The sequence below is a fragment of the uncultured Streptococcus sp. genome, assembly GCF_901875575.1.
Lineage (GTDB): Bacteria > Bacillota > Bacilli > Lactobacillales > Streptococcaceae > Streptococcus.
This window is the reverse complement of record NZ_CABFMF010000011.1, coordinates 286663-342837: the sequence shown is the minus strand read 5'-3', so window position 1 is coordinate 342837 and position 56175 is coordinate 286663. Positions and strand designations below refer to the sequence as shown.

The following is a 56175-nucleotide window of genomic DNA, read 5'->3' as shown; positions in this document are numbered from 1 at the left end:
TAAAGGCCTTAACAGTATCTTTTTGAACCAAAGCAATGGCACATCCGCCAAAACCTGCCCCTGTCATACGAGCACCGAGAACTCCTTCTTGTGCCCAAGCTGTGTGAACAAGAGTATCCAATTCCAAACCAGTTACTTCATAGTCATGCTCTAGGGAAACGTGTGACGCATTCATCAAACGACCAAATGTTTCCAAATCTCCTGCTTGAAGGGCTGCTTGAGCTTTAAGGGTACGTTGGTTTTCAAGCACAGCATGACGAGCACGTTTCAAACGATTTTCATCTTTAATCAGATAGATATATTGGTCAAAGGCCCACTCGTCCAATTCACCCAAGGTCTGAATATCTAAGGCAACTTGCAATTCTTCCACTGCTTTTTCACACTCAGCACGACGTTCATTGTATTTAGAGTCCGCCAATTCACGGCGTTTGTTAGTATTCATGATGACAACGACATTGTCCTTCAAATCCAGTGGCACCAAGTCATACTCCAAGGTGTTGGTATCAAGGTAAATAGCACGTTGGTCTGCACCCATACCGATAGCAAATTGGTCCATAATGCCAGAGTTGACTCCGATAAAGTTGTTTTCTGTTTGTTTTCCGATTTTAACCAAATCGAGACGCTCTAGTTTTAAATCAAAGAGATGCTCTGCCACGACTCCTGTCAAGAGTTCCAAGGATGCTGAAGAAGACAAACCAGCACCATTTGGGATATTCCCATAAACATAAAAATCAAAACCTTTGTCAATCACATGCCCAGCTTCTTGCAAGAAATGAAGAACCCCTTTTGGATAGTTGGTCCAGCTGTGCTCTTTTTCAAACTTGAGGTCAGCGAGAGGCACTTCGATGATACCCTTTTCCTCAAAGTTAGCTGAGTAGAAACGCAAGACTTGGTCGTCACGCTTGCGAGCTGCACCGTAAGTTCCCAAGGAAATAGCAGCAGGAAAAACGTGCCCACCGTTGTAGTCTGTGTGCTCACCAATCAAGTTGATACGACCTGGTGAAAAGAATGTTTGGTCTGCTTCTTGACCAAAAACAGCAAGAAAGTCTTTACGAAGAGCTTCAGCAGTAAGATGTTGTGTCATATGATTTCTCCTTTTACTGTCCGTTAAGTCACCTTAACGTGTAATCGTTTTCTTCTATTGTATCCAAGGGATTTCCCAAGGTCAATCCTTTTTACTAAAAATTTACTAAACTATCAGTAAAAAAGCAGAAAAATATGATATACTAACCTTAAAGAAGGAGGATTTATGGCTACCTTAAAAGACATTGCACAGCTAGCCTCTGTCTCTATCGCGACCGTATCCCGTGTCCTCAATCGCGACCAGAGCCTATCTGTTACAGAAGAAACCAGACACCGTATTTTAACTGTTGCTGAAGAGTTGGGCTACACCAAGCACCTCAAGACAGGCGAGTCCCACAAGCCCAAGCAAAAGATTGCCATTATCCAATGGGTCAGCGAACAAGGGGAGCTGGACGACCTCTACTACTACCAGATTCGCCTAGGAATAGAAAAAAGAGCCCAAGAACTGGACTATGATATCTTACGCTATTTTAATGACCATCCTTTTACACTGAGCGAGGAAGTCATCGGGATTCTCTGCATCGGAAAGTTTAGCCGAGCTCAGATTTCCACCTTTGAGGAATACCAAAAGCCTCTTGTCTTTCTAGATAGTGATACTCTTTCACTAGGACACACCTGTATTATCACGGACTTTTATACTGCCATGAAACAGGTTGTCGATTATTTCCTCAGTCAAGGGATGAACCGTATCGGGATTCTAACAGGGCTTGAGGAAACAACCGATCAAGAAGAAATCATTGAGGATAAGCGGCTGGAAAATTTTAGGAACTACAGCCAAACAAAAGGGATCTATCATGATGAACTGGTCTTTCAAGGAAGCTTTACCGCCCAGTCTGGCTATGACTTAATGAAAGAGGCTATTCAGAGTTTGGGAGACCAACTGCCACCTGCCTTTTTTGCAGCTAGCGATAGTTTAGCCATCGGTGCCCTCCGTGCCCTCCAAGAAGCTGGAATCAGCCTACCAGACCGTGTCAGCCTCATTTCCTTTAACGACACCAGCCTGACCAAGCAAGTCTATCCTCCCCTCTCTAGCATCACCGTTTATACTGAGGAGATGGGTCGAGCAGGTATGGATATTCTTAACAAGGAAGTACTCCACGGTCGGAAAATCCCTAGCCTGACTATGCTGGGAACCAGACTGACTCTGAGAGAAAGTACAAGGAATGATTAAGATATTAGAATCTAGGCAAAAACTAAATTTCAAGATAAAATGGAGTAAATATCCTCACAATAAAACGCATAGTATCATATTTTCAATGCCTGATACTATGCGCTTTTTACTTTTAAAGACTTTCCCCCAACCTCTTTTCTAATGTTGATGCCCATGAGGTTGCTCTAAGGCTGTTACCTTTCGCTTATGTTGCGCATGATTGCTTTGACTGGTGTCCACTTCGATGGTAATATTCTGAATTCCTCTTTCTTCTAAGAGCTGACGTACTTGATTCTTTGTTTCCGTCATCTGCCCCCAATCCTCTAAACAAAGATGGATAATGGCATTATTTTCCAGACCATCCATGGACCAAATGCTAAGTTGATTGACACTTTTGACATTAGTCAGAGCATCCAAATCCTTCTCCAAATCACCAGTCTCTACTCCTTCTGGCACAGCGTCCAAGAAAATCTTGAGCGCGCTCCAAAAGCGAGGAATGGCTTTTGTTAGAATGAAGATGGAAATGACAAGAGATAAGAGCGGATCAAGGATATACCAATCTGTAAATCGGAGGATAATCGCCACTAGAATGACAGCCAACCAACCAAGTGTATCTTCAAAAAAGTGCAGGCTGAGAATTGACTCGTTCTTTGTCTTTCCCTTACGAACTACTAGACTAGCTAGCACATTGATACTGACTGCAATAATTCCTAGCCAGAGGATACCTTCATCATTGACGGGCTGTGGATTAAAAAGTTTAGTTATATTTTCCAAAATCACTAGGATGGATCCTGTGATAAGAATCACAGCAGTCACTAGTGCTCCTAAAAGACTAAATCGCTTGTAACCCAAGGTGTACTGCCTATCTTCTTCTCTATTTGAGATTGTTTCTAAAAAGGCCGATATGCCAATAGCTATAGCATCTCCCAAGTCATGGACAGAATCAGCAAGAACAGCACTCGAACCAAAGATTCCTCCTGCGATAAACTCAACAATAGCATAGCTTAAATTTAAGAAAAAAGCTACCCAAACAGTATATTTTGCCTTCATCTTTCTCATTCCTTTGTTATAATAGATTTATGAACACCTTATTCATTATTATTATCCACTAAAACTCAAAGAAAGGATAGAAGCAAAACATCAGCTTTATTCAGTTCTGAACAATTTGCCTCAAGTGTCCATATGACTACCATTGACCGCCGTATCAGCAAAACAAAAAAAGCCATCTATCAAGCTTTTCTACAACTCTTGAACGAGAAGGGCTACGAATCCACTACAGTTCAGGATATCATTGACCTCGCAGATGTGGGACGTTCCACCTTTTACTGTCACTATGAGAGCAAGGAACTACTTCTGGACGAACTTTGTCGCTACCTCTTCCATCACCTCTTTGAAAGAGAGCAATCCATTTCAACCGAGGACTACCTCGCCCACCTCTTTCTCCATTTTCAGAAAAACCAAGACCATATCACCAGTCTGCTATTTTCCAAAAATGACTACTTCCTCCGTCAACTCCAGAGAGAGTTAGAACACCATATCTATTCCGTGATGGCTGATGATTTAAGAGAAGCTCACCCGAGTTTGCCTACTTCTTACCTCCAACACTTAGTCGTGTCCAACTTTATCGAGACATTGACCTGGTGGCTCAAAAAAGGACAAGACTTCACAGACCAGGAAGTTGTCCAATTTTATCTATACCTTCTCATTCCTAAAAATTGAATATAGATTAGAGCTCAGTTACCTTATTTCTAGGCTACTGAGTTTTTTATCTTTGTTAGGTAAATCCGTATTCTGCTTAGCAGCCTTGCTCCATTGATACCAACCAACTAGACTGTTAATGAGATAAATTAGATATTTCCCTTGAATTTGCAGGCTTTCTCCCCACAAGAGATAGATTGAAAAGACATTGGTAGCTGCCCAGAATATCCACTGTTCACGGTAAACGGCTGTCATGAGGATTTGCCCTACCCCATTGAATGGGAACAGCGTAAGTTGGGAGACGAAGTTCGAATAGTGATGGGAGAGTCTCCTAATTCAGAAAATTATACTGATGATCCTAATGGGCGCTAAAAATGCGAAGACCTATGAAGACCTATTTTGTATTAGTCAAACAAAAAATCCAAAAGAAATGGTATATGATTATGACCATGAAACAAAGTAAAATCAAACCGAGTGATCTGAGGAAGCACCCGATGATCATGAAACGTTATTAAACACAAAAGTCACCCATGTGAGTTCTTGCCAGAAGCTGAAGTTAATCCTTCAACCTGGAAAACCCGCAGAGGTGATTTTTTCTATACATCTCGATTTTTCTGGCAATAATCATTAACCGATAAATATGTCTGTGAATCACCCAGCGACTCCGCTATGTCCATAATCCGCGGTGGTAGTAATCCCACTCGCTGGACAAGTTCGTGATTGCTGAACAATTCCCGTGAACTGCCGGCGAAGCCAAACTTCCCGTGTTCCATAACATACACCGACTCAAACTCGGCGGCGACCCAATCCATGTCATGGGTGATGGTCACAACTTGGTGGCCCGAATCAGCCAACTGATGGAAAATTGCGGTCAACTTGCGCCGGCTTTCCCAATCAAGCGACATCATCGGCTCATCAAATAAATAAATCGCCGGATCCACTGCCAAAACTGTGGCAACGCTCAACAGCTTGCGTTCCGACAATGATAGGTCATATGGACTTTCAGCTGTTTTATCATCCAAGCCAACTCTTTTTAGAGCCGCTAAAGCCCGCCTCGTAATCGTGTCGTGGTCATCCACGACCTGCGCGACATTCCACTCCACCTCTCGTTGAACGGTCGGGTTGAAAAGCTGATCGTCAGGATTCTGAAAAGTAATCCCAATCTTCAGTAACTTTTCGACTGGTTTAAGATCATTAAAATTTTCTCCATCGATCTTAATCACACCGGTTTGTGGTGTCAGCAAGCCCGTCAACAATTTGAAGAGCGTTGATTTGCCGGCACCATTTTGGCCGACAATCGCCACCATCGGATCGGCGAAGTGTTTGTCTTCAACATCCAAGCTAAAGGACCGTTCCGGATAAGTGAACGTCAGGTGGCTCAGTTCAATTGTGGGCATAACGAACCTCCTTCAGATCAGCGTAATTCACCGGATACCGGCCATCAGCCAAGTGCCAATCCATTTTTTGAGCAAGTTGCTGGATTGTCGGGGCTGGAATCTGCCAGTCAGCTGCCAAATGATTAAACACCTCACCCGGCCTGCCCTGGGCTACCATTTGACCCTCGTGCAGCACCCACACAACGTCGGCGACTTCGCACAAATCGTCAATTTCACTGGTGACAATGAAGACAGTCGTCTCTTTGACTTGGGCCAGCCATTGGAAAAATTGCCGGCGGCCAAGGGGATCCATCTCACTGGTCGGATCATCCATAATCAAAACAGCCGGATTAGCCACAATCGCCGTGGCAATTGCCAACCGCTGGATCTGACCACCGGAAAGGCTCTCGGGACGCAAATTCAGCTGTTCAATCAGCCCCATTTGCGTGGCAACTTCTTCAACCCGTTTTTGAATCAGTCCTTCAGCCATTCCCTGATTAATCAAGTCAAAGGCTATTTCATCGGCAACCGTGTCTGCCAACCCGCTTAGTTGGCCAGCTGGATTTTGCAGTACAACTCCATTCATGGCATTATAAACGGGCCAATTGTCGGACACTCGCTGGCCAAACATGTGCCAATCGCCCTCAATCTCAGCAGACACAATTTTGGGAATGACCCCTGCCAGCACACGGCACAAAGTCGATTTGCCGGAGTGACTATTCCCGATAATCCCAACCACCTGGCCGGTATGAACCTCCGCGTTAATCTGACGCAGTTGTGGTTGCTCAGTACCCGGATAACGGGTGGTCAAATTTTCAATTACAATCCGTTTATCTTCGTCCATATCTTCCACCCAATCAATAAAATTGCCAATCCAGTCAGACCAATGTGCAGCGTCCGCGACAGGCGATACACGCGCTGGGAGGTTCTGACAGTCCGATTGAGATTATCAAAACCTCTCAGTTGGAGAGAAATCGACCGCGTCATCGATTGATCCAAGGTCTTAATCACCAATGGAATTAGAACCGGCAGGACTGACTTTAATTTCTGAATCAACGTTTTTTGCGGATTGGTTCCGCGAACTTTTTGTGCCTGCTGGATTTTCCGCATATTGCGCATCATTTCCGGCAAAATATAACACACCGACATCAGAACGTAGACGGTTTTATAAGACAATCCGGACAGTTCCAAATAGGTCGCGTTTTCTGAAATACTTGTGGTCACCATAAAAAAGCCACTGGTCAAAATAATCACCAATACTCGACAACCCAGAGTGATGGCGTAAATCAGACCTTCTTTGTAGAACGACACCCCAAGCACAGAAAACAGCACAGTTTGATTCCGACTGTAAAATAACCCTTGGATGATCAGCATGGTGCAAATCAGAAACAGGCTGAATCCCAGCGCCTTAAAGGTGGTAGAACTCAATTTGGAAAATAACAATAGCAGTGTTGCGAAAAGAATTAATCCGGCCTGAAGCAATAAATTCATACTGGCAAAGCTCAACAACGTCATGTCCAAGATGAACAAGAGCTTAGTAATCGGATCGATCACCTGGTACCACTTGAGCTTGAGCCGTGGCGCTCCAGAAATCAATGTTTTATCAGTCATCATTTATCATCGCTAAAGAAGTGTACCATCCGCTTCGGCAGCTGACGATAGATGAAGAATGCCAGATAGGCCACGCAGACTTTATCCAAAATATCCAAGACGAACTCATCGGTAAATGAGGCCAGCCACACTGGTACATGATTGGCGACCATTACCGCAAACAATGAGTCACCCCAAGCGATACCGGTCTGACCACCCCAAAAGATGACGTTGAGTGGCGTTGAAATGACAGCTGAAACGATGGCAATAATAATAGCAGAAACAAATACTCGTCGCGCTGACGAGAACCACCCATTGGCGTGCAAAACTCCGACAGCAATCCCAATTCCGATGCTGGTAATCGCATACACGGTTGAAATTGGCGATAAGGTCAGCCCATAGATCACGTTGTTGATGAAACCACTAATGGCACCGACAACCGGTCCAGCCAACATGCTGGAAAGAAAGGTTCCCAAAGACCCCAGCCAAACGGGCAACTTTAACCCCTCCGCCAAGGCTTTGGCAACATAGTTAATCCCCACGGCAGCGGGAATCAAAGTCATGGTGGCAGCACTTAACTTAAATTTCCACATACTGGTACGATGAATCGGTTCTTTTTTCATAATCTTCTCCTTTTGTTTTTAAAGAGCCGTGTCTGGATAGACTTTCGGACGCAACGCTCTATTATATATCTACTGAACTGTCTATACACAAGATTTCCATCCTTAGTCGACATGAGCTGGAAATCTTTATTTGTTAAGTAGTTCACAACACATTATACACCTATTTTATGAATAGTCAAGTGTATTTACAGTAAAATTTTAGAAAATCATTAAAATTTCCTCTTATTTTCCATTTAAAAATGAAAATCATTAATTCTGACACCAAAAAAGCCCAGACAACATTGTCTGAGCAGTTTTCTATATGGTCGTTTAACAAAGTTGAGTTTGACATTTTCAAGCTATTTCTTCAACAAACCTTGTTCTTGCAGAAATTCCTTGGCTACTTGTTCTGCTGACTTGCCTTCTACACCCACTTGATAATTAAGCTGGCTCATCTGGCTTTCAGTAATTTTACCAGCCAATTTATTGAGAACTGTTTCCAACTCTGGATGTTTCTTGAGAAGAGCTTCTTTCATCAATGGAGCCCCTTGATAAGGTGGGAAGAGTTGCTTGTCATCTTCCAAGATCTGTAAATCATAACGCGCTAATTCCGCATCAGTTGAATAAGCGTCCGTAATTTGAATATCCCCTGACTGAATAGCCTGATAGCGAAGGGCTGGTTCCATGGTTGCCACATTAAGATTGAGACCATACATTGATTGCAAGCCCTTATTGCCATCTTCACGGTCATTAAACTCAAGTGTAAAGCCTGCCTTCAGCTGTCCTTCCACTTTTTTCAAGTCCGAAATGGTCTTCAAGCCATATTCTTGAGCAATCTTTTTCGGAACAGCTACAGCGTAGGTATTTTGATAAGACATGGGTTTTAGATAGGCTAGATGATCCTGTTTGGCAATACCTTCACGCGCCACCTGATAAACCTGCTCTGGCTCGTGACTCACTTTAGGTGATGGCTGAAGCAAACTTTCAGTCACCGTACCAGTAAATTCAGGATAGATGTCAATATCGCCTTTTTTCAGAGCTTCATAGAGGAAACTTGTTTTCCCAAAATTCGGTTTAACAGTCGCAGTCATACTGGTATTTTCTTCAATCAGCAATTTATACATATTGGCCAAAATTTCTGGTTCTGGACCCAATTTCCCAGCAATAACCAAGTTTTCTTTCTCTTTTTGAGCCAAGAGGGCTGGACTATAAGATATACCAAGTAATATTGTAACCAAGGCAAAACCAGAGAAAATCGTCCGCAATTTTGCTTTTTCCATCACTTTTAGTAGGAAGTTAAAGGCAATGGCCAGCACTGCAGAAGAAAGTGCCCCAATCAAAATCAGACTGGCATTATTACGGTCGATTCCCAAGAGGATAAAGGAACCTAGTCCCCCTGCACCAATCAAGGCCGCCAAGGTTGCCGTACCGATAATCAAAACAGCTGCTGTCCGAATCCCAGACATCATAACAGGCATGGCAAGTGGAATTTCAAACTTCTTGAGCCTCTCCCATCTGGTCATCCCAAAGGCAATCCCAGCCTCTTGCAGACTCGGATCAATTCCCTTCAGCCCAGTGATGGTATTTTGCAAAATCGGGAAAATCGCATAAATCACAAGAGCTGTCAAAGCTGGCAAGGTCCCAATTCCCATCAAGGGGATAAAGAGCCCCAACAAGGCTAGAGACGGAATAGTCTGGAAAATCCCTGCAATCTGCAAGATCCAATCTGCCAACTTCTCATGATAGCGAAGATAAACAGCCAAAGGAATCGCGATAAAAATAGCTAGTAACAGGGTCAAAAGTGACAACTGCAAATGTTGAGATAGTGCTGTCAACCAATCACTAAAACGATCCTGAAAAGTTGCAATTAAATTAGTCATGAACACTACCTCCAAACAAATCTGCAACAAAGTCTGTGGCAGGAGCTTTTAAAATGGTCTCAGGATTCGCCACCTGACGAATCTCTCCATCCTGCAAAACAGCAATACGGTCCGCCAATTTCAGAGCTTCATCCGTATCATGGGTCACAAAAATAGTTGTCATCCCAAACTCTTTATGCAATTCTTTAGTCAGAACCTGCAACTGTTTTCTCGAGATAGCATCCAAGGCTGAAAAAGGTTCATCCATGAGGAGAATCTTAGGCTGACCAATCATAGCACGGACAATACCAACCCGTTGCTGTTCTCCACCAGATAATTCACTTGGAAGTCTATGCCCATACTCAGCTACTGGTAAACCAACCTTAGCCAAAAACTCTTCAGTTTTCTTCGCAATTTCTTCCTTAGTCCAGCCCTTCATCTCAGGAATCAGGGCAATATTTTCCGCAACCGTTAGATTGGGAAAGAGAGCAATGGCCTGTAAAACATAACCAGTAGAGAGACGAAGCTCACGCTCATCATAGTCTTTAATGCGCTTGCCATCCATATAAATATTTCCATCAGTTGGTTCCAAGAGACGGTTAATCATCTTAAGCATGGTTGTCTTACCTGAGCCAGAAGGTCCAACTAAAACCATGAACTCCCCATTCTCAATCCGTAAACTGACATCTCTCAAGACATCTTTTTCTGTATAACGTAAAGCTACATTCTTGTATTCAATCATTCTGTATCCTCAATTTAAAACTTGCCTCGGTTGGTCAAGTATTCTACCTTAGGCATAACTTCCTTATTATCCCAATGCTCTACAATTTCCCCGTTTTCTATACGGAAGATATCGTACTTGGCATATGCAACACCATCAATCTGAATCTGACCATAACTAACCACATAGTTTCCTTGTCCTAAGAGTTGGAAAACAAAGTCAAAAGTGCCCCCGTGTTAGACTACATAGTTTTTATATGCATCTCTTCCTTGCCCAATTTCATGATTATGCTGAATCAGATCCTCTGCCACATAATCACTCCACTGCTCTAGTTCCCCATTTTGGAAAATTTCTGTCAAGAAACGGCGAACCAACTTTTTATTTTCTGCTGTCTTATTCAAATCCGTGATCTCAAAATCACCAAAAATCTGATCTAACTGGCCATTTTCAGGTGTTAGATAGTAGTCAATGACATTCCAATGCTCCACGATACGATCATTCTCATCCGCACGGAAAGTATCCGTCGTCACCCATTGAGCTTCTCCACCATTCAGATATTGATGAACATGAACAAAGACCAGATTGCCATCCTCAATAGTGCGAACAATCTTCATCTCACGCTCTGGATGGCCCTCGAAGAAATTTGCAAAGAAGCTGCAAATCCTTCTTTCCCTTCAGGCACACCTGTCGAATGTTGGATATAGGTTCCCCTACAGACTGGGCTTGAGCCTCAGCAACTCGTCCGTCTTGAATAGCATGAATGTATAGATTTTGTACATTTTCAAGTTGTTTGGACATATTCTAATCCTCATTTTCCTTCTCTTTCAAATTAGCCAATATCCGTTCCTGAAAATCTTCGAACTGCTCTATTTCTTTATCTGAGAATCCCTTGTAGTAAATAGCGTCTAATTCTCGACTAACACGGTCACTTACTTCTTGCTGCGACCATCCCAAGTCTGTCAAGACTAGATATTTTTTTCGTTTATCTAAACCACATGGACTAACTGTCACAAGATTTTTTTCCTCTAGCTTTTTTATCATAGTCGTTAGCGTATTATTAGCAAGCCCAGTTGCCAGAGCAATATCTGTCGCAGTTGCACAGCCTGTCTCACTATTCCATAGAACAGTGAGAATCTTGCCCTGCTCACTCCGATAAAGAGCTTCAGGATCCCGACTAAGTAACTTTTGAAAAATCCTTCCATTCAACAAACGAATATGATGGGCGACCAAATGACTATCTCTCATGATACCTCCAATTTATTTCTATACCGAAATGAATAAAATCATTGTAACACTTGTCATTCCAACTGTCAACTATTTCGATTTAGAAATAGTTTTTCTATACAAAAAACCTCCTGCCAAAGACAGAAGGTTACAATCCTCTAAAATTAATCAATCATATCAGTAGACAAGGTTCTATGTTCTAAGGGAAGACTGCACATGACCAATAAGAAAATAAAACCTGACTGAATCCAGAAGAGGGCTAAATCAAAGATGCCATGGACAGCAACCACTGTTAGGAAGGATAAATAAAGACCTATAATAGGACGTTTCCCCTCCTCTTGGCTCATATCCATCATTAGTCGAACTGGCTTGATAGAAGAAAGAACCAATAAAATAGTTCCTACAACTCCATAACTTAAAATTGTATCGATATATAGGCTATGAGCATGTTCATGATAAGGAGCCCCTATCCTAGGATAAGAGTGCATATAGGTCAATGGTCCCTCGCCCCAAAATGGATTTTGCTTGAACAAAGCCATTCCAGCATCCCAAATTGAAATCCGTTCTTCCATTGATGAATCCAAGGTTCCCATCCTTACTCCAAGATCACTTGAAAATAGGAAGCTCAGACCAATAGCAAAGACACCTATACTCAGCCAAAAGGCACGCCAGTTTTTAATTGTAGTGAATAGGTAAATGATAGCTCCTGCAATAATAGCTGGAAAAGCCGTACGATTTTGGGTAAAATTCAATCCAAAGAGATTAGCAAACCCTGCTAGCACACAAAAGATTCTCAACCAATTCAACTTGGTCGTAGTAAAAAGGTAAAAGGCAATCATAATGCAGAAGCAACAAATAATACCATAATAATTAGGATTAAAGAAGGTAACTTCTGCTCGATTCTGATGCCAAACCTGCATATTGGGTGACAGAAAAGCGTAGTTAAATTTCTTCACAATTTGAAAATGCTCTAAACTCGCAAAAGCAGCTGATAAAACACTCCCCAATAAAATAAACTCTAAAATGAATCTAAAGAATTTATGCGATAAAAGAGACTGATAGTGTAAATAGAAAATGGTAAATAGAATAATTGCAACTGAGGCTAGAAGTCCCGTCCAATTTTGTGCAAATGTCGAAATAGCGGTACTATAAGCAAGAAAAAGGAGAAGCATTGGATGCTCGCCCATTCTCTGAAGAATCGTTTTCATGTCTCCTGTAAAAATTAAAGAAATAATATATAAACAGAATACAATTACAAAAAGATAAAAGGGTAAAAAGATACTGAGTATAACTCCTAATAGAACAAACTCTTTATTAGACAACCCTTTTAGCTTTTCAAATAAGCCTATTGATTTCAAAGCAAATCCTTTCTCTCTAAATCATTTGATTCAGATAAATAGTAAGCTACCCTATATTTTACCACTTTTTTTAGCATTTGAAAACATGGGAAACGTTTGCTAAAGCAAAAATAGTTAATTTTTAGAGGAAGTTTTTAATTTTTTAACAATACGGTAGATTTCATTAGATTGTCTTATAATTTTTATCAATAAACTAGAGCTATGTGGTACAATAATACTAAAGTCAGATTATAGTTTTGAAAAAGAACTATCACTACTAATAGCTCGAAATTAACTATTTATAGAATAGAGTAAAGGAAAAACAATGAAATCCTATCAAGCAGTCTACCAAATCCTAGTACAACATAATGACTATATTAGCGGAGAAAAAATTGCTGAAGAACTTTCTTTAAGTCGAACATCTGTTTGGAAAGCTATCAAACGCCTACAACAAGAAGGGATTGAAATTGATAGCATAAAAAATAGAGGCTATAAACTATTGAATGGAGATCTTCTCCTTCCAGACCTCATAGAGAAAAATCTCCCAATTACAGTTAACTTTAAGTCAGAAACTAAGTCAACCCAAATTGATGCAAAAGAAGCAATAGATTTAGGATATGAGGAAAACACTCTCTATCTAGCATCCTATCAAACAGCCGGTCGCGGTCGTTTTCAACGTTCCTTCTTCTCCCCACAAGGTGGCATTTATATGACTCTACACCTCAAGCCCAACCTTACTTATGATAAACTACCTTATTATACCTTACTAGTAGCAGGGGCAGTTTATAAAGCGATTAAGAATCTAACTCTAATTGATGTCGATATTAAGTGGGTTAATGATATCTATTACAAAAACCGTAAGGTAGGAGGGATCCTAACAGAGGCGACCACATCAGTAGAAACCGGCCTTGTAACAGACATTATTATTGGAGTTGGAATCAATTTTACCATTAAAGAATTTCCAAAAGAATTAGAAAATAAAGCAGGAAGCCTATTTACAACTCCAGCACCTATTACAAGAAATGACCTAATCATTGAAATTTGGCGATGTTTCTTCGAAACTCCAGAAACAGAGCTGCTATTCTTATATAAAAAACAGTCTTTTGTTCTCGGAAAAGAAGTGACCTTTATTCAAGCTAATATTGAATACCGAGGCATTGCTAAAGATATTTCTGAAAAAGGCGAACTCCTGGTTCAATGTGATAATGGAGAAGAAATTTGGTTAAACAGCGGAGAAATCTCTCTCAAGACTTGGGAATAAGAAATGTAAATAACTAGAATAAAAAAACGAGCACTTTTGTACTCGTTTTTTTATAAACTACTAATTAAAGTGAGCTAACATCTACTTTGATACCGACACCTTGAGTAGTTGTGATAGTCAAGTTTGTTACGTAAGTTCCTTTAGCTGTAGCTGGTTTTGCTTTTTGGATTGTTTCGTTGAAAGCTTTGAAGTTTTCAACCAATTTTTCAGCTTCAAACGATACTTTACCGATGATTGCTTGAACGTTACCTGCACGGTCAGCACGGTAAGTAATCTTACCACCTTTAGACTCTTCAACTGCTTTTGCAACATCCATTGTTACAGTACCAGTTTTAGGGTTTGGCATCAAGTTACGTGGTCCAAGGACACGTCCAAGACGTCCAACAAGAGCCATCATGTCAGGTGTAGCGATAACTACGTCGAAGTCCAACCAACCATCGTTGATTTTCGCAACAAGGTCATCTTCACCAACAAAGTCTGCACCAGCAGCTTTTGCTTCTTCAGCTTTAGCACCACGTGCGAAAACAAGAACTCGTGAAGTTTTACCAGTTCCGTTTGGCAATACCATTGCTCCACGGATTTGTTGGTCAGCTTTTTTAACGTCGATGTTCAAGTTGTAAGCAACTTCTACAGTTGCGTCAAATTTTGCAAAGTTAGTTTCTTTTGCAAGTGCTACAGCTTCTTCTACACTGTATGCTTTTGTGCTGTCGATTTTCTCAAGAGCAGCACGAAGTTGTTTGCTTTTTTTAGCCATTTTCTATTCTCCTTGTAAGTGGTTCAATCGATTTTCATCTCCCACGTCACTTCTCGAAATGATGAAGTCTTGCGGGTTTTATTGGGGATGTTATTGATTAGTCAACAACAGTGAATCCCATAGAACGAGCAGTACCTTCGATCATACGCATTGCAGACTCTACGTTCGCTGCGTTCAAATCTGGCATCTTAGTTTCTGCAATTTCTTGTACTTGCGCACGAGTAACTGTAGCAACTTTAGTTTTGTTAGGTGTACCTGATCCTTTTTCAACACCTGCAGCTTTTTTCAAAAGAACAGCAGCTGGTGGTGTTTTAGTGATGAAAGTAAATGATTTATCTTCGTAAACTGAGATAACAACTGGAATGATCATACCAGCTTGGTCAGCTGTACGAGCGTTGAACTCTTTTGTGAATCCCATGATGTTGATACCAGCTTGACCAAGAGCAGGTCCAACCGGTGGAGCTGGTGTAGCTTTACCAGCAGGGATTTGCAATTTTACAAGTTTTTCGACTTTTTTAGCCATTTTTAAATCCTCCTTTGTGGTTTTGGCGGTAATGTAAGATTTTTACCTCCCACAAGTATGCTTTACACATACCCATCTATTATACACTATTTATCTCAAATTGCAAGAGAAAACTTCGTTTTTTTAATCTACATAGTTTCCACCTTCAAAGCCGAAATACTCTTCCAAACTGAGGCCACTAGCTGCAATTTCTTTAGCTTCTTTTCCTACATATCGAAGATGCCATTCTTCAGGCATATAACCAGTCTCTTTCTCTTTCCCTTTTAAATAACGGACTACAAAACCATAATCAGCTGCATGGTCCAAGAGCCATTGAGCTGCCTTTTCTTCCGTTACCAAGTCCCCATTTGTACCGATAACATCAAAGGCTAATCCTGTTTGGTGTTCACTATATCCTGGACGAGCAGAGTAGCGATCTGCCGCTTCTTTTCCATCTTTGTTAACATAATCTTGATAAAGACTGCTCTGGGTCTCATAACTTCTGAAGCCACTGTAGTGATCACTAATTGGGAATCCTGCTGCCTGCATGGCTGCAATTAACTTGACCAATTCTGCCTTTGCGATTGGATTTTCACCAGGATTATAGTCTTTCGACAAAGGATAGTGTTTGTTTGCTACAATGATTTCATCGTATTTCCCTTGGATGCTATAGTAGTCTCCTTTGTTAGCCACTTCTACTTTTTTCTGGGCAGCTCCTTGAGATTTACTGTCGACTGTTCCATCAGCTTTAGCTGTTTGTTCTGTCTTAGATGCGCCATCTTCATTTTTTGCTTTTTCTTGTGAACAAGCTGCTAGACTCAAGGCTAGCAAAGCTGTCAAGACAAGGTATGTTTTTTTCATTTCTACTCCTTTATTTCTAATAGTTTATCTACTTCTAACGATAAACATTCGACTAATCTTTTAATCTCATCCGGTTTTGCTTGGCAGGTTTCTGCTGTCATTTCTTCAAAGGGAACCCACCAGACTGGACCACGTCCCTTGAGACCGTGACCATTCATATCACCTGTTCGTCTAGGAAACAGATGCCAATGAAGATGGGCATCACCATTTCCTAGCAGTTCGATATTCATTTTCTCAGCAGTAAAGGCCTTAGCAACCGCCTCTTGGACTAAACTCATTTCTTCTAGAAAACGGAGTCTTGTTTCTTTTTCCAAATGATATAATTCTGTGACGTGTTCCTTGGCTAGAAAGAGACTATAGCCTGCAAAATACTGGTGATCTCCAATGACAAGATAGCCTGTTTCCAATTCTCTTACAAAGTAGGGATTTTCCTCAGCCTTGATGAGCTCAATTCGTTGGCAGATGAGGCACATAAGTTTCTCCTTTCAACTCTAAAAGGGTGTGATTAAGGTCAAAGAGTCGGTGTTTATAGGTCATCATTCCCCTCCCTCTTATCTTTATGAAATAAATTCTTAATCTTATTTAAAAATGGAATAACTTTAAAATAATTTCTAAAGCGTCTCTCGGTTAACTTAGGTCCCTGTAGTTTCCTATATTCTTCGATATAAATTGTAGATACTTTACCAATTTCACTTTCCCCGAAAATAATAGCTTTTGAAATTACTTCACCAACAATTAGAATAAGTGAAACCATTCCAACAAGCAGAGCAATAGAAGGATCATTAGACAAATAATACACTATCACAGCATCAACTGTAACAATAACGAAAAGGAGCATTATAAAACCTATTTCAGATTCTCTATCATCTATTTCATTAACACTCAATTCCGGGAGTAAAAAAATTAAAATCACTACAACAAGTAAGCAGAAAGCCATTAACAAAAAGAATACTGTTGATTGTTCGATAAAACTATTATATCCAGAGTAAATGAGAAACAGCTGAAGTAATAACATCACATACTGCAATAAATAAAATCATATTTTAGCTAAAGTTATAGACGAAATATTTTGTTCTACTTTTATATCTAGTAATCGTTTAGAAATTTGTATCCGATGAGCTAGTTCTTTTAAATCCTCTATTTGAAGTCTTTGAGAAGCAAGTTTATCCTCTATCATTTCTATTTGGTACCATACATACCCATCATCTTTTATCCACTGATATTTTCCAAAAGTTTTTATTTTTCGTCCAAATGGATTAATTTTTTGAGAAATTTTAAAAAGTAGTTTTTCTAAATCTGGATTAGTAATCCCTTTATCTACCAGTTCATCGGCATAAACAACTAGTTCTTTAAAGTTTTCTTGTTTATTTTCATACACATACTTATAATATTCCTCTTTTTTCTTTTGGAAATAAGCATACAAACTCGAAATCAACCCTGTTATTATAGCAGGCGTTGCTAATTGTTTCAGTATTTCATACATTATACTTTATCGCCCTTTCACTCCACTAACTCACTTCTTAGATAAGCATCAACCATACGTTCTGTTGCGGCCACCGAATCAATATGAGTACGCTCATAAGAATGGCTAGACTCGATACCAGCACCGAGAAGGGCGTGTTTGACTTCTGCACCTGCAGACATAGCCGCTGAAGCGTCCGAACCATAAAATGGATAGATGTCCAGCTTAAATGGAATATCTTGCTCTTTCGCCAAGGCAACCAAATGTTGACGGAAGTTATAGTGATAAGGCCCTGAGGCATCCTTGACACAAATAGACACTGTGTACTCATCTGTCTGCTGGTCATCGCCCATAGCTCCCATATCCACAGCCAGATACTCTACTACCTGAGCAGGAATGTTAGAGTTTGCACCGTGTCCCACTTCTTCAAAGACTGAAAAAGCAAAATGGGTTGTTACGGGCAATTCAATCTTCTCTTCCTTATAAATACGAAGCAGGTTAAGCAAAATCGCTGCGCTGACCTTATCGTCCAAATGACGAGACTTGATAAAACCTGTCTCTGTCACGACAGTTCGTGGGTCAAAACTGATAAAATCACCGACCTCAATCCCCAAGGCACGAGTTTCTTTTTCATTGGTTACTTTGGCGTCCAAGCGCACTTCCATATTGTCTTGCGTGCGTTCTGCAGTTCCTGCATCCTTGTAGACATGGCAAGACGTCTGATGGATTAAAATCGTTCCAGAAATAGTTTTACCTGTACTAGCCACATGAACGGTACAGTTTTCTCCTTCAATCATATTCCAAGGAAAACCACCGATACGGTCCATTTTGAGACGGCCGTCTGGTTTGACAGCACGAACAATGGCACCCAGCGTATCCACATGGGCAGTCACATAGCGATGCTCCTCATCATTTTGACCTTTGATGGTCACATTGACACCACCCTTGGCTGTACGAACTGGCTGGTAACCAAAACCTTCTAGAGCCTTGACTAAATAGTCCGAAATCTCATGAGTGAAACCCGTTGGCGACACAATTGCTGTTAATTCTTTGATGTATTCTACCGTTTGATGCATTTCTTCACCTCTTTTGCTACCTATTATAACACATTTATCATCGGATAAAAAAAAGAAAATCACTCCTGTAGACTTGGCTACAAAAGTGATTTTATACTCAATGAAAATCAAAGAGCAAACTAGGAAACTAGCCGCAGGTTGCTCAAAACACTGTTTTGAGGTTGTAGATGGAACTGACGTAGTCAGTATCCTACACATACGACAAGGCGACGTTGACGCGGTTTGAAGAGATTTTCGAAGAGTATTAGTGATTATTCCATTTCAAAAACATCACTTTCTTGCTTGTTTGGTAGAACCAATGAAAGCAAGATTCCGACGATGGCTGGCACCAACCATGGGAGAGATGCCTTAGCAAAAGGAAGGGCGTTAACAAAATTTGCAAGAAACTCAACCTTAAATGAGCTTCCTAATACGCTTGCAATGGCAATAGCTGTAACAACAGCAATTGTTAACTGCATACCTGGTTTTGAAAGAGCCACAAATTTATTAACAATAACAAGCATTACGATAGCAATGGTAATTGGATACAAGATAACCAATACTGGAATTGAGTACTTGATAATCGCACTCAAACCAAGATTTGCAATAGCAAATCCAATCAAGGTAAAGACTGTCGCATAAACCTTATAGCTGATTTGTGGGAAGCGTCCATTAAAGAACTCAGCTGTTGATACAATCAAACCAACTGTAGTTGTAAAGCAGGTCACGGTTACCATAGCAGCAAGGAAAAGTTGAGCAGTTGAGCCAAAAATTTCTTGAGTAGCTTGTGACAAAATATAAACACCTGGAGTTCCACCCTTCATAGCTTCCTCAGGTACTGGGAAATGATTTCCAAGGAAACCTAAACCAATGTAAAGAGCGCTGAAGGCAAGGGCAACAACGGTACCAACAACCCAAATAGTCGAAATGTATTCTTTTTTACTTGAAAAACCAAGTTGTTTCAAGGTTTGAACCGCGATTACACTGAAGGCTACAGAGGCAAGAGCATCTAAGGTATTATACCCTTCTAGGAAACCTGTACCAAAGGCAGAGGCGTGATAAGCTGCCGACGCAGCTTGAGGACTTGTTCCACCATATTTAAAGGCTCCCAAGACAACCAAGATGACAATCAAAATCGCAAATACTGGTGTCAAGATACGGCCGATACGGTCTAAGATTTTTGATGGATTGAGCGAGATTAGATACGCTGCTGCAAAGTAAAGAAGGGTAAAGACAATCAAGCCTAGACCTTTATTTGCATCCGACAAAAGGGGACTAATCCCTACTTCGTAAGCCGTTGTAGCAGTACGTGGGATAGCAAAGAATGGACCAATTGACAAATAGAGAACTACGAGGTACAGAGTCGCAAACCAAGGCGACACCTTTGTTGAAATCTCGTGAATATATCCTTTAGGATTTAGCGTTCCAATAATAAGGGTCAAGACGGCGATACCGACGCCTGAAAAGACAAAACCTGCAATGGCAGGAAGAAAATGTTCTCCAGATAAAGCACCTAGAGAAGGCGGAAAAATCAAGTTCCCCGCACCAAAAAATATTCCAAACAGGAGTAAACCTGTTAGGGCACCTTTTTTAGCCATAATAATCTCCTTCATATTAATAAAATACTGATTTAGTATACCACGATTGCCAGTATGAAAAAAGCACAATGAATTAAATATTGAATGTTTTCAATGTTTAAAATTTTCTGAAATAAAAACTCCCTGCTGAAAAAATCCAGCAAGGAGATTCGTCACTTAATACTTTATAGATTTTTAACGGTTTTCAAAGGCGGTCATTCCACCTTGGACATTGATAACATCATAACCTTGATCAGCTAAAAATTGACAAGCACGCGCTGACCTCATTCCAGCTTTACAAATGACATAATGCAACTGATCCTTGTCCAACTGATTATAGCTATCAGCTAATTGACTAAGCGGTAGATTGTGGGCACCTTCTAAATGAAGAGCTTCAAACTCATCCACTTCTCTCACGTCCACTAGAGAAAGCTGGTCGTTTTGATAAAGCTGGTAAAATGCGTCAAAGGTTATTTCTTTCATTCTTTTTCTCCTAATACTCTTCGAAAATCTCTTCAAACCACGTCAACGTCGCCTTGCCGTGCGTATATGTAACTGACTTCGTCAGTTTTATCTGCAACCTCAAAGCAGTGCTTTGAGCTGACTTCGTCAGTTCTATCCACAACCTCAAAACAGTGTTTTGAGCTAACTTCGTCAGTTTTATCTGCAACCTCAAAGCTGTACTTTGAGCAGCCTACGGCTAGTTTCCTAGTTTGCTCTTTGATTTTCATTGACTATAAAATTGCTTTAATCCTTTTTTTCAAATCTGGCACCACTTCTGACTCAAACCAAGAATTTTTGGCCATCCAGATTTGATTTCGCGGCGAGGGGTGAACTAGTGGAAAATAGGTTGGCAAGTAGTTCTGGTAATGTTTTACCCGTTCTGTTACCTTGCCACTGACTTTCTCCTGTAAATAGTAGGCTTGGGCATATTGCCCAATCAAGAGGGTCAACTGAATATCCGGCAATTCTTGCAAGAGCTGCGGATGCCATTTTTCTGCAAAGCCAGTTCTAGGCGGCAGGTCACCTGACTTGCCATGCCCTGGAAAGTAAAAATCCATAGGCAAAACAGCAAAATAGCCTGAATTGTAAAAGGTATCTTCATCCACACCGAGCCAGTCCCGCAAGCGGTCACCACTTTTGTCCTTCCAGTAAAGGCCTGCTTCTTGGGTTTTAAGACCAGGCGCTTGACCGACGATATTGATGCGAGCCGTCTTTGGCGCTGCAAAGAGAGGTTCGATGCCACGCTTTGTATAGGTAGCATTCTGCGGATCTGCCATAATAGCCTGCTTGATTCTTTCGATTTGAGACATCTACTTTCCCTCCAAAAAGAAGTCTAAGCATACAATCTCAGACTTCTATCGTTTTATTTGATCAATTCGTAAATAGCTTCGGCATAGATTGCTGCTGCTCGGAAGAGATCATCCAAGGCGATAAATTCATTAGCTTGGTGCATAGTGTCAATTGAGTCTGGGAACATGGCACCGTAGGCAACTCCGCGTTCTAGCAAGCGACCAAAGGTTCCACCACCGATGACTTGCTCATGACCTTTAAGGCCAGTTTGTTTTTCATAAACATTCAACAAGGTTTGCACAAGTGGATCTTCCATTGGCACATAGTGAGGAGTATGACCGTGTTCAGAGAGGCTAACAGAAGCAACTGGTAAGTTTTCAAGAATTGACTTGATTTGTTCTGGACTTGTTCCTTTTGGATAGCGGATATTAAGGGCAATGGTATTATCAGCACTTGTTTCATCAAAGCGGAAGACGCCTGCATTCATAGAAAGAGCACCCATCTTTTCATCCACATGAGCAATCTTGAGATTTTCCCCCTCGTGGTCGTTCAAAAGAATTTTTCCAGCGATGTCAAGGTAGTCTTTGGCTGGACCAGCAAAGTCAAACTGGCTAAGGAATAGGGCTAGGTAAGTCGCACCATTGACACCTGAAGCAGGCATAGCACCGTGGGCTGATTTACCAATGATCGTCACCTTGTATTGGCCATCTTCTTCTTGGAGTTCTCCTCTAAGTTTGTGTTCTGCAACAAAGGCATCTAGTTTAGCTTGCAAGTCAGCCAAATCACCTGAAACGACTGCTGTTGCTGATTCTGGTACCATGTTTTCACGCAAACCACCTGTAAAGCTGTGAAGACGAGTAGCACCTGCATTTTCCCCTGCAAAGTGGAGGTATTCTGTGATGTTTCCTTTTTCACCATTGATGATTGGGAATTCAGCGTCTGGAGAGAAACCAAAATCTGGTTTCGCAAGTCCTACGTGCTCGAAGTAGTAATCCATGTCTGCCCAGCCTGATTCTTCGTCTGTTCCGACAATGAAACGAACCTTCTTAGAAGTTGGAAGGCCCAATTCTTTGATGATTTTCAAACCATAGTAGCAAGCTGTTGTAGGTCCCTTGTCATCAGAAGCCCCACGCGCATAGAGGCGACCATCTTTGATAGTTGGTGTGTAAGGATCTGTGTCCCAACCGCTACCAGCTGGCACCACATCCATGTGGGCAAAGATTCCGAGAACTTCTTCTCCATCACCAAACTCAAAATGTCCTGCATAGTTATCGACATTCTTAGTTGGATATCCATCACGGTCTGCGATTTCAAGGAATTTCTCCAAGGCTTTTACTGGACCAGGTCCAAAGGGATGCTGGGCATCAACCTTGCTATCATCACGTTCTGAGTTGATTTCCAAAAGGCTAAACAAGTCAGCCAAAAGGTCTTCTTTGCGTTTTTCTACTTCTGCTGTAAAATCAATTGCTGTCATATTATCTTCCTTCTATCTTTTCTCGATGATTTCATCTACTGGCAAGCGGTAGCTTGGTTCTAATTTCTCGTCCGTATAACCCACTGTAATCAAGAGTTCTGGGCGGAAACGGTCTTCGATGTCCAAAACTTCGTTGACTTTTGATTTGTCAAAACCAAGGATAAGATTTGAGCCAATTCCTTGGTCTGTAAGAGCTAGAATCAAGTTCATGGCAACCAAACCTGCATTGAGGGCCAGGTAGTCGCTGACTTGTTGCTCATTGTAGCGGGCAAATTCAGCTGGCAAATTTTTCATGAAGTATTGTAGTTGTTCTTCTGAGAAATTCTTTGCCCCACCGACACGGGCAATTTTACGGGCACGTTTGGCAAGGTCCGTATCTGTAAACAAGGCAATGGTTACAGGCGCTGATGATACCTGTTCAAAGTTTGAACCATAAGCCAACTTTGCCAATTCAGCATTTTTCTCACGAACGACCACAAATTTCCAAGGCTGGCTGTTGTGGACGCTTGGTGCCAAGGTTGCGATTTCGATAGCCGTACGCACATCTTTTGGATCAACTGGCTTATCAATGAACTGCTTGGTCGCATGACGTTTTTTATTTAATTCAAGAAATTTCATAATCGATTTCCTTTTCTAATTCTACTGCTTCCATTTTACCATATTTTGAAAGAGCTTGCAGGAATTTTTCATGATTAAGTTTTTTTATCACAGACATAAAAAATATATATTGGTTTATCGGGAAAGTTTCTGATAAACTAGCAGATAACTTACATTTGAATGGAGACATTATGAAAAAATTTAGCCTATTACTAGCCATCCTCCCACTTTTAGTTGCCTGTGGAAATCAAGCTACACCTAAAGAGACTAACTCCCAAAAGACAATCGTCGTTGCTACAGCTGGCGATGTGCCGCCATTTGACTACGAAGACAAGGGCAATCTGACAGGCTTCGATATCGAAGTTCTAAAAGCAGTGGATGAAAAACTCAGCGACTACGAGATTCAATTCCAAAGAACTGCCTGGGAGAGTATCTTCCCAGGACTTGATTCTGGTCACTATCAAGCCGCAGCCAATAACTTGAGTTATACAAAAGAGCGTGCTGAAAAATACCTTTACTCACTCCCAATTTCGAACAATCCCCTCGTCCTTGTCAGCAACAAGAAAAATCCTCTGACTTCACTTGACCAAATCGCTGGCAAAACAACACAGGAGGATACTGGAACTTCAAACGCTCAATTCATCAATAACTGGAATCAAAAACACACTGACAATCCCGCTACAATTGATTTTTCTGGCGAGGATATCGGTAAACGAATCTTAGACCTCTCTAACGGTGAATTTGATTTCCTAGTTTTTGACAAGGTATCAGTTCAAAAGATTATCAAGGACCGTGGCTTAGATCTCTCAGTCGTTGATTTACCTTCTGCCGATAGTCCCAACAACTATATCGTTTTCTCAAGCGACCAAAAAGAGTTTAAAGAGAAATTTGATAAAGCGCTCAAAGAACTCTACCAAGATGGAACCCTTGAAAAACTCAGCAATACTTATCTAGGTGGTTCTTATCTCCCAGATAAATCTCAGTTACAGTAAGATATACTAAAAACGATTGGCTGGCTCAATCGTTTTTAGTTTGAACAATTCAATTCAAGACAAAGAAACTTCCTTTTAATCATGTCCAGTTTCCGTTTGATAATCTACTTTTTCTTCCGCAACTTGAGCCAATTCCACTTCCTCCTGCGGGTTCAACTTCCTCTGCACAGCCTCTGCAACGGCTCTAGGTACTCCAACTTCGACAATCTCATCCACACTGGCTTCCTTGATTTTGGTTAGAGACTTGAAATGCTTCATAAGATTTTGCTTGCGTTTAGGTCCCAGCCCTTCAATTCCATCTAGTTGTGATGAAAAGGAATTTTTAGAGCGCAGTTGGCGGTGGAAGGTGATAGCAAAGCGGTGAACCTCATCTTGAATGCGTTGGAGGAGGAAAAATTCCTGAGAATTGCGAGATAACTCCACCACCTCAAGCGGATCTCCAAAGAGCAATTCATGGGTTTGGTGCTTGTCATTCTTTTGCAGACCTGCAATGGGGATATCCAAGCCCAGTTCCTCTTGGATGACTTGCTTGGCGATATTGACCTGACCTTGTCCCCCATCAATCACAATCAAATCTGGCGGGTTTAAAGCCTCACGCTGTACTCGATCATAGCGTCTGCGAATGACCTCTCGCATACTAGCATAGTCGTCTGGTCCAACCACAGTCTTGATTTTATACTTACGGTAATCCTTTTTACTGGGTTTTCCATTGACAAAGACTACCATGGCTGAAACAGGACTGGTCCCCATGATGTTGGAGTTATCGAAAGATTCGATACGAACTGGGGTTGGGATTTGGAGCAAACGTCCTAGATTTTCAATAGCCCCCTGAGTCTTTTCGACAGATTTCTCTAGCAGGTTGAATTTCTGCTCTAGGCTGACTCGAGCATTCTTTATAGCCAGATTGACCAGCTGCTTTTTCTCTCCACGCTGGGGTTTAAGAATCTTGGTATCCACCAAGGCCTTGACAGCTTCTTCATCGATATCCTGTGGAATCAGCACCTCATTAGGAACCAGATGAGATTTTTCTTGATAAAATTGTCCCACGTAGGTCAAAAAATCCTCATCCGGATCGTTGTAGTAGGGAAAAAGATTGACATCGCGCTCAATGAGCTTGCCCTGACGGACAAAGAAAACCTGAACACACATCCATCCCTTGTCTACATAGTAGCCAAAGACATCGCGGTTTTGGAGATCCTTAGCCATGACCCGTTGCTTGGTCCGAAGTGTTCCAATGGCCTGAATCAGGTCACGATATTCCGCTGCACGTTCAAACTCCATAGACTGGGCTGCAGCTGCCATTTTGCCCTTGAGTTCATCGATGATTTTGTCATCCTGTCCTTTTAGGAAATCAGAAACCTCCTGAGCCATAGACTTAAAGTAGGCCTCATCCTTCTTACAGATAGTGTGGGCCATACACTGGCCGATATGGTAGTAAAAACAGACCTTAGACGGTGGATTGGTACACTTTCTAAAAGGGAAAATTCGATCCAGCAACCGCTTGATTTCATTGGCTGCCCCCACATCTGGATAGGGACCAAAGTAGAGACCTCCGTCCTTCTTGACCTGACGGGTAATAATCAAACGAGGATAGCGTTCATTGGTGATTTTGATGAAAGGATAAGACTTATCATCCTTGAGCATGATATTGTACTTGGGCTTGTTTTCCTTGATCAAGTTGATTTCAAGGAGAAGTGCCTCAATATTGGACTCCGTAACAATAAATTCAAAATCCACAATTTCAGACACTAAAGCCTCTGTTTTGGTATCATGACTTCCACGGAAATAAGACCTCACGCGGTTACGCAGATTTTTAGCCTTTCCTACATAGATAATAGTAGCGTTTTTATCCTTGTGAATGTAACAGCCAGGGCTGGTCGGCAAAAGCTCTAGTTTTGATTTAATCAAGTTATTCATAGTTCCATTATAGCAAAAAAGTAGGGAAAGATAGCCCCCTACTCATTGATCTCATATAATTTTCGAAGTCTTTCGACATCCTCTTCCTGGATACCATAAAAAGAACCTGCTGGTTGCATCACAGACTTCTCATCTGTATGGTTCAAGCCAATCGCATGACCCAACTCATGTTCTGCCGTGTGGACAATGCGCTCATAGGAATAGCCATAGTTAGGATTGGACAGATAATAGTGATTCAACCGTACCGTGACAGAAAAGAATTGCCCTGTTAAGAGATTGGTCTGACTTTCTGCCTCTCCTGCCACAGGAGCACCTCCGTCATTCATCTCCGTAGCCAAGATATCCGCCTTGCTGGCCTCAGTCACCAGTTCAAACTTAAAGGCACCAGTTTGATTCCAGTTCTGAATCGCTTCTAAATATGTCTCTTGAAATCCTGAATCCATCTGCGGATCCAGGTAAATACGAGCAGAAGCCTGTGGCCACTTGGCTTCCGCATGCTGGTGATTGTCTGTCTGGAATAAGATTTCAAGACTTCCCGTATCCTTCCATTGATACCAACCACCTTGACCAATTTTTCCTACCTTTTCGATTTGACTCAATGCAGTGTTCATGTCTCCAGTTAGATACCAAAGAAATCCAAAGGCAAGGACTAGTAGGAGAACTAGAGTCCAGATCAGACTCCAAAACAAACGCCAGATACCTAAAATAAGTTTTAAAAAGACCCGAAAAATCCAGAGCATAGTTTCCTACCTTTCCTAAAAAATAAAAACCTATCTTTACAAGCATGGCATCTCATAAGAAAGATAGATTTCTTATTGTACTGAAAAAAACTAAAAGAAATCTAAAAGTCAGTTAAATAATCTTTCAAAATAAAGTGGTACTCATTTTTTAACATTGTGTTGCAAGAGATTTTCTACTTCGAAAAGCCCCTCCTCCAAATTTGACTAATATTACACCTACCAAACAAAATTACTTTGTTTTTCGGAACTTTGAAAACTTCAAAAAAACGGATTTTTATCGCTCTGAACATCAAAAAAGAAAGGACGAAATTTGTCCTTTCTCGATCTTAGCTTTTCTTAAATCCACTAGAGTTGGCAAAGAGTCATTAAAACGAGGAAACCTTCAATGATTAGAGCGGTTCCCTCGTTATTTACAAATACTCAGTCTTTTTCGAATCTATCTTTTCCGTTTCAATCTAGCAAACGTTAATGAAATAGATAAAAATAAATAATAAGCTTCCTTATAGCTTTAAATCAAATACAAGAAAGTCAATGTCAATAAACTTGCCACCAGACCAACTCCCCAAAAGAAGAAATCAACCTTCCACTCACTCCATGGATTTCCTTGACCAGACAATCCTCCCAGCTCAAAATGGTGATGAACAGGAGTCATTCTAAAGATTCGTTTACCGCCTGATAGCTTGAAATAACTCACTTGCATCATTACAGAAGTTGTTTCAAAAACATAGATAATCCCAATAATCAAAAGAGTCCATTCTTGATGTAAAGCCATCGAAATAGCTGCAAGCATTCCACCAAGTGCTAAACTTCCTACATCACCCATGAAAACCTTAGCAGGTTTATGGTTAAATACGAAGAATCCTAGCAAACCACCAATCATGGTAAGAATCACTAGAAGAATATCCATCTGACCTTGCACATAGGCAATAACTCCATAAGCAGAAAGACTGATAACCACAGAAATACTAGCTAGACCATCAATCCCGTCTGTCAAATTAACAGCATTTGAAAAACCGACTAGCCAGAATAGTGCGAAGACAATATAGAAAAAACCTAAATGAACTGGATAACCAAAGACAGAAAGAACATCTCCTCCACGCTCATAAAAGAGGTAAAAAACAATTCCTCCTAAAAGTTGAAGAGCTAATTTCTGTTTCGGATTCAATCCCTCATTGATCTTACGAAAAACCTTAAGGAAGTCATCCAAAAAACCTACCAGACCATATAACACTAATATAAACAAAATCATACCAACATTATTTGTTAACTGTTGGGTGAAAAGAGCAAAAAGGAAACTCACGACAACTGCTGCAATAAGGAATACAAGTCCTCCCATGGTTGGAGTACCAGCTTTTGCTTGATGCTGTTTGACATCCTCGTGCATTTGCTGGCCTGTAATCTGTGCCTTTCTATAATACTGTATAAAAGCTGGAATTCCTACCACAGTTAGTAAAAATGTCACAATCCCAGCAGTAATAGAAATAAACATATTAGTCTCCTAAAGTTAATTTAATATTTTTGATGTTCTTTAAAGCTGTACTAGCACGAACATCCTGCTTCTGAACAAAGGAACCCGAACCTTCAAATTCAAGTTCAATATCCAACCACTTTGCAAATTTTTCAGCAGTCGCTTTTGTCCAACCGTACATATCTGGAATTTCTTCTACCTTATCAGATAAAAGGAGAACTTGCTCATTGGGTTCAATATTTTTTCCTTCAGCTACAGAAGCCTCTTTAATCTTTGTTCCAGTCCCAAGTACAATCGGTTGCACGATATTACGTCGTAAAGCTTCTGCTAAGTCACCAGGGGATATATCTTTAATACTCGGCATTGCATAAGAAGTTTTGCTATTTACCTGCTCTAAATTTTTAGCTGTTGATTGAAGATTAAGGGATTCTTTCATTGCAACAGCTCTCTCTAAGATTGGATTTGCAAAGTCTCCCATCTGAGTAACTACATAATGCTCCGGTTGTTGCACTGTTATATATAAAATGAAATCAGGATTTTCTGTAGGATTCATGGATACTGCTGAAAAAATATAATTCGTATCACCAACCAGATACCCACCATTTTTTTCATCTGCAATTTGCGCTGTACCAGACTTAACGGCTACATTTTGTCCAGGAACTGTGATGATCGGTTGACCTGTACTATGATTATACATGGTCCCATAAAAAGGATCTGTCCCAACAAGCACCATATGATTACGAGTCGTACTTGCTGCATCTTTTGAAACAGGATTCCCTACAATCTCTTTTTGAGACTTACGTACAGATTGATTGTTTGGATCGTAGATAGCACTAATAAATTTAGGTTCTAGCATGACTCCGTCATTTGCAATAGCTGTAAAGGCTCGTAACATTTGAGTGTGTGTAACTGAAATCCCTTGTCCAAAGGAACTTTGTGCAATATTGACAACATTATCAGCCGGAAGTTGACCTGCATATTCATCTGTTAAACCAAAACGAGTTGGATATCCAAACTTAAAGCGGTTTAGATAATCTAACCAAGTCGCATCTCCCATCTTTTGCTCAAGAAGAGTCATCCCCACATTACTAGAGTGAGCAAAACCTTGAGAAAAAGTCATTGTCCCACCTGTAGTTAATCCTCCGTTAACGTCCCAATCTCGAATGGTAACATCTGCTATTCTTAACTCACTACTATTGAAATATTCCCCCTCAGGGAAAGTCTTATTATCAATAGAAGAAGCTAGTGTCATAACTTTCATTGTTGAACCGGGCTCATAGTTACTTTGATAAAGAATATCTCGCCAAACAAAGTCTTTTGTAAGTCCTTCTTTGGTATCCGCATCAAAAGTTGGACGCTGTGTCGTTGCAAGGATTTCACCTGTCTTCGCACTCACAAGCGTTGCATTCACATACTTAGCTTTGAGCTTTTCTTGAAAGGCATCCATTTGAGTTTCCATAAAGGATTGGAGAGTGCTAGAAATTGTTGTGTAAACATCTTTACCATCAACTGTTTGTTGATAAGCCTCTTCAGTACCTGGTACAATGTTTCCCTGACGGTCCTTTTCATAAGTAACAATACCATCTGTTCCTGCTAGGATACTATTCAAAGAACTTTCCATCCCAGATGTTCCCAAAAGACTTTTACTTCCATCTTCGTTCTCATGAAGTTGAGCCAAACCTATAAAAGATGAAGCAAACTGTCCATTAGGATAACTTCGATTAGGACTAGTGGTAAAATCAACACCCTCAACATTTGCATCTTTTAATTCTTTTTTTATAGCAGTCATATTTGCAAAAGTAATACCATTTCCTTTTGCACCAAATGAAACTTGATTTAGATTTGGTTGTGATAACTGATCTTTTACATACGACTCATCTATATCCAAATACTTATGAAAAACTTCAGCCACTTTATTGAACTGTGATTTCTCTACATATAGAATTTTACCAGTTGCCGACTTGTATTTCTCATCAATAATAGCATAAACGTTATAAGACGTCGCATCTTCAGCAATAGGAATACCATTTCGATCATAGATAGTTCCTCTATGAGCAGGAACAATTCGAGTAATTTGGTGTACTTTCTTGGCTTCTTTAACCAAATCTGTCCCAAAACGATTTCCTGTACCTATAATGGCGGCAAAATTTATCAAAAATATCAAAAAAAGGAAAACTGATAGTAAACTAAGGTTCCGTCCCACTTTACGACGATTTATTGATGGAGATTTACGATTTTTAATCGCAAATCGAATTATTTTTTCTGTCCACTTCATATATTACTCCGCTGCTCGGATATTTTCATTATTCAATTTCAAATCTTTTTTATTTGCTATTTCTTTCAATCTTTCTAAACGAATCAACTCATTTACTTCCTGCTTCGCATCATCTAACTCCGTTTTTTTCTCCTCTATTTGTGCATTCATTTTCGTCAAATCACTTTGCACCTGCAGGAGTCGTGTTTGGATAAAAATAATACTAACTGCTAGAACGAGTGCTGTAAAAGCAATAGAAAGATAAAAAAACTTCTCTACTCGTGAAAATCTCTTAAATTTAGCTTGTAATAACTGACTTGTTTTTTCAATTCTTTCTGCCATTTTCCCCTCTTACATGTGAATTTTTCTGGCTACACGCAACTTGGCTGAATGCGAACGGTTGTTTGCTTCTAACTCCTCAGCACTTGGCATGATTGGTTTACGGGATACTAATTCCATCTTAGGTTTTAGATCATCTGGAATGAAAGGTAAACCTTTAGGAACTTCAACCGTTGAAGCTTCCTTGAACAATTGCTTGGTCAAACGATCTTCTAGCGAATGAAAAGTAATCACCGAAATTCTACCACCAATAGCCAACAAATCCATGGCCTGCTGAATAGATTCATCTGCAGCACCAAGCTCGTCATTAACCTCGATTCGAATAGCCTGGAAAATCTGCTTGGCAGGATGGCCCTTCTTCTTGAGCTCCTTGACAGGCTTAGCCGACTTGATAATCTCAGCCAACTCAGTCGTTGTCTCGATTGGCTTCATTTCACGTGCCTGTTCAATCTTACGCGCGATCTGTTTAGAGAATTTGTCCTCGCCATATTTGAAGAAAATACGAACCAAGTCATGATAGTCATAATGGTTCACCACTTCATAAGCTGTCAGACTAGCATCCTGATTCATCCTCATGTCCAGTGGCGCATCCTTTTTATAAGAAAAACCACGCTCACGCTGATCCAATTGAGGACTAGACACTCCCAAGTCATAACAAATTCCATCAATTTCCTGAACACCAGCTTCGCGCAAACGTGCCTGTAAATGACGGAAGTTATCCTTGATAAAGGTCACCATTCCCTTTTCAATGTAGGGTGCCAAGCGTTTTTGCGCATTATCAATAGCATTTTGATCTTGGTCAAAGGCATAGAGATGGCCCTTTTCACTTAATTTACTTAATAAATATTCGCTATGGCCCGCTCCACCCAAGGTCGCATCAACGTAGATACCGTCAGGCTTTACGTCGAGCATATCAATCGTTTCGTGGAGTAAGACCGTTACATGATGAAATTCTTTTGTCATATCCTATCTATTTTACCACAAATCCGACTAGCTTGCACTAGTCAGACAAATAGGTCAAGAAAAGTAAGATTTCTTTAAGAAATATGTCAAATATGCTTGACATTCGCTCCATAGAAGAATATAATATAGTCAAATATATGCGACACAAAATCAGAAAGGAGAACAGATGAATCGTGTGAAAGAATTTCGCAAGGAACTAGGTATTTCCCAGCTCGAACTAGCCAAGGATATCGGTGTCTCGAGACAAACCATCAATATGATTGAGAACGACAAGTACAACCCAACTCTGGAACTCTGTCTCAATCTCGCCCGCAGCCTCCAAACTGACCTCAACAGTCTCTTTTGGGAGGATAATTTTTAAAAAAGGAGAAAACTCATGAAAAAAGAAACCTTCACTGAAAAACTGATCAAGCGCACATACGGTATTTCTGGTCCCCTTGACGAATACAAACGACGCGAGGCTGATCGTATCGGCAACCAAGTCTTTATCGTCCTCTTTTATCTGATGATTTTCGGAAATCTTATTCCACTCCTTCTGGCCTATAAATACCCTCAAGAAGTGGCTCTAATCTATCCTCCTCTGATTTTAGTGATTGCCCTCATCTCTGCTGGCTATGTCACCTACCAAATGAAAAAAACAGGGATTACAGCTATTGATCCAGATATGCTGAGCGAGAAAGAAAGTAAGCAACTATACTATCCAGGTCTTAAAGCAGGTTTGTTCTTTGGTCTATGGATGTTTTTTATAACTCCTCTTCTCAGTATACTCATAGGTGAAGGTCAGGACTATTTTCATTCTCTCCTCACTATAAGAAATGGTGTATCAAGCATTCTCGGTTCTATTTTCTTCGGAGCGAGCATACAGTTCCTCATCTCCCGTCGCATTGCAAAAGCCAAGAAAGATCAGGATAATGATTAGGAGGTGCCCTATGAAATCATTACTAACTTTACTTACCTATCATCTTTTGTTCAGTTCTCTGCTCATCTTCATCATCGTTTCAGGGAACTTGCCAATCAGAGAGATATTCCTCGTGCTAGTCTTTTTTCCAGCACTTAACAAAGGACTGACTTATCTAAAGATTGACTCCCCAAAAACACGCATACTCAACTTAGCACTATACTTTATAATTCTATCTTTTCCACAACTGATGCTCGTCTCAGGCAATTGGAATTATTATTTACTGCTCACTATCGCTATCCTTTCTTCTATCACTTATCTTTATTATCTCTATCAACTCGTTAAAGAAGTCAATCAAGAACCGATCATTTAGGAGGTTACTAGCATGAAAAAAGAAGACTTAACCACTCGCTTACTTCGAAATCTCTTTCACATCCAAGGCCCTTTTGATGAATGCCGACAAGAGATTATCTACAAAGCTTGTGCCCGCTCTATGATTCAAATCGTTTATTCTTCCTTCTTCCTCTTCTTGTTTTATCTATTATTTGGACGCTTCATAGAAGCCGTTCGCTATGCCATGCCCTACGTTTACTCTGGACTCATTTTTTTCATTACTTTAAAAACTCAAAGAGCCGTCAAAGAACTCCATCTGGAAAAAGATGACAAGTCAGAAATCATCCTCAAAACCTACAGCAAAGCCCAAATCAAATTCCGAAGCTGGGTTGTGTTTATCGGTCTTCAGATTGGCCTCTTTACCCTACTCATCTTTCATAAAGTCTTCGTTCAGCAGATGTCCCTTTCAGATTTTGGAAAATTGCTCCTGCAATTCGATAAAAGTGTTCCTCTTCTGATGTATGGCCTGATTATCGGTAGCATTTTTGGAACCCTGACCTACGGCTTTCTATCCCTACAGGAGGAAAAAACTCCTAAAAATACCAAACAGAAGGAGAAAAGCAAGCAATGACTTCACTATACGATTTTTCAGTCTTGAACCAAGACAAGCAAACGATTCTCCTAGATGCCTATCGTGGTAAGGTTCTCTTGGTTGTCAATACTGCTACTGGATGTGGTTTAACGCCCCAGTACCAAGGACTCCAAGAACTCTATGACCACTATCAAGAACAAGGTTTTGAGATTTTAGACTTCCCTTGCAATCAGTTTATGGGACAAGCACCAGGTAGTGCAGAGGAAATCAACGCCTTCTGTAGCCTACATTATCAGACCACCTTCCCACATTTTGCCAAGGTCAAAGTCAACGGCAAAGAAGCAGATTCTCTCTATGTTTGGTTGAAAGACCAGAAATCTGGTCCACTAGGAAAACGAATCGAATGGAATTTCGCTAAGTTTCTCATCGGTCGAGATGGGCAGGTCTTTGAACGCTTCTCTTCCAAAACAGACCCTAAACAAATTGAAGAGGCCATCCAAGCCTTACTTTGATCTTGAATTTTCACTATTTCATTCTTCAACTCAATTATATAGGGTTTAATACTAATTAAAACTCCAAGTTTTAATTAGTATTAAACAAGAAAAACCACCTATACAGGTGGTTTTTAACTTTTTAAAAGATTATTTTACTGTCGCTGTGCTTGTGATCAACTCCACAGCTTTTTTGATTGTGATATCATGTTTCAACATGTCAGCAGAAAGTAAGTTTTGTACTTGAGCAACTTCCATGTTGTAGTCTGCTGCTAATTGCTCGATTTCTTTTTGGATTTCTTCTTCTGAAGCGTCAAATCCTTCAGCTTTAGCAACTGCTTCAATAACAAGGTTAGTCTTAGTACGTGACTCAGCTTCTCCCTCGTATTGTTTGTGAAGGTCTTCTTGAGTAGTTCCAGTGATTTGGAAGTACATGTCAGGGTTGATACCTTGACGTTGCAAGTTTCCAAGGAATTCGTTTACTGAACGGTGAACTTCTTCGTGGATCATTTCTTCTGGAAGTTCTACGATTTCAGCGTTTTCTACAGCTTTATCGATTGCTGCACCCTCAACGGCATCTTTGTAAGCTTCTTCTTTAGCAGCAGCCAATTCCTTGCGGTATTTTTCTTTCAATTCAGCAAGTGTTTCAACTTCTTCGTCAATGTCTTTTGCAAGCTCATCGTCAAGAGCTGGAACTTCTTTCGCTTTTACTTCGTGGATAGTTGTCACGAATTTAGCTTCTTTACCTGCAAGGTCTTCTGCTTGGTAATCTTCTGGGAATGTTACGATAACATCAACAGTTTCACCAGCTGAGTGACCTACTAATTGATCTTCGAAACCAGGGATGAATTGACCTGAACCAAGTCCAAGTGAGAAGTTTTCACCTTTTCCACCGTCAAATTCAACACCGTCGATAGAACCAAGGAAGTCGATGACAACAGTGTCACCGTTTTCAGCAGCAGCTTCCTTGATAACCAATTCAGCCAAGTTGTTGCGTTCGCGTTCGATACGCTCTTCAACGTCAGCGTCAGTTACTTCTTTTTCTAGATCAACTGATACTTCAAGGTTTTTGTAGTCACCCAATTTTACTTCAGGTTTTGTAACGACTTCAGCAGTGATAACCCAGTCTTGACCTTTTTCCATTGAAGTTGCATCAATTTTTGGTTGAGCAACCACTTCAAGACCAGCTTCTTTTACAGCTGCTTCATAAGCGTTTGGCAAAAGAGCGTTCATAACGTCTTGGTAAAGTGACTCTTCACCAAATTTTTTGTCGAAGATAGGGCGTGGAAGGTGACCTTTACGGAAACCTGGAACATTAAGAGATTTCTTCACTGAGTTGAAGACACGATCCAATTCTGGTTTAATTTGGTCTTGAGAGATAGTGAAAGTCAAGACACCACGGTTTGTTTCTTTGTTTTCAAATGATACAGACATTCTGTCATTTCTCCTTAAAATTTTTTAAATACAGTCTATTATAACATAAATGGGCGACTTTTTTCAAGCAATGAATGCGCTTTTCAATCACGCTGGAGGTACTTGCTTGCTTCTTTGATACTAAGGTCAGCCATTCTTTCCTTGTTTTTCTCAATGAAGCATGCTACCCAAGCTGGATTGGTTTTGGAGTAGTCTCTCAAAGCCCAGCCAATGGCTTTATTGATAAAGAATTCTGTTTGGTTCAAATTATGAAGCAGAATCTTTTCCAGTAATTGAACATTGGTCTTCTCTTTTCTTAACAACTGGTGGTCAATAGCGACGCGTCTCAGCCAGATATTATCTGACAAGCTCCATTGAAGGATTATTTTTCCCAGTTCCGGCTTATCATACACCAAACTCCCTACTACTCGATCTAGGATATCCACCGTATCCCACCAAGATTTGGTAACAACCAATTGCTCTAGCTTAGGCAAATCGTTCTCCGTTAGATAAGACTGCATAGCTTTCAAATAATTGGCCGCCACATACTGGAATTCTCTAGACTCTTTTTCCCAGCAAGTATCTACAAAATTCCAGTCGATAATCTTTGTTTTTTTCGCTTTTGGAAAGTATTTTTTATAGAGTGCATTTCTTTCAGGAGCCGCTATACCTAGGAAGAAAAACTGATGGCGCATATAGGCTTCCATGGGCCCTGCCTTTTTTGAATCTTTTGCTGCTTCTAGCTCAACAAGTAAATCTGTTAGACTCATCTAAAACTCCTCATGCCCTACCAAGTGATGCTGAAAGGCATAGACTGCAGCCTGTGTGCGATCGCTGACTTCAAGTTTGGCTAGGATATTGGACACGTGGGTCTTGACCGTCTTGAGAGAGATAAAAAGTTCGTCTGCTATGCGCTGATTTTCGTAGCCCTTGGCGATGAGTTGGAGTACATCTCGCTCACGCGCAGTCAGGTCCTCATGTAGTTCTATGTGATTGCGGTGGTATTCGACTTTTTTGCTGACCTCTTGTTCAATAGCCAGCTCCCCAGCAGCCACCTTACGGACAGCATGGAGCAGTTCGTCGGCACTAGAAGTCTTGAGCATATAGCCACGAGCACCTGCATTTAAGACAGGCATGATTTTTTCATTGTCCAAATAAGAACTCACAATCAAAATCTTGGCTTCAGGCCATTCTTTGAGGATAGCCAAGGTCGCATCAATCCCATTCATCTCAGGCATGACAATATCCATGACAATGACATCTGGACGCAATTCCAAGGCCAAGTCAATCCCTTGAGACCCGTTAGACGCCTCACCCACAACTTCTACATCGTCTTGGAGGTCAAAGTAGCTTTTCAAGCCCAATCGGACCATTTCGTGGTCATCTACCAGTAAAATTTTCATCTTTACTCCTTTATCATTCCTTATCGAGCAGGGGAATACGAATGTCAACTGCCAGCCCTTGTTTAGGCGCTGTCAATAACTGAACCGTCCCTGCCATATCTTCAACCCGCTCCTTGATATTACGGAGTCCATAACTCAAGTCGTCTAAGCTCCCTAACTGGAAACCAATCCCATTGTCCACCACCTTCAGCTGCAATTCAAAATCTGTCTGATAGAGGTAAACATCCAAACAAGAGGCCTGCGCATGGCGGAGGGTATTGCTAATCAACTCTTGCAAGATACGGAAGATATGCTCCTCGATTTTCTTAGGCAATTTCGTCACATTTTGCTTGAAAGCAACCTTGAGATCACTCTTGTCCTCAAGCTCTTTTAAGAGAATTTGAATTCCCTCAACCAGACTTCTCTGCTCCAGTTCAACTGGTCGCAAATGCAAGAGCAAGACCCGTAAATCCTTCTGGGCTGTTTCTAAAATAGCTGTGACACTCTGCAACTGGGTCTGCATCTTTTCTCTATCCAATTTCAAAGCCTGCTGACTGACGCCTGATAAAATCATGTGGGCCGCAAACAACTCCTGACTGACTGTATCGTGCAAATCCCGAGCAATCCGCTTCCGTTCCTTCTCGATGATTTTCTCTTCCTGAGCAAGGCTGTAATTTTCAGCCTTTTGAAGAGTCTCTGTCAAGAGATTGAGTTTGACAGATAAGGACTTGAAACTGGCATCCAAATCTTGATCTGCAACCTGAACCACTTCTTGCCCTGCCAATAAACGCTTGAGATTAACCTGCATTTTTCTTAGAGAGAGCTCTTCGACACCTCTCCAAAACAGGGCTAAGAGACAGGTCATGGACATGCTGAATACCAACAACAAAAAGACAAATTTTTCTATTTTTTCGACATCGTGCAAGAAAATAGACCAGTCAAAATCAAGGATTTCCAACAAGCTATGGGAGAAAAATAAGACAAATAATAAGGAGGTGAGAGCAATGATTACATAGGCTTGTTTTTTCATCCTCTGACCACCTCCACATCTCCAATCATAGTAGTCAAGAAAATCTTGACACTCTTGTTACTCTTGAGATAGTCTCTTGTTTCCTGATGATAGTGTTCATTGCGGAGGGCTCGCCTTGGCTGGTTGAAGAAAGTCAAATCACCATAGAGACAGTTAACGCTGAGACTGACTTCCACATCTACAGGCACAATGATTTTAGTCGTCCCTACCATCTTTCTGAGGATAATGACATTATCGTGATTGGTTAGGATGACCCTCTCCAGATGAATAGTGTCCTTACCCATGAGGCGAAAGAGATTGATATCATCAAACTGGCAAGTCTGGTAGCTTGAAAAATGATGAAGATTTCCAAACCAACGATTTTTCTCCTTCTTAACCGTCACAACCTCTTCAAAAACCAAATTTGTCTGCTCTTTTTCCTGGTTCATCATCGGATAAAGAAGAAAGAGGCTATAGATAACCGCAACAAAAATAGCTAGAATCACAAAAGGATTGAGCATGACGATGAAAAAGAAGAGAATGCTTGCCACCACTAAAAGAAGATTATTGCCCTCTTTACCAGTGTAATAACGAACCAAAAGCAAAAAGAGGAATAGAATCAGCAGAAAACGCGAAAAATGCTCTGAAACCATCAAAATCAGAGCTCCTGTCAAAAGACAGGCTTCAATAAATAAAAAGATTTTAAATTTTCTCATAGGTTCATCCTCTCCCCTCTATTTTATCACAATTCAAAAAAGTCACCTCGGTCTGCAGATGGAAAAAAGGCGGTGGTTACGCCTTTTTCATCTGATCATTTGCTTCTTTTAATTTTCCATATAGAAGATAGTCTACTTTTTGCAGATCTGCTATGGTGGCACAATTAAGGGCACACATAATCAAGCGTAGATCTGCTTTCCAGTCTTGGATAATGCTAATCACTTCTTCAACTGTGTAGGTTTCAACCAATTCCAGAACTGTTCGAGACAGCCCCACAGCCTTGGCACCAAAGACCAAGCACTTAATCATATCCAGCGGATTCCGAACCCCTCCACTGACCAAGAGTTCGACCTTGTCTTTCCATTCTTGGGCATTGAGAAGGGCCTGCATGGTGGACTGCCCCCATTGATCGAGGTAATCACGCTGGCCACTGCGACGATTTTCAATGTAGGCAAAGCTGGTACCACCACGACCCGAAAGGTCCACTGTACGAACACCTAGTTCATAGGCTCTCTCAATGGTCTTTGCATCCATTCCAAAGCCTACTTCCTTGAGAATAACAGGAACGGGGATTTGCTTGCTATAGTCTGCTAGATGCGATTGCCAGTTTCTGAACGTTCTTTCTCCCTCTGGCATGAGTAATTCCTGCATGACATTAACATGCACCTGCAGGAGGAGAGGTTTCATCTCTTCTACAGTCCGAAGACCGAACTCAACAGGTTTGTCTAATCCAATATTGGTTCCAAGTAGAAGATTTGGATGACTAGATCTGACAGAAAAAGAGGCATCTGCTGGATCTTTGAGGGCTGCGCTATAAGAACCCGTTACAAATAAAATACCACAGGCTTCCGCCACTTTAGCCAGCTTTTGATTGATTTCTCTTCCCTTATCGCTTCCACCCGTCATGGCATTGATATAAAAAGGAAAGTCCCACTTCTGACCAGCAAATTCTGTCGAAAGATCGATTTCATCCAGATCGTAAAGAGGCAGGGAAGAATGAATCAGCTCCACCTCATCAAAGCTATTATAGGAACTTTTCTGCTCAAGGGCATAGCGGATATGCTCGTCCTTACGATTTGTCGTCATGTCCTATCCTTTCTTGATATAAGAGCTCAATCCCCAGATTGAGCCAACGATTTTTTAAGGTTTCGGTTGATTGCGCATTAAAACTCAAGGCAATACCACAGTCACCACCACCAGCGCCGCTACTCTTGGCAACAACCTGCAAATCTTGACTGACTTCTTTCAACTGTCTAAGCGAAGGCGTGTAAATATCTGCGCTCAAGCCTTCTAAGAGCTTGCTGGCTCTTTCTACCTGCTCGATAATTTTTTCTGACTTCCCCTGCTCCAAGGCTTCTACCAAACAAGTCACCATTTCTTTTGAGGAACTTAAAAAATTCTGATTTATGTTCTGCTTGATTTGCTTGACCATATGACTCGATACAGCCACTTCCTTGGTCCATCCCACTAGGAAATCACATTCTAAAGTTGGTTTCACTTGTGAAATTGAAAAGCCCCAATCACGCTCCAGAACTGTCGCCAAGTTTTCTTCTTTCAACCAAGCTGCTACCTTCTGACGATCAAATGACTGGTAGAGAACCAAATCTTCTGTCACAATACAGGCAAGGTCTCCCATAGAACCATTGTCTCCGCGCTTGAGCAAGACAGCACTGGCCAGCTTGAACAAGAGATCCTGATCAACCGAAAGATTATACAGAGCCAGCAAAGCCTTGACAACCAAGACAACGACGCTGCCACTAGAGCCTAAACCAAACTTTTTCCCTTCTCGTTCCATTTTTCCTCGAATTTCCAAAGAAAAAGGTCGCAAAATCTGCCCACGATAAACGAGGAAATCTTCCACTAAAGCAATCGTTTCTTGAATCAAGCTGTAGTCAGGATTTGGCGTCAAGTCCACTGCAAAATCAAACATGTCTGAGTAGATACGATAACTGTCAGAAAAAGCAATCTCTCCCCTCATATAGATGGGAATGGCCTTTATCAAGGCCAACTGCCCAGGCTCTAAAATAGCATATTCACCTGCCCAATAGAGTTTTCCGCAAGTTTTAACAGCAATCATCTTGGCTCAAATCCTTTGTTTTTGACACAATCAAGCGATAACGTTGACCGAAGATGTCTGATAAATGCTCCAAGTCTTTCTCCTGACAGAGGACCTTGACATTGGGACCAGCATCCATAGTAAAGTAGCAGGCCTCTCCTTGCTCACGAAGCTGACGAACAAAGTCCATGGCTTCATAAGATGCATCGGTCAGATAAGAAAAAGCTGGTGATGCTGTTTTTGTCGTAGCGTGCATAGCCAGGGCATTTTTTTCAGTCAATTCCCCAACCTTTGTAAAGTTATTTTCCTTGAGATAAACCAGCATATCCTGATAGTCTTTCTCAGACTGGCGCACCCAGTCGTCAAAAGTCGTCGAAGTTTCCACACAAAGTTTCATCCCGTCACGACTAGAGATTGGTTTTTTCTTGTCCTCTAGCACCAACATCATCATAGCTAGTTTCAAGTCTGTCTCTACAGGGTAAATTTCTCCACTATCCTTATCCCAGGCACCGAGTGGTCCATAAAAACTCCGAGAAGAAGAACCTGAGGCAAACTTAGCTTCCTGCGCTAACTGGCTTCTATCCAATCCAAGCTTGAAATAGGCATTGCAAGCCTTGACTAGGGCAGACAAACCACTAGAACTTGAGGACAGACCCGCTGCCGTAGGCATATTGTTTTGAGTATCGATACGGATAAAGCCCTCACCAGCTGGACGGTAGCGATCAATAATCTTACTCATCTTGGCATGCTCCGCCTCATTTTGTAGCTGACCATTGATATAAAAGGCATCAGCCGTCGCATGAGCTGGTAGAGGCGACAAGGTCGTCTCTGTGTACATATTTTCCAAAGTCAAAGAAATACTGCTAGTAGCAGGAACCATCTCTTTTTCTTTTTTCTTTCCCCAATATTTGATAATAGCAATATTTGCGTAGGAACGTACTGTTACAGGCTCTCTATCCATGTCTGAACAGCTCCTTTCTCTTCTAATCTTTCTGCTAGTTCTTGTGCGTCTATCAAATTGTCTGCCAAGGCTATGATACAGCCTCCAAGCCCACCACCACTCATCTTGGCACCCAGAGCACCATAGCTAAGAGCCGTTTCAACCAAAGAATCTGCCTCAGGGCTACTAACACCAATTTCTTTTAGATGTAAATGTGCTTGACTGAGGATTTGTCCCAGTCCTTCAGCATCTTTTCGTGAAATCGCATCCTCTGCCTGCTGGGTCAATTCCCCCAAGGCATGCAAAAACGGTAGGGCATCCTTCCCCTTACTTTGAACCACTTGGATGGCTTCACGAGTGTGACCATAAACGCCCGTATCTGCAATTACCAAATAGGTGGATAGTTCCATCTCAAGCTCTGTAAATCCTATATTTTTAATAAAGCGAATAGGTTGGTCACTGAGACAGGTCTTGGCATCTAACCCACTAGGATTCATATGGGCAATCATCTCTGCTCGATTGACCAAAATTTCCAAGACATCATGAGGAAGTTGAGCCTGATAGTAATCAAAGACGGCACGAACGGCAGCAATACTGATTGCAGCTGACGATCCCATCCCCCGTTTTTCAGGAATAGCCGAATCGATCTCACAGCGAATACATGCCTCTTTAATATCTAAATACTCTAGCGAAGCATAAACCGCCATAGACAAGGTATCTTCCTCATAAAGACGCCAGGGGCTTTTAGCTGGGACCACCTTACAAGTCACCTCCACTTCTAAGAGAGGCAAGGAAATAGCAGGATAACCATAAACGACCGCATGCTCACCTATTAAAATAATTTTACTATGTGCCTGACCGACACCCACTTCTTTTATCATTCTTTCCTTTTGTTAGACGAAAAACCGTCTTATTTTAAAACTAGTATTTATTTTCTTCTATCTATTTTATTATATTTTCATAAAAAAAGCGATTGTTTCCTTTCACAGTCACTTCTTTTCATGATGTTTATCCTAAAGAAGTATTTATCAAAAATCTAGTTTAGGTATTTTTAAAAATACAAGAAAAGCAGTTACACAACTGCAACTGCTTTTCTATTCTTGCATGGTGTAACCAACACCACGAACGGTTTTAATGTAGCTTTTTTGACCTTTTACATCAAGCTTGCTACGTAGATAACGGATATAGACATCCACGATATTAGTTTCAGTCGCACTTTCATACTTCCAGACACTTTCCAACAACTGCTCACGAGTCAGAACTTTCTTGCTTCCCATAAGAGTAGCCAAAAGGTCATACTCACGACGAGTCAGGGCAATCATCTCCTCGCCACGATAAACGGTATGATGTTCTACATCCATACGCAGATTGCGGTAAGATGTTGGAACCTTCATCTGACTACAGTGTTGGTCGATAAAGTCTCGACCTCGGAAAATCGCTGAAATACGAGCTACCAAATCATCAATAATAACCGGCTTATAGATGTAAGAAACGGCGAAGCGTTGGATTGTATCAATCTGATCTTGCAATTTTTCTCGATGGTCCAAGACCATGATGACTGAAGCCGGCTTAGTCCGACTCAGCTTATCTGCAAAATCCTGGGCTGTCATATCCCCCAGATGAGCGTTCAATAAAATCAAGTCATAGTCTGTCTGAAAAGCCATGGAGAGAGCTTTTTGCCCCTCCTCAACCTGATCAACTCGGTATTGCTCTTTTTGGAGTTCCAAACTTAAAAAATGAGCTAGATTTCGTTCTTTCTCAAGTAATAAAATCCGTTTCCTCATGGCAAACCTACTTATTTTTCGTCATACCAAGAGTAGTGGAAGGTCCCTTCTTTGTCTTTACGTTGGTAAGTGTGGGCACCAAAGTAGTCACGTTGTGCTTGAATCAAGTTAGCTGGAAGGTCAGCTGAACGATAGCTATCAAAGTAAGTGATAGCTGCTGAGAAAGTTGGCACTGGCACACCAGCTTGAACAGCAAGAGCTACGATATCACGCACTGCTTGTTGGTACTTAGCAGTAACATCCAAGAAGTACTCATCCAAAAGAAGGTTAGCAAGGTCTGCATCACGGTTGTAAGCATCTGTAATCTTTTGCAAGAAACGAGAACGGATGATACAGCCATCACGCCAGATAGATGCAATGTCTGCAAATGGCAGATTCCAGTTGTTTTCTTTAGAAGCTACACGCAATTGCGCAAAACCTTGTGCATATGAAATGATTTTTGAGAAGTAAAGGGCTTGACGGATTTTTTCAATCAACTCAGCCTTGTCTCCTTCAAACTTGAAGTCAGCTGGTTTTGGAAGAACCTTGCTAGCATGTACACGTTCTTCCTTGTAAGTTGAAATGTAACGTGCAAATACTGACTCAGTGATTAGTGACAATGGCACACCAAGGTCAAGTGATGATTGACTAGTCCATTTACCAGTTCCCTTGTTACCTGCAGCATCAAGGATATAGTCTACAATTGGTCCATCTTGACCTTCATCGTCTTTACGGCTCAAGATATCAGCTGTGATTTCAATCAAGTAGCTGTCCAATTCTCCCTTGTTCCACTCAGTAAAGATTTCAGCCATATCTTCTGCAGAAAGACCTAGAAAGTGTTGCATCAAGTCATAGCTTTCTGCGATCAATTGCATATCACCATACTCGATCCCGTTATGGACCATCTTCACGTAGTGACCCGCTCCATCAGGACCGATGTAAGTCACACATGGTTTACCATCTTCTGGTGCTTTAGCTGAGATTTCCTCAAGAACATCAGCAACCAATTCGTAGGCCTCTTTTTGTCCACCAGGCATGATAGAAGGACCTTCAAGGGCACCTTTTTCACCACCAGAAACTCCAGTACCGATAAAATTGATACCTGAGTTTGCCAATTCTTCATTACGACGGATTGTATCTTTGTAGAAAGTGTTTCCTCCGTCAATCAAGATATCACCCTTGTCAAGGTGTGGAAGAAGGGCTTGGATAGTAGCATCTGTACCAGGTCCAGCTTGAACCATGAGCATGATACGACGAGGTTTCTCGATTGAGTTTACAAAACTTTCAACGTCATAGCTTGGTACAAAGTTCTTTTCAGGATGGCAAGCAATTACATCTTCAGTTTTTTCTTTACTACGGTTGTAAATAGCAACTATGTAACCACGAGATTCAATATTAAGGGCAAGGTTACGACCCATTACGGCCATACCAACAACACCAAAGTTAGCTTTTGTCATGTGACACTCCTCTTATTTGATTTGTTTTATTTTATCATTTTTACTTTTGAAAAGAAAGAATTTTGTAACGACTGCTTAGTAGTCCAAAGCATCCGCATGTCCTGAACCATTTCCAACAAAATAACCTGTCTTACAGTTAAGTGTAAACAGATAAGTTCCATCTGGCTTATAAAGGTTATAGTAACCATTACCGTTTACAATATTAACACGTTCGAGGATATATTGGTTTCCAGTGATATAACCTCGTGAACGTGAAGTCTCTAATATTTTTTCCAATACACCCGGAGAAAATTCCCAAGCTGAATTTCCACTATCATCAATAGCAGACTGATTATAAGGAACGCGACTAACACTTCTTTGAAGAGAAATACCTGTACTCGAGAGCCCCATATTCGCCTCACTACTAGCTTCTCTTCTTTCATTTGAACTTGAATTTGATGTACTTGGACTCGCTTCTGAACTAGCAGTAGAACTCGCTTGGCTAGAACTATCTTGTTTACTTGAACTAGAGGTTGTCGTTTGTTGACTCTTCCCGAGACTAATAGCCTTATTTAGCAATTTGTCAAGTTCTGTATTACCTGTCTTCGTCTCAGTAAAAGTAGCACCTTTTTTGGCTTTCGCATTAGTATCTACGACACCATCCGTAAGTACGGGAGTTTCAAACAGGGCATTGACATCTTGGACAGCTTTGATTTGACTTGCAAGACTATCATATTTTGACTTAGAAAGAGCATATTCACGACTACCCTCCAATTTATCTAATAGTGACTTGAGCTTGCTTAGCTGATCAAACTGACTATTTTTCAAGGCAGTTTTATTGATATCTGTGTAAAAAGCGTCATATAGGTTATTAAATTCTTCGCTATCTGCTTGACTATTTGAAGTTGATTGAGAAGTTTGGATTTCCTTGGTTGAACGAGAAACTTGACGGTAAACATAATAAGCTCCTACACAGATAATCATTGTTAAAAGAAGCAAGACTAACACGAAAAAAATTTTTTTCTTACTTTTTCTTGAATCATTTTGATCCAATAGAAAGAGATTTTCATTGTCTTCTACTTCTTTACTACTCTCACTTAAAAACTCATCCACTACAACTAAAGGATCCATTCCTTTTTCATCCTCACCATTAAACAATGGAGTGGTAATTTCTTCAGAACTCGACACTTCCTCCGAATAGACATCCGTCCCTTCTTGAGATTCACGCACTTCCTGAATCAATTCATCCAAACTCTGAGTTTCAACTAATTCCTCTTTTTTCTCCTGACGAACCGAAAACTTGTCTGCTTCTATTTCATCTTTATGCTGCTTCACATACTTATCTAAAATAGAATCACTAGCCAATACTCCTGCTTTCACTTCTTCATTTTTACGCATAGCTTGTCCAACTGTTAACTCTTTTGCTTCGTCAAAATCATATTGCAACTCTTGATATTCCGTTTTACGACGGTCACGTCTTTTTTTACCCATTTTTTAGCCTTTCTACTTCAATTCCTGACGTTTCACACGCTGACCAAAATATTGATACAAATCAACTTTTAAAGTTCCATTGTACAACTTACGCTTCTTGTCCGCCTGACTGCCGTACTTGATCTCAAATGCTTCATCACTGGTTAGGATAAATTTGCTCCACGTTTTCAGCGGTGCAAATACTCGACCCATTTCAGAATAAAGCTTGGTAACCCCTGCATCATCTGACAAACGTTCACCATAAGGCGGGTTAGATATAATCACTCCATTAATTTTATCCGAACGTAAATCCTGCACACGCATCTGCTTAAAGGTAATATCTCCTGCAACCCCTGCCGCCTGAGCATTAGCCTTAGCAATTTCCACCATACGTGCATCGATATCACATCCCATAATATCCAGTTCCAGTTCACGATCCACTTTCTTAGCTGCTTGTGTACGAACTTCTTGAATCAGTCGATCGCTAATCCAGTTCCATTCCTCAAAAGCAAAGGAGCGACGAAGACCAGGAGCCATCTTTCTAGCAATCATAACTGCCTCGATACAGAAAGTTCCCGAACCACAGGTTGGATCTATCAGAGGCTTATCCGGATACCAGTTAGAAAGTTGCAAAATAGCTGCTGCCATATTTTCCTTGATAGGAGCCCCACCTTTTTCGGTACGATAGCCTCGTTTAAAGAGACTGGATCCTGTCGTATCAATCATGACAGTTGCTATATCCTTGAGAATAGAGACCTCAATCTTAAACTCAGGACCATTCTCCATTAAAGGAACACCTTCTGGACGGGCATAATGTTTTTGCAACTTCTTAACAACAGCTTTCTTAGAGATAGCCTGAACACTTGGCTCGTTATGTAGTTTTGATTTGACACATTTGGCTTTTGAAATCGGGAAACGTGCTCCAAGTGGCAGATAGTTTTCCCAATCTAGGGCAAATACTCCTTGAAACAACTCCTCAAAAGTCTTAGCAGGAAAACTCCCTACCAAAATCTTGATACGGTCTGCTGCACGGAGCCAGAGATTGGTCTCAATAATAGATTTGGTGTCTCCTTTAAAACGAACACGCCCATTTTCAATCTGACAGTCATACCCCAAATCACGCACTTCTCGTCCTACCACTGCTTCAAGACCTGCGGCTGCCGTTGCAATTAAATTAAATTCTTTTTTCATGTTACAGTCTTTAAAGACCTTTCTCTTGTTCACTTTAAAAAATGAGGTTGAGAAATTTTCTCAGCCCCAACCTATATGCAATTTTCTATAAGCCATGTTTTGTTCCAGAAGTGACTAGGATCACTTCCTTCGATAATCATCTGTCTACCACTACCAGCTCTAGCTGATAGCAGTCAGAGTACTACGTTCGTTTCCGTGTACTCCATGCCCCGACCAAAATTTGGGTTGCTAGCTTGAGGGGTTTACCGCGTTCCACTCTCTCTGTTTCCAGAGAGACTCCGTCACTGTGGCACTTTCAAGTCTACTCTGACCTATCCAATGACTTAGCCATTTCGACTGCCGTAACGATTTCTCGTCCCTAGGCTTATGGTTTCGCCTAGCACAAACACTACAGGCATCACAGCCTGTGCTAGCATGGACTTTCCTCATGAAAAATATCTCTTCACGCGATTATCCAAAAATTGCATGATTTAAATCAACTCCTATATATCTGAGCTATCTAAAATTTGTTTACCAAAAACTTCTTTTTCAAGACGATTCAGACGCTTCAAAATATCAAAATTCGTCATTGAGCTTGTGCCAGCTACCTCAAGAGCTTCCGCTTGAACTGATGACACTTGTGGTTTGCGAGACAACTCGTCTTTCAACTCTGAAATTTCCTGACGGAGAGACTTGACCAAGGCAGCATAGGTTTCATAATCCTTGATGACATCGTCTAAAAATTCATCAACTTCCACCTTGCTATATCCACGAACTTCACGTCCAAACTCTTGCTCAAAAACATCTTTTGCTGTAAAAATAATATCTGCCATCACTCTCTCCATTCTCAGTTGCTAATAGTATTATTATATAAAAAAAAGCAAACAAAAATCAAGGTCAAAGCCTTACTTTTCAGAAAAAATTTCTGCCACCTCATTTAAGATGTCAAATGTTAGTCTTTTTACCCGATAACCTTCTTCACTTTTCATCAAATCGTCCATAAATTTTAATTTAGTTTCATTCTCTGGATCATAGAAAAAATAGGCCAAATCTGTATTGTCTAGTAAAAACCGTTGGTAGTCGCGCAATTGTCCCTTATGTTCAAAACTAGGATAAGCATATTTAACAAAATCTACTTGCTTAAATTGGCTTAGCTTGAGCTGATTTGCTTCATTCCAATTTTGTCCATGAGTTTCAAAATCAAAGATAGTCGCTAGCTGAAACTTGTAATCTTCCTTCATTTCACTTGCAACATCTAACACCCATGATTCAAATCCCAAATTTCCTGTAAAGACTAGCCAATCAACTCCTTCTTCAGCTAAACTTTTTAAGTCCTGTTGAATGGCTTTTTTAATAATTTTTGTACGAATATCCTTTTCATTGAATAATCCCAAATCAAAATGAGAATAGCCCATAATTAAAGCAACAGTCATTTTTACACCTTTCTTTATATTTTATGGTATAATAGAGTGATGTTATTGTACCAATAAGGAGAAATATGGTCAACTATCCTCATAAAATTTCATCAAAAAAAAGACTATCCTCCCTTTCAAATCCCAAAAATTTCGCAAATAGGGGAATGTCTTTTGAAAAGATGATCAATGCAACCAACGACTACTATTTGTCTCAGGGGCTTGCTGTCATTCACAAAAAACCAACTCCTATTCAAATCGTCCGCGTGGACTATCCACAACGAAGTCGAGCAAAGATTGTTGAAGCCTATTTTAGACAAGCCTCAACGACGGATTATTCTGGCGTTTATGATGGATATTACATCGACTTTGAAGCGAAGGAAACTAAACAAAAAAATGCAATCCCGATGAAGAATTTTCATCTTCATCAGATTCATCACATGGAACAAGTTCTTGATCAAAAAGGTATTTGCTTCGTTCTACTTCACTTTTCTTCTCAACAAGAAACTTATTTATTGCCGGCACTTCATTTGATTTCCTTTTATCATCAAGATAAAGGACAAAAATCAATGCCACTTGGATATATTCAAGAATTTGGATTCAAAATTGAAACTAGTGCCTTCCCTCAAATTCCCTATCTCGATGTTGTTAGAGAACACTTATTAGGTGGTAAAACATGATTAACAAAGAAACTATCCTACGTTTAACTAAATATATAGGCATTGGCCTCTTATCTTTATTCTTAACAGCCTTTGTACTTGGAGGAAGTGTATTTCTTTACTATGTAGCCAAGTCTCCTGCCTTATCTGAAAGTAAATTAGTCGCAACTACTTCTAGTAAAATTTACGATAATAAAAATGAACTGATTGCTGATTTGGGTTCGGAGCGTCGTGTAAATGCTCAATCTAGTGAAATTCCTACGGATTTGGTAAATGCAATCGTATCGATAGAAGATCATCGTTTTTTCAATCACCGTGGTCTTGATACAATTCGAATCATAGGAGCTTTTCTTCGCAACTTGAAAAGTAACTCCCTTCAAGGAGGATCCACACTCACCCAGCAATTAATTAAGTTGACCTATTTCTCAACCTCTACTGCAGATCAGACTATTTCACGTAAAGCCCAGGAAGCTTGGTTAGCTATTCAATTAGAACGCAAAGCAACTAAACAAGAAATACTGACCTATTACGTTAATAAAGTCTATATGTCAAATGGTAATTATGGTATGCAAACTGCTGCACAAACCTATTATGGCAAGGATTTAAAAGAACTTTCTTTAGCTCAACTTGCCTTACTAGCTGGAATGCCACAGGCGCCAAACCAATATGATCCTTATTCTCATCCAGAAGAAGCTTTAGAACGGCGTAATTTGGTTCTTTCTGAAATGAAGGGACAAAAATACATCACCGCAGAACAATACGAAAGTGCTATAAATACCCCAATTACAGATGGTCTACAAAGTCTAAAATCAACAAACAGTTATCCTGCTCATCTAGATAACTACCTCAAGGAAGTTATCAACCAAGTTGAGCAAGAAACCGGCTACAACCTTCTAACAACAGGTATGGAGGTCTACACAAATGTGGATCAAGATGCTCAAAAACGTCTATGGGATATTTATAATACAGATCAATATGTCTCTTATCCTGACGATGATATGCAAGTTGCTTCTACTGTTATTGATGTCTCTAATGGTAATGTTATTGCGCAACTCGGTTCTCGTCACCAAGCAAGTAACGTTTCATTTGGAACAAACCAAGCCGTAGAAACTAATCGTGACTGGGGTTCAACAATGAAACCAATCACAGATTATGCCCCTGCTTTAGAATATGATATCTATGACTCTACTGCGACTACTGTTCGTGATGTCCCGTACAATTATCCTGGAACAAACACCCCTGTTTACAACTGGGATAGAGTATACTATGGTAATATTACCTTACAATATGCACTCCAACAATCTCGAAATGTTCCTGCTGTAGAAACTCTAAATAAAGTTGGATTGAATCGGGCAAAAAACTTCTTAAATGGCTTAGGAATCGACTATCCTGATATATATTACTCCAATGCTATTTCAAGTAATACAACTGAATCAAGTAAACATTATGGAGCAAGTAGTGAAAAAATGGCTGCTGCCTATGCCGCATTTGCAAATGGTGGTATTTACCATAAACCTATGTATATAAATAAAGTTGTGTTTAGCGATGGCAGTGAAAAAGAATTCTCTGATTCTGGTACACGAGCTATGAAAGAAACTACTGCCTACATGATGACAGAAATGTTAAAAACAGTTTTAACATCAGGAACTGGTTATAATGCCTATATTCCTTGGATTCCTCAGGCCGGCAAGACAGGTACTTCTAACTACACAGATGATGAGATTGAAAACCATATCAAAACCAGACAACTTGTAGTTCCTGATGAACTATTTACTGGATATACTCGCAAATACTCTATGGCAGTTTGGACGGGCTATACAAATCGTCTTACACCAGTCGTAGGTAATGGATTAACAGTTGCTGCTAGAGTCTATCGCTCCATGATGACCTATCTAACTGAAAATAACCATCCTGGAGACTGGTCTATCCCAGATGGTTTATACCGAAATGGAGGGTTTATCTTTAAAAATGGTGCTCGAAATACTTGGACGGCACCTGTAATCCAAGAAACTCCAGTCGTAGAAAATTCAACATCTTCAACTGAAGAGTCTACATCAACTACAACTGAAACCAATGGACAACAAAACAATTCTACCAATTCAAATTCAAACCAACGTACTACAATCCAAGGTGAGCAGCCACCATTTGTCCAGCAACGATAAATATTGAATAGTAGCACCTTTGAGATTTCAATCTCAAGGGTGCTTTTTGATATGAGCCCATGTTTTCTCAATAGGATTATACTTGGGTGAGTAGGGAGGAAGAGGTAAAAGTTTATGCCCAAACTCTTCACACAAGAGTTCTAGATTACCCATTCTATGGAATCTTGCATTATCCATAATAATGACTGATGGTGTGTTTAATATTGTCAAGAGAAACTTCTGAAAGCAAGCTTCAAAAAACTCGCTCGTCATTGTCTCTTCGTAAGTCATTAGAGCGATTAATACTCTTCGAAAATCTCTTTAAACCACGTCAGCGTCGCCTTACCGTAGATATGGTTATTGACTTCGTCAGTTTCATCTATAACCTCAAAGCAGTGCTTTGAGCAACCTGCGGCTAGCTTCCTAGTTTGCTCTTTGATTTTCATTGAGTATAACTCACCATTTGTTAGCCCTGCAACCAAAGAAATCCTCTGATATCTTCTTCCAGATACTCTACCTCTTATTAACTGACCTTTTAATGAGCGACCATATTCTCGATAAAAATAAGTATCGAATCCTGTTTTATCAATATAAACAGGTGCTAGATGCTTTAAACTATTAAAAATTTTAAGAAATAAAGCTACTTTTTCTGGGTCTTGTTCATAGTAGGTGTGATTCTCTTTTTTCGAGTGTATCCCATAGCTTTAAGAGCATAGTGAATGGTAGTTGGGTGACATCCGAATTCAGCAGCTATCTCAGTCAAAAATGGTATTAGGTGAGATTTGGAAAAGGTGTGACGCTTCTGTTATACTACCTGTTCGCTCACAATAAGAGAGAACTTTTTTACGAAAATCTATTGAATATTCCATAAGAAGCTTATACCACATTGCGTACTGTTTTGTTTCAGTTTACTATAAATTATTTTTCTAACTTTTGAGGTCAATACAAAATTAGATTTTTAGTATAACTATTGGGTCGATGTTAAAAATCCCATGCCAGATTGTTGTGCATCACACTTGTGACCCAGCTAGCGTCCTAGCAGACACCTCAAAAGCTAAAAAATATCTTGATTGGAAAGCTAACTACTCCCTCGAAGATATTATTTTATCAGATTATCGTTGGCGTGTTAAAGAAGGCAAAAACATTTTAGAATAGGAAAACAGAGGAGAAATGCTTGGCGCTCTCTCCTTGTTTTATTTATTAAATTGTCAGAAAATTTATTGACAGATTAAATAAATCGTGTTACAGTAATATCCGCAGGTATATTTCAATACCAAATCTACATGAAAGGACGGGGTATGAAACTTTCTCATTATTTAATTGGCTTACTTCTACTCCTAGTCTTTCTCTCTATTAGCATTGGGACCAGTGATTTTTCATGGGGAAAGCTCTTTGCACTGAATCATGAAACTTGGCTTCTCTTTCAAGAGTCCCGTCTCCCAAGAACTATCAGCATTCTCCTGACTGCCTCTAGTATGAGTATGGCAGGACTTCTCATGCAGACTATCACTCAAAATCAGTTTGTTGCTCCGAGTACAGTTGGAACGACTGAAGCTGCCAAACTGGGAATGGTGCTGAGCCTCTTTGTCTTTCCGTCGGCTAGTCTGACCCAAAAGATGCTCTTCGCTTTTGTTTCATCCATCGTATTCACCCTCTTCTTCCTAGCCTTTATGACCATTTTTACTGTAAAGGAAAGGTGGATGTTGCCTCTGATTGGGATTATCTATAGCGGGATTATCGGTTCTGTGACAGAAGTTATCGCCTACCGTTTCAATCTGGTTCAGAGTATGACAGCTTGGACCCAGGGCTCTTTCTCCATGATTCAGACTCATCAGTATGAATGGCTCTTTTTAGGCCTCATTATCTTGATAGCTGTTTGGAAATTGTCCCAAACCTTTACCATCATGAATCTAGGGAAAGAAACCAGTGAAAGTTTGGGGATTTCTTACTCTCTACTTGAAAAACTGGCTCTCTTTCTGATTGCATTAACGACAAGCGTCACCATGATTACCGTGGGCGGCTTGCCATTTCTCGGAGTTATCGTTCCCAATCTTGTTCGCAAGCGCTACGGAGATAATCTAGGTCAAACCAAACTCATCGTCGCACTGGTCGGTGCCAATCTAGTTCTGGCCTGCGACATCCTATCCCGAGTTCTGATTCGGCCCTATGAGCTGTCTGTCAGTCTTCTACTAGGAATCATTGGGAGCCTCGTCTTTATCCTACTTCTCTGGAGAGGGGGACGAAAAGATGCAGTCTAAAAGCAAACATACTAAGCTCTTCTGGACTCTCATTATTCTTGCCATCGGAGCTTGTCTTCTCTACTTTTGGCCCATCACTCACTTGTCAGCCTTTGCTTGGAAGTTGCGTTCCCAAAAAATCATCGTTTATCTCTTGGTAGCCATCGCGACTGGGATTTCGACCATTAGTTTTCAAACCCTGACAGAAAATCGCTTCCTGACGCCTAGTATTTTAGGAATCGAATCCTTCTACGTCCTATTGCAAACTCTGCTACTGGTTTTTGAAAGCAAGTTTCTTCAAATTGGCAAGTCCCCTATCTTAGAATTCCTAATCTTACTTCTCGTCCAATCCCTCTTCTTTCTCGCCTTACAAGGCTACTTGAAGAAACTGATGAAACAAGATTTAGTCTTCATCCTGCTGATTTGTCTAGCTCTCGGAAGTCTCTTTCGAAATATTAGTACATTTCTTCAGGTTCTCATGGATCCAAACGAATACGATAAACTACAAAACAGTCTTTTTGCCTCCTTTCAACATCTCAACACTTCCATCCTAGCAATCGGTTCTCTGATTATCCTTGCTTTGACACTCTTTTTCTTTCGGAAAGCAGTCATTCTGGATGTCTTGCATCTGCAAAGAGAAACAGCTCAGATACTGGGACTTGATGTTGAAAAAGAACAAAAAGAGCTCCTCTGGGGCATCGTGCTTTTAACTTCAACAGCAACTGCCCTGGTGGGACCTATGGCCTTCTTCGGCTTTATGCTGGCTAACCTCACCTACCTGATTATCAAAGACTATCGGCACAAGCTACTCTTTATAGTGGCCATTCTGGTTGGATTTATCAGTTTGACCTTGGGGCAAGTCCTGATTGAACGAGTCTTTGCGCTGGAAATTCGCTTCAGTATGATCATCGAGAGCGTGGGTGGCCTCTTATTCTTTATCTTACTATACAGGAGGACGCGTCAGTGAAACTGGAAAACATTGACAAATCCATTCAAAAACAGGATATTTTGCAAGGTATTTCCCTTGAAGTCAGTCCTCAGAAACTGACAGCCTTCATTGGTCCAAATGGTGCTGGAAAATCGACTCTCCTCTCCATCATGAGCAGACTGACAAAGAAGGATCAAGGAATTCTCAGTATTAAAGGCCGTGAAATCGAAAGTTGGAATTCCCAAGAACTGGCCAAAGAACTGACTATCCTAAAACAGAAAATCAATTACCAAGCCAAATTAACCGTTGAAGAACTTGTCAGTTTTGGACGTTTTCCCTACAGCCGTGGTCGACTGAAGGCAGAAGACTGGGAAAAAATCCGAGAAACTCTGGACTATCTGGAACTGACTAACTTAAAAAACCGCTACATCGATAGTCTGTCTGGCGGACAGCTCCAACGTGTCTTTATCGCTATGGTACTGGCCCAGGATACCGACTTTATCTTGCTGGACGAACCACTCAACAATCTCGATATCAAGCAAAGCGTCAGCATGATGCAGATTCTCAAGCGACTGGTGGAAGAACTCGGCAAGACCATTATCATCGTCCTCCACGATATCAACATGGCCAGTCAGTATGCGGATGAAATTGTCGCCTTTAAAGACGGCCAAGTCTTTAGCAAGGGAAGAACCAATCAAATCATGCAGGCTGACCTGCTCAGTCAACTTTATGAGATTCCCATCACACTAGCTGATATCAACGGCAAGAAAATCTGTATCTATAGCTAGTAACATAGAAGTTCAAGTTAGAGAACCTTCAGTCTCTTAGTCAATAAGACCAAGAGACTCCCTAAATCGTTATCACATTTTAAAAAGGAGAAATCATGAAAACATCCCTTAAACTTTATTTCACTGCCCTAGTGGCTAGCTTCTTGCTTCTACTTGGTGCATGTAGTACAAATACAAACTCAAGCACTAGC

Annotated in this window: 62 protein-coding genes, 1 other RNA gene and 4 pseudogenes (2 of these 67 cut by a window edge); 17 read left to right on the top strand and 50 right to left on the bottom strand. The window is 40.7% G+C overall.

The window, feature by feature from the left end; translation table 11 throughout:
- A protein-coding gene (locus tag QZ114_RS04345; RefSeq protein WP_295500025.1) for a galactokinase crosses the window boundary here: on the bottom strand, positions 1–1084 show its 5' portion. 95 nt of this gene lie to the left of the window's left edge; 1084 of the gene's 1179 nt are visible here — the first part of the coding sequence; it begins with the start codon at positions 1082–1084; its stop codon lies beyond the left edge, outside the window.
- A gap of 165 nt (positions 1085–1249) precedes the next feature.
- Here QZ114_RS04345 and galR point away from each other — a divergent pair, with 165 nt between their 5' ends.
- Positions 1250–2254, top strand: a complete 1005-nt coding sequence (gene galR / locus QZ114_RS04340) for a DNA-binding transcriptional regulator GalR (RefSeq protein ID WP_295500023.1) — start codon at positions 1250–1252, stop codon at positions 2252–2254.
- 138 nt (positions 2255–2392) lie between these two features.
- Here the strand turns inward: galR and QZ114_RS04335 are convergent, their stop codons facing one another.
- Positions 2393–3283 (bottom strand): cation diffusion facilitator family transporter, encoded by an 891-nt coding sequence (locus QZ114_RS04335; protein WP_295500021.1) that lies wholly within the window; start codon positions 3281–3283, stop codon positions 2393–2395.
- A gap of 132 nt (positions 3284–3415) precedes the next feature.
- Between QZ114_RS04335 and QZ114_RS04330 the strand changes: the two genes are divergently transcribed.
- Positions 3416–3952, top strand: a complete 537-nt coding sequence (locus QZ114_RS04330; protein WP_295500018.1) for a TetR/AcrR family transcriptional regulator — start codon at positions 3416–3418, stop codon at positions 3950–3952.
- A gap of 18 nt (positions 3953–3970) precedes the next feature.
- On the opposite strand, the pseudogene pnuC reads toward QZ114_RS04330, so the two are convergent.
- The 10 genes and pseudogenes from pnuC to QZ114_RS04280 form a co-directional block, all read right to left on the bottom strand.
- Positions 3971–4207, bottom strand: a pseudogene (pnuC, locus tag QZ114_RS04325) (nicotinamide riboside transporter PnuC); the annotation flags it as partial.
- Positions 4208–4527: 320 nt separating this feature from the next.
- On the bottom strand, positions 4528–5328 hold the full coding sequence (locus QZ114_RS04320; RefSeq protein ID WP_295500016.1) for an energy-coupling factor ABC transporter ATP-binding protein: 801 nt from the start codon (positions 5326–5328) through the stop codon (positions 4528–4530).
- Positions 5315–6151 (bottom strand): ABC transporter ATP-binding protein, encoded by an 837-nt coding sequence (locus QZ114_RS04315; protein ID WP_295500014.1) that lies wholly within the window; start codon positions 6149–6151, stop codon positions 5315–5317. The genes QZ114_RS04320 and QZ114_RS04315 overlap by 14 nt, the downstream gene beginning before the upstream one ends.
- Positions 6127–6918 carry an energy-coupling factor transporter transmembrane component T gene (locus tag QZ114_RS04310; protein ID WP_295500273.1) on the bottom strand — a complete coding sequence of 264 codons (792 nt, stop codon included), beginning with the start codon at positions 6916–6918 and terminating at the stop codon, positions 6127–6129. The genes QZ114_RS04315 and QZ114_RS04310 overlap by 25 nt, the downstream gene beginning before the upstream one ends.
- The gene (locus QZ114_RS04305; protein ID WP_295500012.1) at positions 6918–7520 is read right to left on the bottom strand and encodes an ECF transporter S component; all 603 of its coding nucleotides are present in this window, start codon (positions 7518–7520) and stop codon (positions 6918–6920) included. The genes QZ114_RS04310 and QZ114_RS04305 overlap by 1 nt, the downstream gene beginning before the upstream one ends.
- A 338-nt stretch (positions 7521–7858) precedes the next feature.
- Entirely contained in the window at positions 7859–9379 is a 1521-nt protein-coding gene (locus tag QZ114_RS04300; protein WP_295500010.1) for an ABC transporter permease/substrate-binding protein, read from the bottom strand.
- Entirely contained in the window at positions 9372–10100 is a 729-nt protein-coding gene (locus tag QZ114_RS04295; RefSeq protein ID WP_295500008.1) for an ABC transporter ATP-binding protein, read from the bottom strand. Before QZ114_RS04295 ends, QZ114_RS04300 begins: the two co-directional genes overlap by 8 nt.
- 14 nt (positions 10101–10114) lie before the next feature.
- A pseudogene (locus tag QZ114_RS04290) lies at positions 10115–10877 on the bottom strand (nuclear transport factor 2 family protein).
- Between the two features lie 3 nt (positions 10878–10880).
- Positions 10881–11324 (bottom strand): MarR family winged helix-turn-helix transcriptional regulator, encoded by a 444-nt coding sequence (locus tag QZ114_RS04285; protein ID WP_295500006.1) that lies wholly within the window; start codon positions 11322–11324, stop codon positions 10881–10883.
- A 143-nt stretch (positions 11325–11467) separates the two neighbouring features.
- On the bottom strand, positions 11468–12661 hold the full coding sequence (locus QZ114_RS04280; protein WP_295500004.1) for an O-antigen ligase: 1194 nt from the start codon (positions 12659–12661) through the stop codon (positions 11468–11470).
- A gap of 304 nt (positions 12662–12965) precedes the next feature.
- Here QZ114_RS04280 and birA point away from each other — a divergent pair, with 304 nt between their 5' ends.
- Complete coding sequence (gene birA, locus QZ114_RS04275; protein ID WP_295500002.1) at positions 12966–13901, top strand: bifunctional biotin--[acetyl-CoA-carboxylase] ligase/biotin operon repressor BirA; 936 nt, start codon at positions 12966–12968, stop codon at positions 13899–13901.
- 64 nt (positions 13902–13965) lie between these two features.
- Here birA and rplA read toward each other — a convergent pair whose 3' ends face one another.
- From rplA to QZ114_RS04240, 7 genes are all read right to left on the bottom strand, one after another.
- On the bottom strand, positions 13966–14655 hold the full coding sequence (gene rplA, locus QZ114_RS04270; protein ID WP_295500000.1) for a 50S ribosomal protein L1: 690 nt from the start codon (positions 14653–14655) through the stop codon (positions 13966–13968).
- A gap of 97 nt (positions 14656–14752) precedes the next feature.
- Positions 14753–15178 carry a 50S ribosomal protein L11 gene (rplK, locus tag QZ114_RS04265; RefSeq protein WP_001085807.1) on the bottom strand — a complete coding sequence of 142 codons (426 nt, stop codon included), beginning with the start codon at positions 15176–15178 and terminating at the stop codon, positions 14753–14755.
- A 123-nt stretch (positions 15179–15301) separates the two neighbouring features.
- Entirely contained in the window at positions 15302–16018 is a 717-nt protein-coding gene (gene ldcB, locus QZ114_RS04260) for an LD-carboxypeptidase LdcB/DacB (protein ID WP_295499998.1), read from the bottom strand.
- 2 nt (positions 16019–16020) lie between these two features.
- Positions 16021–16491, bottom strand: coding sequence for an HIT family protein (locus QZ114_RS04255; RefSeq protein ID WP_295499996.1), 471 nt, complete (start codon positions 16489–16491; stop codon positions 16021–16023).
- Positions 16492–16544: 53 nt separating this feature from the next.
- Positions 16545–17033 carry a hypothetical protein gene (locus QZ114_RS04250; protein ID WP_295499994.1) on the bottom strand — a complete coding sequence of 163 codons (489 nt, stop codon included), beginning with the start codon at positions 17031–17033 and terminating at the stop codon, positions 16545–16547.
- Positions 17034–17054: 21 nt separating this feature from the next.
- Positions 17055–17501 (bottom strand): hypothetical protein, encoded by a 447-nt coding sequence (locus tag QZ114_RS04245; protein WP_295499991.1) that lies wholly within the window; start codon positions 17499–17501, stop codon positions 17055–17057.
- 17 nt (positions 17502–17518) lie between these two features.
- Positions 17519–18556: a M42 family metallopeptidase gene (locus QZ114_RS04240; RefSeq protein ID WP_295499989.1), complete on the bottom strand. Its 1038-nt coding sequence runs from the start codon at positions 18554–18556 to the stop codon at positions 17519–17521.
- Positions 18557–18656: 100 nt separating this feature from the next.
- Between QZ114_RS04240 and QZ114_RS04235 the strand changes: the two genes are divergently transcribed.
- A complete protein-coding gene (locus QZ114_RS04235; RefSeq protein ID WP_261061026.1) occupies positions 18657–18782 on the top strand; it encodes a hypothetical protein in 126 nt (41 codons plus the stop codon).
- Between the two features lie 25 nt (positions 18783–18807).
- On the opposite strand, the gene brnQ is transcribed toward QZ114_RS04235, so the two are convergent.
- The 6 genes from brnQ to QZ114_RS04205 all read right to left on the bottom strand — a co-directional run bounded on the left by brnQ (position 18808) and on the right by QZ114_RS04205 (position 23497).
- Complete coding sequence (gene brnQ / locus QZ114_RS04230; RefSeq protein ID WP_295499985.1) at positions 18808–20133, bottom strand: branched-chain amino acid transport system II carrier protein; 1326 nt, start codon at positions 20131–20133, stop codon at positions 18808–18810.
- Between the two features lie 174 nt (positions 20134–20307).
- Positions 20308–20595 (bottom strand): rhodanese-like domain-containing protein, encoded by a 288-nt coding sequence (locus QZ114_RS04225; protein WP_295499983.1) that lies wholly within the window; start codon positions 20593–20595, stop codon positions 20308–20310.
- Between the two features lie 32 nt (positions 20596–20627).
- Positions 20628–20843, bottom strand: coding sequence for a hypothetical protein (locus QZ114_RS04220; RefSeq protein WP_295499981.1), 216 nt, complete (start codon positions 20841–20843; stop codon positions 20628–20630).
- Between the two features lie 3 nt (positions 20844–20846).
- Positions 20847–21425: a uracil-DNA glycosylase family protein gene (locus QZ114_RS04215; protein ID WP_295499979.1), complete on the bottom strand. Its 579-nt coding sequence runs from the start codon at positions 21423–21425 to the stop codon at positions 20847–20849.
- A gap of 53 nt (positions 21426–21478) precedes the next feature.
- The gene (gene pepV, locus QZ114_RS04210) at positions 21479–22879 is read right to left on the bottom strand and encodes a dipeptidase PepV (protein WP_295499977.1); all 1401 of its coding nucleotides are present in this window, start codon (positions 22877–22879) and stop codon (positions 21479–21481) included.
- A 12-nt stretch (positions 22880–22891) separates the two neighbouring features.
- Positions 22892–23497 carry a nitroreductase family protein gene (locus QZ114_RS04205; RefSeq protein WP_295499975.1) on the bottom strand — a complete coding sequence of 202 codons (606 nt, stop codon included), beginning with the start codon at positions 23495–23497 and terminating at the stop codon, positions 22892–22894.
- Positions 23498–23667: 170 nt separating this feature from the next.
- On the opposite strand from QZ114_RS04205, the gene QZ114_RS04200 reads away from it, so the two are divergent.
- Positions 23668–24468 (top strand): amino acid ABC transporter substrate-binding protein, encoded by an 801-nt coding sequence (locus QZ114_RS04200; RefSeq protein ID WP_295499974.1) that lies wholly within the window; start codon positions 23668–23670, stop codon positions 24466–24468.
- A gap of 75 nt (positions 24469–24543) precedes the next feature.
- Here the strand turns inward: QZ114_RS04200 and uvrC are convergent, their stop codons facing one another.
- The 6 genes from uvrC to rsmH form a co-directional block, all read right to left on the bottom strand.
- A complete protein-coding gene (uvrC, locus tag QZ114_RS04195) occupies positions 24544–26385 on the bottom strand; it encodes an excinuclease ABC subunit UvrC (RefSeq protein WP_295499972.1) in 1842 nt (613 codons plus the stop codon).
- Positions 26386–26423: 38 nt separating this feature from the next.
- Positions 26424–27125, bottom strand: coding sequence for a M57 family metalloprotease (locus QZ114_RS04190; protein WP_295499970.1), 702 nt, complete (start codon positions 27123–27125; stop codon positions 26424–26426).
- Between the two features lie 508 nt (positions 27126–27633).
- Positions 27634–28614 (bottom strand): phospho-N-acetylmuramoyl-pentapeptide-transferase, encoded by a 981-nt coding sequence (gene mraY / locus QZ114_RS04185; protein WP_295499968.1) that lies wholly within the window; start codon positions 28612–28614, stop codon positions 27634–27636.
- A 1-nt stretch (position 28615) separates the two neighbouring features.
- Positions 28616–30868, bottom strand: coding sequence for a penicillin-binding protein PBP2X (gene pbp2X, locus QZ114_RS04180; RefSeq protein WP_295499965.1), 2253 nt, complete (start codon positions 30866–30868; stop codon positions 28616–28618).
- A 3-nt stretch (positions 30869–30871) separates the two neighbouring features.
- The gene (gene ftsL / locus QZ114_RS04175; protein ID WP_295499963.1) at positions 30872–31189 is read right to left on the bottom strand and encodes a cell division protein FtsL; all 318 of its coding nucleotides are present in this window, start codon (positions 31187–31189) and stop codon (positions 30872–30874) included.
- Between the two features lie 9 nt (positions 31190–31198).
- Entirely contained in the window at positions 31199–32149 is a 951-nt protein-coding gene (gene rsmH / locus QZ114_RS04170; RefSeq protein ID WP_295499961.1) for a 16S rRNA (cytosine(1402)-N(4))-methyltransferase RsmH, read from the bottom strand.
- Positions 32150–32315: 166 nt separating this feature from the next.
- Here rsmH and QZ114_RS04165 point away from each other — a divergent pair, with 166 nt between their 5' ends.
- Genes QZ114_RS04165 through QZ114_RS04145 form a run of 5 tightly spaced genes read left to right on the top strand, consistent with a single transcriptional unit; the run spans position 32316 to position 34484 of the window.
- A complete protein-coding gene (locus tag QZ114_RS04165; protein ID WP_001082471.1) occupies positions 32316–32510 on the top strand; it encodes a helix-turn-helix transcriptional regulator in 195 nt (64 codons plus the stop codon).
- A 15-nt stretch (positions 32511–32525) separates the two neighbouring features.
- Positions 32526–33068: a DUF3278 domain-containing protein gene (locus tag QZ114_RS04160; RefSeq protein WP_295499959.1), complete on the top strand. Its 543-nt coding sequence runs from the start codon at positions 32526–32528 to the stop codon at positions 33066–33068.
- Between the two features lie 10 nt (positions 33069–33078).
- Positions 33079–33420, top strand: coding sequence for a hypothetical protein (locus tag QZ114_RS04155; protein ID WP_295499957.1), 342 nt, complete (start codon positions 33079–33081; stop codon positions 33418–33420).
- Positions 33421–33432: 12 nt separating this feature from the next.
- The gene (locus QZ114_RS04150; protein ID WP_295499955.1) at positions 33433–34011 is read left to right on the top strand and encodes a DUF3278 domain-containing protein; all 579 of its coding nucleotides are present in this window, start codon (positions 33433–33435) and stop codon (positions 34009–34011) included.
- Positions 34008–34484, top strand: coding sequence for a glutathione peroxidase (locus tag QZ114_RS04145; RefSeq protein WP_295499953.1), 477 nt, complete (start codon positions 34008–34010; stop codon positions 34482–34484). Before QZ114_RS04150 ends, QZ114_RS04145 begins: the two co-directional genes overlap by 4 nt.
- Positions 34485–34613: 129 nt before the next feature.
- Here QZ114_RS04145 and tig read toward each other — a convergent pair whose 3' ends face one another.
- From tig to QZ114_RS04065, 16 genes are all read right to left on the bottom strand, one after another.
- On the bottom strand, positions 34614–35897 hold the full coding sequence (gene tig / locus QZ114_RS04140) for a trigger factor (protein WP_295499951.1): 1284 nt from the start codon (positions 35895–35897) through the stop codon (positions 34614–34616).
- Positions 35898–35980: 83 nt separating this feature from the next.
- Positions 35981–36646 (bottom strand): DNA alkylation repair protein, encoded by a 666-nt coding sequence (locus tag QZ114_RS04135; protein ID WP_295499949.1) that lies wholly within the window; start codon positions 36644–36646, stop codon positions 35981–35983.
- Positions 36647–37279, bottom strand: coding sequence for a response regulator transcription factor (locus QZ114_RS04130; protein WP_295499947.1), 633 nt, complete (start codon positions 37277–37279; stop codon positions 36647–36649).
- Positions 37280–37292: 13 nt separating this feature from the next.
- The gene (locus tag QZ114_RS04125; protein ID WP_295499946.1) at positions 37293–38288 is read right to left on the bottom strand and encodes a sensor histidine kinase; all 996 of its coding nucleotides are present in this window, start codon (positions 38286–38288) and stop codon (positions 37293–37295) included.
- Complete coding sequence (gene liaF / locus QZ114_RS04120) at positions 38285–38983, bottom strand: cell wall-active antibiotics response protein LiaF (RefSeq protein WP_295499944.1); 699 nt, start codon at positions 38981–38983, stop codon at positions 38285–38287. Before liaF ends, QZ114_RS04125 begins: the two co-directional genes overlap by 4 nt.
- Before the next feature lie 76 nt (positions 38984–39059).
- Positions 39060–40070 carry a type 2 isopentenyl-diphosphate Delta-isomerase gene (gene fni, locus QZ114_RS04115; protein WP_295499942.1) on the bottom strand — a complete coding sequence of 337 codons (1011 nt, stop codon included), beginning with the start codon at positions 40068–40070 and terminating at the stop codon, positions 39060–39062.
- Complete coding sequence (locus QZ114_RS04110; protein WP_295499940.1) at positions 40054–41061, bottom strand: phosphomevalonate kinase; 1008 nt, start codon at positions 41059–41061, stop codon at positions 40054–40056. Before QZ114_RS04110 ends, fni begins: the two co-directional genes overlap by 17 nt.
- Positions 41048–42001, bottom strand: coding sequence for a diphosphomevalonate decarboxylase (mvaD, locus tag QZ114_RS04105; protein ID WP_295499938.1), 954 nt, complete (start codon positions 41999–42001; stop codon positions 41048–41050). Before mvaD ends, QZ114_RS04110 begins: the two co-directional genes overlap by 14 nt.
- Positions 41983–42861 carry a mevalonate kinase gene (gene mvk / locus QZ114_RS04100; protein WP_295499936.1) on the bottom strand — a complete coding sequence of 293 codons (879 nt, stop codon included), beginning with the start codon at positions 42859–42861 and terminating at the stop codon, positions 41983–41985. The genes mvaD and mvk overlap by 19 nt, the downstream gene beginning before the upstream one ends.
- A 213-nt stretch (positions 42862–43074) precedes the next feature.
- Entirely contained in the window at positions 43075–43764 is a 690-nt protein-coding gene (locus QZ114_RS04095) for a response regulator transcription factor (RefSeq protein WP_295499934.1), read from the bottom strand.
- Between the two features lie 11 nt (positions 43765–43775).
- Positions 43776–45200 (bottom strand): NADP-dependent phosphogluconate dehydrogenase, encoded by a 1425-nt coding sequence (gndA, locus tag QZ114_RS04090; protein WP_295499932.1) that lies wholly within the window; start codon positions 45198–45200, stop codon positions 43776–43778.
- A 75-nt stretch (positions 45201–45275) separates the two neighbouring features.
- Positions 45276–46670: a cell division site-positioning protein MapZ family protein gene (locus tag QZ114_RS04085; protein ID WP_295499930.1), complete on the bottom strand. Its 1395-nt coding sequence runs from the start codon at positions 46668–46670 to the stop codon at positions 45276–45278.
- 12 nt (positions 46671–46682) lie between these two features.
- Positions 46683–47840 carry a class I SAM-dependent RNA methyltransferase gene (locus QZ114_RS04080; protein WP_295499928.1) on the bottom strand — a complete coding sequence of 386 codons (1158 nt, stop codon included), beginning with the start codon at positions 47838–47840 and terminating at the stop codon, positions 46683–46685.
- An 83-nt stretch (positions 47841–47923) separates the two neighbouring features.
- Positions 47924–48302: RNase P RNA component class B (gene rnpB, locus QZ114_RS04075), an RNA gene on the bottom strand.
- Positions 48303–48322: 20 nt separating this feature from the next.
- Positions 48323–48652, bottom strand: a complete 330-nt coding sequence (gene gpsB / locus QZ114_RS04070; protein WP_295499926.1) for a cell division regulator GpsB — start codon at positions 48650–48652, stop codon at positions 48323–48325.
- Positions 48653–48724: 72 nt separating this feature from the next.
- Positions 48725–49252 carry an SLOG family protein gene (locus QZ114_RS04065; RefSeq protein ID WP_295499924.1) on the bottom strand — a complete coding sequence of 176 codons (528 nt, stop codon included), beginning with the start codon at positions 49250–49252 and terminating at the stop codon, positions 48725–48727.
- A 65-nt stretch (positions 49253–49317) separates the two neighbouring features.
- On the opposite strand from QZ114_RS04065, the gene recU reads away from it, so the two are divergent.
- Entirely contained in the window at positions 49318–49911 is a 594-nt protein-coding gene (recU, locus tag QZ114_RS04060) for a Holliday junction resolvase RecU (protein WP_295499922.1), read from the top strand.
- On the top strand, positions 49911–52052 hold the full coding sequence (gene pbp1a / locus QZ114_RS04055; protein ID WP_295500270.1) for a penicillin-binding protein PBP1A: 2142 nt from the start codon (positions 49911–49913) through the stop codon (positions 52050–52052). The genes recU and pbp1a overlap by 1 nt, the downstream gene beginning before the upstream one ends.
- A 39-nt stretch (positions 52053–52091) precedes the next feature.
- On the opposite strand, the pseudogene QZ114_RS04050 reads toward pbp1a, so the two are convergent.
- From QZ114_RS04050 to QZ114_RS04040, 3 genes and pseudogenes are all read right to left on the bottom strand, one after another.
- A pseudogene (locus QZ114_RS04050) lies at positions 52092–52334 on the bottom strand (transposase); the annotation flags it as partial.
- The gene (locus tag QZ114_RS04045; RefSeq protein ID WP_295500292.1) at positions 52331–52477 is read right to left on the bottom strand and encodes a hypothetical protein; all 147 of its coding nucleotides are present in this window, start codon (positions 52475–52477) and stop codon (positions 52331–52333) included. The gene QZ114_RS04045 and the pseudogene QZ114_RS04050, both read right to left, overlap by 4 nt.
- A gap of 12 nt (positions 52478–52489) precedes the next feature.
- Positions 52490–52900 (bottom strand): annotated as a pseudogene (locus QZ114_RS04040) (IS630 transposase-related protein); the annotation flags it as partial.
- A 109-nt stretch (positions 52901–53009) separates the two neighbouring features.
- Here QZ114_RS04040 and QZ114_RS04035 point away from each other — a divergent pair.
- The 5 genes from QZ114_RS04035 to QZ114_RS04015 all read left to right on the top strand — a co-directional run.
- The gene (locus QZ114_RS04035; protein ID WP_295499920.1) at positions 53010–53186 is read left to right on the top strand and encodes a hypothetical protein; all 177 of its coding nucleotides are present in this window, start codon (positions 53010–53012) and stop codon (positions 53184–53186) included.
- A gap of 143 nt (positions 53187–53329) precedes the next feature.
- Entirely contained in the window at positions 53330–54289 is a 960-nt protein-coding gene (locus tag QZ114_RS04030; RefSeq protein WP_295499918.1) for an ABC transporter permease, read from the top strand.
- The gene (locus QZ114_RS04025) at positions 54279–55235 is read left to right on the top strand and encodes an iron chelate uptake ABC transporter family permease subunit (RefSeq protein WP_295499916.1); all 957 of its coding nucleotides are present in this window, start codon (positions 54279–54281) and stop codon (positions 55233–55235) included. The genes QZ114_RS04030 and QZ114_RS04025 overlap by 11 nt, the downstream gene beginning before the upstream one ends.
- Positions 55232–55984: an ABC transporter ATP-binding protein gene (locus QZ114_RS04020; RefSeq protein WP_295499914.1), complete on the top strand. Its 753-nt coding sequence runs from the start codon at positions 55232–55234 to the stop codon at positions 55982–55984. The genes QZ114_RS04025 and QZ114_RS04020 overlap by 4 nt, the downstream gene beginning before the upstream one ends.
- A 95-nt stretch (positions 55985–56079) precedes the next feature.
- Positions 56080–56175, top strand: partial view of a siderophore ABC transporter substrate-binding protein gene (locus QZ114_RS04015; RefSeq protein WP_295499912.1) — the 5' portion only. It continues 876 nt past the right edge of the window; only the first 96 of its 972 coding nucleotides appear in the window; the start codon lies at positions 56080–56082; the stop codon falls past the right edge of the window.

Excerpts from the sequence above, each read along its gene's own strand:
- rplK (WP_001085807.1), bottom strand. The coding sequence starts at position 15,178 with ATGGCTAAAAAAGTCGAAAAACTTGTAAAATTGCAAATCCCTGCTGGT.
- rsmH (WP_295499961.1), bottom strand. The coding sequence starts at position 32,149 with ATGACAAAAGAATTTCATCATGTAACGGTCTTACTCCACGAAACGATT.
- QZ114_RS04330 (WP_295500018.1), top strand. The coding sequence starts at position 3,416 with ATGACTACCATTGACCGCCGTATCAGCAAAACAAAAAAAGCCATCTAT.
- QZ114_RS04245 (WP_295499991.1), bottom strand. The coding sequence starts at position 17,501 with ATGTATGAAATACTGAAACAATTAGCAACGCCTGCTATAATAACAGGG.
- birA (WP_295500002.1), top strand. The coding sequence starts at position 12,966 with ATGAAATCCTATCAAGCAGTCTACCAAATCCTAGTACAACATAATGAC.
- tig (WP_295499951.1), bottom strand. The coding sequence starts at position 35,897 with ATGTCTGTATCATTTGAAAACAAAGAAACAAACCGTGGTGTCTTGACT.
- QZ114_RS04135 (WP_295499949.1), bottom strand. The coding sequence starts at position 36,646 with ATGAGTCTAACAGATTTACTTGTTGAGCTAGAAGCAGCAAAAGATTCA.
- fni (WP_295499942.1), bottom strand. The coding sequence starts at position 40,070 with ATGACGACAAATCGTAAGGACGAGCATATCCGCTATGCCCTTGAGCAG.
- QZ114_RS04295 (WP_295500008.1), bottom strand. The coding sequence starts at position 10,100 with ATGATTGAATACAAGAATGTAGCTTTACGTTATACAGAAAAAGATGTC.
- QZ114_RS04220 (WP_295499981.1), bottom strand. The coding sequence starts at position 20,843 with ATGAAAATCAAAGAGCAAACTAGGAAACTAGCCGTAGGCTGCTCAAAG.
- QZ114_RS04130 (WP_295499947.1), bottom strand. The coding sequence starts at position 37,279 with ATGAAAATTTTACTGGTAGATGACCACGAAATGGTCCGATTGGGCTTG.
- QZ114_RS04065 (WP_295499924.1), bottom strand. The coding sequence starts at position 49,252 with ATGACTGTTGCTTTAATTATGGGCTATTCTCATTTTGATTTGGGATTA.
- QZ114_RS04160 (WP_295499959.1), top strand. The coding sequence starts at position 32,526 with ATGAAAAAAGAAACCTTCACTGAAAAACTGATCAAGCGCACATACGGT.
- QZ114_RS04095 (WP_295499934.1), bottom strand. The coding sequence starts at position 43,764 with ATGAGGAAACGGATTTTATTACTTGAGAAAGAACGAAATCTAGCTCAT.
- QZ114_RS04300 (WP_295500010.1), bottom strand. The coding sequence starts at position 9,379 with ATGACTAATTTAATTGCAACTTTTCAGGATCGTTTTAGTGATTGGTTG.
- QZ114_RS04305 (WP_295500012.1), bottom strand. The coding sequence starts at position 7,520 with ATGAAAAAAGAACCGATTCATCGTACCAGTATGTGGAAATTTAAGTTA.
- QZ114_RS04335 (WP_295500021.1), bottom strand. The coding sequence starts at position 3,283 with ATGAAGGCAAAATATACTGTTTGGGTAGCTTTTTTCTTAAATTTAAGC.
- pepV (WP_295499977.1), bottom strand. The coding sequence starts at position 22,879 with ATGACAGCAATTGATTTTACAGCAGAAGTAGAAAAACGCAAAGAAGAC.
- liaF (WP_295499944.1), bottom strand. The coding sequence starts at position 38,983 with ATGAGAAAATTTAAAATCTTTTTATTTATTGAAGCCTGTCTTTTGACA.
- QZ114_RS04285 (WP_295500006.1), bottom strand. The coding sequence starts at position 11,324 with ATGAGAGATAGTCATTTGGTCGCCCATCATATTCGTTTGTTGAATGGA.
- QZ114_RS04110 (WP_295499940.1), bottom strand. The coding sequence starts at position 41,061 with ATGATTGCTGTTAAAACTTGCGGAAAACTCTATTGGGCAGGTGAATAT.
- QZ114_RS04145 (WP_295499953.1), top strand. The coding sequence starts at position 34,008 with ATGACTTCACTATACGATTTTTCAGTCTTGAACCAAGACAAGCAAACG.
- mvk (WP_295499936.1), bottom strand. The coding sequence starts at position 42,861 with ATGATAAAAGAAGTGGGTGTCGGTCAGGCACATAGTAAAATTATTTTA.
- QZ114_RS04030 (WP_295499918.1), top strand. The coding sequence starts at position 53,330 with ATGAAACTTTCTCATTATTTAATTGGCTTACTTCTACTCCTAGTCTTT.
- galR (WP_295500023.1), top strand. The coding sequence starts at position 1,250 with ATGGCTACCTTAAAAGACATTGCACAGCTAGCCTCTGTCTCTATCGCG.
- QZ114_RS04035 (WP_295499920.1), top strand. The coding sequence starts at position 53,010 with ATGTTAAAAATCCCATGCCAGATTGTTGTGCATCACACTTGTGACCCA.
- QZ114_RS04045 (WP_295500292.1), bottom strand. The coding sequence starts at position 52,477 with ATGAAAATCAAAGAGCAAACTAGGAAGCTAGCCGCAGGTTGCTCAAAG.
- mvaD (WP_295499938.1), bottom strand. The coding sequence starts at position 42,001 with ATGGATAGAGAGCCTGTAACAGTACGTTCCTACGCAAATATTGCTATT.
- QZ114_RS04315 (WP_295500014.1), bottom strand. The coding sequence starts at position 6,151 with ATGGACGAAGATAAACGGATTGTAATTGAAAATTTGACCACCCGTTAT.
- QZ114_RS04320 (WP_295500016.1), bottom strand. The coding sequence starts at position 5,328 with ATGCCCACAATTGAACTGAGCCACCTGACGTTCACTTATCCGGAACGG.
- mraY (WP_295499968.1), bottom strand. The coding sequence starts at position 28,614 with ATGTTTATTTCTATTACTGCTGGGATTGTGACATTTTTACTAACTGTG.
- QZ114_RS04080 (WP_295499928.1), bottom strand. The coding sequence starts at position 47,840 with ATGAAAAAAGAATTTAATTTAATTGCAACGGCAGCCGCAGGTCTTGAA.
- QZ114_RS04255 (WP_295499996.1), bottom strand. The coding sequence starts at position 16,491 with ATGTGCCTCATCTGCCAACGAATTGAGCTCATCAAGGCTGAGGAAAAT.
- QZ114_RS04205 (WP_295499975.1), bottom strand. The coding sequence starts at position 23,497 with ATGAAATTTCTTGAATTAAATAAAAAACGTCATGCGACCAAGCAGTTC.
- QZ114_RS04025 (WP_295499916.1), top strand. The coding sequence starts at position 54,279 with ATGCAGTCTAAAAGCAAACATACTAAGCTCTTCTGGACTCTCATTATT.
- gpsB (WP_295499926.1), bottom strand. The coding sequence starts at position 48,652 with ATGGCAGATATTATTTTTACAGCAAAAGATGTTTTTGAGCAAGAGTTT.
- QZ114_RS04165 (WP_001082471.1), top strand. The coding sequence starts at position 32,316 with ATGAATCGTGTGAAAGAATTTCGCAAGGAACTAGGTATTTCCCAGCTC.
- QZ114_RS04155 (WP_295499957.1), top strand. The coding sequence starts at position 33,079 with ATGAAATCATTACTAACTTTACTTACCTATCATCTTTTGTTCAGTTCT.
- uvrC (WP_295499972.1), bottom strand. The coding sequence starts at position 26,385 with ATGAATAACTTGATTAAATCAAAACTAGAGCTTTTGCCGACCAGCCCT.
- recU (WP_295499922.1), top strand. The coding sequence starts at position 49,318 with ATGGTCAACTATCCTCATAAAATTTCATCAAAAAAAAGACTATCCTCC.
- pbp2X (WP_295499965.1), bottom strand. The coding sequence starts at position 30,868 with ATGAAGTGGACAGAAAAAATAATTCGATTTGCGATTAAAAATCGTAAA.
- QZ114_RS04235 (WP_261061026.1), top strand. The coding sequence starts at position 18,657 with ATGAAAATCAAAGAGCAAACTAGGAAACTAGCCGCAGGTTGCTCAAAA.
- QZ114_RS04200 (WP_295499974.1), top strand. The coding sequence starts at position 23,668 with ATGAAAAAATTTAGCCTATTACTAGCCATCCTCCCACTTTTAGTTGCC.
- rplA (WP_295500000.1), bottom strand. The coding sequence starts at position 14,655 with ATGGCTAAAAAAAGCAAACAACTTCGTGCTGCTCTTGAGAAAATCGAC.
- brnQ (WP_295499985.1), bottom strand. The coding sequence starts at position 20,133 with ATGGCTAAAAAAGGTGCCCTAACAGGTTTACTCCTGTTTGGAATATTT.
- gndA (WP_295499932.1), bottom strand. The coding sequence starts at position 45,200 with ATGACAAAAGCTAACTTTGGTGTTGTTGGTATGGCCGTAATGGGTCGT.
- ldcB (WP_295499998.1), bottom strand. The coding sequence starts at position 16,018 with ATGAAAAAAACATACCTTGTCTTGACAGCTTTGCTAGCCTTGAGTCTA.
- QZ114_RS04125 (WP_295499946.1), bottom strand. The coding sequence starts at position 38,288 with ATGAAAAAACAAGCCTATGTAATCATTGCTCTCACCTCCTTATTATTT.
- QZ114_RS04085 (WP_295499930.1), bottom strand. The coding sequence starts at position 46,670 with ATGGGTAAAAAAAGACGTGACCGTCGTAAAACGGAATATCAAGAGTTG.
- QZ114_RS04215 (WP_295499979.1), bottom strand. The coding sequence starts at position 21,425 with ATGTCTCAAATCGAAAGAATCAAGCAGGCTATTATGGCAGATCCGCAG.
- ftsL (WP_295499963.1), bottom strand. The coding sequence starts at position 31,189 with ATGGCAGAAAGAATTGAAAAAACAAGTCAGTTATTACAAGCTAAATTT.
- QZ114_RS04190 (WP_295499970.1), bottom strand. The coding sequence starts at position 27,125 with ATGCTCTGGATTTTTCGGGTCTTTTTAAAACTTATTTTAGGTATCTGG.
- QZ114_RS04150 (WP_295499955.1), top strand. The coding sequence starts at position 33,433 with ATGAAAAAAGAAGACTTAACCACTCGCTTACTTCGAAATCTCTTTCAC.
- QZ114_RS04310 (WP_295500273.1), bottom strand. The coding sequence starts at position 6,918 with ATGACTGATAAAACATTGATTTCTGGAGCGCCACGGCTCAAGCTCAAG.
- QZ114_RS04240 (WP_295499989.1), bottom strand. The coding sequence starts at position 18,556 with ATGCATCAAACGGTAGAATACATCAAAGAATTAACAGCAATTGTGTCG.
- QZ114_RS04225 (WP_295499983.1), bottom strand. The coding sequence starts at position 20,595 with ATGAAAGAAATAACCTTTGACGCATTTTACCAGCTTTATCAAAACGAC.
- QZ114_RS04250 (WP_295499994.1), bottom strand. The coding sequence starts at position 17,033 with ATGTTATTACTTCAGCTGTTTCTCATTTACTCTGGATATAATAGTTTT.